Annotated in this window: 47 protein-coding genes and 1 pseudogene (1 of these 48 only partly in view); 27 read left to right on the plus strand and 21 right to left on the minus strand. The window is 46.8% G+C overall.

Features of this window, described 5'->3' with window-relative positions:
- The 7 genes from NHN17_RS00775 to NHN17_RS00805 all read right to left on the minus strand — a co-directional run.
- On the minus strand, positions 1-32 hold the 5' end (the start) of the coding sequence (locus NHN17_RS00775) for a hypothetical protein (protein ID WP_255040187.1). 127 nt of this gene lie to the left of the window's left edge; only the first 32 of its 159 coding nucleotides appear in the window; its start codon is at positions 30-32; its stop codon lies off the left edge, out of view.
- An 895-nt stretch (positions 33-927) separates the two neighbouring features.
- Positions 928-1,941 (minus strand): porin, encoded by a 1,014-nt coding sequence (locus NHN17_RS00780; RefSeq protein ID WP_255040188.1) that lies wholly within the window; start codon positions 1,939-1,941, stop codon positions 928-930.
- Between the two features lie 365 nt (positions 1,942-2,306).
- Complete coding sequence (gene recR / locus NHN17_RS00785) at positions 2,307-2,909, minus strand: recombination mediator RecR (protein ID WP_255040190.1); 603 nt, start codon at positions 2,907-2,909, stop codon at positions 2,307-2,309.
- 3 nt (positions 2,910-2,912) lie between these two features.
- Positions 2,913-3,242 carry a YbaB/EbfC family nucleoid-associated protein gene (locus tag NHN17_RS00790; protein ID WP_107350272.1) on the minus strand — a complete coding sequence of 110 codons (330 nt, stop codon included), beginning with the start codon at positions 3,240-3,242 and terminating at the stop codon, positions 2,913-2,915.
- Between the two features lie 27 nt (positions 3,243-3,269).
- A complete protein-coding gene (gene dnaX, locus NHN17_RS00795; RefSeq protein WP_255040191.1) occupies positions 3,270-5,501 on the minus strand; it encodes a DNA polymerase III subunit gamma/tau in 2,232 nt (743 codons plus the stop codon).
- A 152-nt stretch (positions 5,502-5,653) separates the two neighbouring features.
- Entirely contained in the window at positions 5,654-6,199 is a 546-nt protein-coding gene (gene apt / locus NHN17_RS00800) for an adenine phosphoribosyltransferase (protein WP_255040192.1), read from the minus strand.
- Between the two features lie 155 nt (positions 6,200-6,354).
- Entirely contained in the window at positions 6,355-6,735 is a 381-nt protein-coding gene (locus NHN17_RS00805) for a YbaN family protein (RefSeq protein WP_255040193.1), read from the minus strand.
- Positions 6,736-7,184: 449 nt separating this feature from the next.
- Between NHN17_RS00805 and NHN17_RS00810 the strand changes: the two genes are divergently transcribed.
- A complete protein-coding gene (locus NHN17_RS00810) occupies positions 7,185-7,550 on the plus strand; it encodes a conjugal transfer protein TraR (RefSeq protein ID WP_255040194.1) in 366 nt (121 codons plus the stop codon).
- Positions 7,551-7,631: 81 nt separating this feature from the next.
- On the opposite strand, the gene NHN17_RS00815 is transcribed toward NHN17_RS00810, so the two are convergent.
- Positions 7,632-8,273, minus strand: coding sequence for a YccT family protein (locus NHN17_RS00815; protein WP_255040195.1), 642 nt, complete (start codon positions 8,271-8,273; stop codon positions 7,632-7,634).
- Between the two features lie 111 nt (positions 8,274-8,384).
- Complete coding sequence (locus tag NHN17_RS00820) at positions 8,385-9,362, minus strand: porin (protein ID WP_255040196.1); 978 nt, start codon at positions 9,360-9,362, stop codon at positions 8,385-8,387.
- Between the two features lie 538 nt (positions 9,363-9,900).
- Here NHN17_RS00820 and dinG point away from each other — a divergent pair.
- From dinG to NHN17_RS00850, 6 genes are all read left to right on the plus strand, one after another.
- The gene (dinG, locus tag NHN17_RS00825; RefSeq protein ID WP_255040197.1) at positions 9,901-11,982 is read left to right on the plus strand and encodes an ATP-dependent DNA helicase DinG; all 2,082 of its coding nucleotides are present in this window, start codon (positions 9,901-9,903) and stop codon (positions 11,980-11,982) included.
- Between the two features lie 22 nt (positions 11,983-12,004).
- Positions 12,005-12,778: a sulfite exporter TauE/SafE family protein gene (locus tag NHN17_RS00830; RefSeq protein WP_255040198.1), complete on the plus strand. Its 774-nt coding sequence runs from the start codon at positions 12,005-12,007 to the stop codon at positions 12,776-12,778.
- 26 nt (positions 12,779-12,804) lie between these two features.
- Entirely contained in the window at positions 12,805-13,356 is a 552-nt protein-coding gene (locus tag NHN17_RS00835; protein ID WP_255040199.1) for a primosomal replication protein, read from the plus strand.
- Positions 13,356-14,288: a histone deacetylase family protein gene (locus NHN17_RS00840; protein ID WP_255040200.1), complete on the plus strand. Its 933-nt coding sequence runs from the start codon at positions 13,356-13,358 to the stop codon at positions 14,286-14,288. The genes NHN17_RS00835 and NHN17_RS00840 overlap by 1 nt, the downstream gene beginning before the upstream one ends.
- Positions 14,289-14,306: 18 nt before the next feature.
- Positions 14,307-14,489 carry a pleiotropic regulatory protein RsmS gene (gene rsmS, locus NHN17_RS00845; RefSeq protein ID WP_303629285.1) on the plus strand — a complete coding sequence of 61 codons (183 nt, stop codon included), beginning with the start codon at positions 14,307-14,309 and terminating at the stop codon, positions 14,487-14,489.
- A 523-nt stretch (positions 14,490-15,012) separates the two neighbouring features.
- Complete coding sequence (locus tag NHN17_RS00850) at positions 15,013-16,440, plus strand: coiled-coil domain-containing protein (protein ID WP_255040201.1); 1,428 nt, start codon at positions 15,013-15,015, stop codon at positions 16,438-16,440.
- Between the two features lie 236 nt (positions 16,441-16,676).
- Here the strand turns inward: NHN17_RS00850 and NHN17_RS00855 are convergent, their stop codons facing one another.
- Positions 16,677-16,850 carry a hypothetical protein gene (locus tag NHN17_RS00855; RefSeq protein ID WP_255040202.1) on the minus strand — a complete coding sequence of 58 codons (174 nt, stop codon included), beginning with the start codon at positions 16,848-16,850 and terminating at the stop codon, positions 16,677-16,679.
- A 203-nt stretch (positions 16,851-17,053) separates the two neighbouring features.
- Here NHN17_RS00855 and NHN17_RS00860 point away from each other — a divergent pair, with 203 nt between their 5' ends.
- From NHN17_RS00860 to NHN17_RS00890, 7 genes are all read left to right on the plus strand, one after another.
- Positions 17,054-18,352, plus strand: a complete 1,299-nt coding sequence (locus NHN17_RS00860; RefSeq protein WP_255040203.1) for a TolC family protein — start codon at positions 17,054-17,056, stop codon at positions 18,350-18,352.
- An 8-nt stretch (positions 18,353-18,360) separates the two neighbouring features.
- A complete protein-coding gene (locus NHN17_RS00865) occupies positions 18,361-19,944 on the plus strand; it encodes an efflux RND transporter periplasmic adaptor subunit (protein WP_255040204.1) in 1,584 nt (527 codons plus the stop codon).
- Positions 19,941-23,069: an efflux RND transporter permease subunit gene (locus NHN17_RS00870; RefSeq protein WP_255040205.1), complete on the plus strand. Its 3,129-nt coding sequence runs from the start codon at positions 19,941-19,943 to the stop codon at positions 23,067-23,069. Before NHN17_RS00865 ends, NHN17_RS00870 begins: the two co-directional genes overlap by 4 nt.
- 42 nt (positions 23,070-23,111) lie before the next feature.
- A complete protein-coding gene (locus NHN17_RS00875) occupies positions 23,112-23,612 on the plus strand; it encodes a cupredoxin domain-containing protein (RefSeq protein ID WP_309243474.1) in 501 nt (166 codons plus the stop codon).
- A 16-nt stretch (positions 23,613-23,628) separates the two neighbouring features.
- Entirely contained in the window at positions 23,629-24,147 is a 519-nt protein-coding gene (locus tag NHN17_RS00880) for a CueP family metal-binding protein (protein ID WP_255040206.1), read from the plus strand.
- Positions 24,148-24,333: 186 nt separating this feature from the next.
- Positions 24,334-25,275: a CDF family Co(II)/Ni(II) efflux transporter DmeF gene (gene dmeF / locus NHN17_RS00885; RefSeq protein ID WP_373689524.1), complete on the plus strand. Its 942-nt coding sequence runs from the start codon at positions 24,334-24,336 to the stop codon at positions 25,273-25,275.
- Between the two features lie 13 nt (positions 25,276-25,288).
- Entirely contained in the window at positions 25,289-25,705 is a 417-nt protein-coding gene (locus NHN17_RS00890; RefSeq protein ID WP_255040207.1) for a MarR family winged helix-turn-helix transcriptional regulator, read from the plus strand.
- Positions 25,706-25,966: 261 nt separating this feature from the next.
- Here the strand turns inward: NHN17_RS00890 and NHN17_RS00895 are convergent, their stop codons facing one another.
- The 3 genes from NHN17_RS00895 to NHN17_RS00905 all read right to left on the minus strand — a co-directional run bounded on the left by NHN17_RS00895 (position 25,967) and on the right by NHN17_RS00905 (position 28,872).
- Entirely contained in the window at positions 25,967-26,476 is a 510-nt protein-coding gene (locus tag NHN17_RS00895) for a glycine cleavage system transcriptional repressor (RefSeq protein WP_255040208.1), read from the minus strand.
- A gap of 209 nt (positions 26,477-26,685) precedes the next feature.
- Positions 26,686-28,131 carry a methyl-accepting chemotaxis protein gene (locus NHN17_RS00900; protein ID WP_255040209.1) on the minus strand — a complete coding sequence of 482 codons (1,446 nt, stop codon included), beginning with the start codon at positions 28,129-28,131 and terminating at the stop codon, positions 26,686-26,688.
- Positions 28,132-28,383: 252 nt separating this feature from the next.
- Positions 28,384-28,872 carry a hypothetical protein gene (locus NHN17_RS00905; protein WP_255040210.1) on the minus strand — a complete coding sequence of 163 codons (489 nt, stop codon included), beginning with the start codon at positions 28,870-28,872 and terminating at the stop codon, positions 28,384-28,386.
- Positions 28,873-29,278: 406 nt separating this feature from the next.
- Between NHN17_RS00905 and yhfZ the strand changes: the two genes are divergently transcribed.
- The 8 genes and pseudogenes from yhfZ to NHN17_RS00945 all read left to right on the plus strand — a co-directional run.
- Positions 29,279-30,175 (plus strand): GntR family transcriptional regulator YhfZ, encoded by an 897-nt coding sequence (gene yhfZ, locus NHN17_RS00910; protein WP_255040211.1) that lies wholly within the window; start codon positions 29,279-29,281, stop codon positions 30,173-30,175.
- Between the two features lie 20 nt (positions 30,176-30,195).
- Complete coding sequence (locus tag NHN17_RS00915; RefSeq protein ID WP_255040213.1) at positions 30,196-30,573, plus strand: hypothetical protein; 378 nt, start codon at positions 30,196-30,198, stop codon at positions 30,571-30,573.
- Positions 30,567-31,445, plus strand: coding sequence for a phosphotriesterase family protein (locus tag NHN17_RS00920; RefSeq protein WP_255040214.1), 879 nt, complete (start codon positions 30,567-30,569; stop codon positions 31,443-31,445). Before NHN17_RS00915 ends, NHN17_RS00920 begins: the two co-directional genes overlap by 7 nt.
- A gap of 26 nt (positions 31,446-31,471) precedes the next feature.
- Positions 31,472-31,831: a DUF2620 domain-containing protein gene (locus NHN17_RS00925; protein WP_255040216.1), complete on the plus strand. Its 360-nt coding sequence runs from the start codon at positions 31,472-31,474 to the stop codon at positions 31,829-31,831.
- A gap of 6 nt (positions 31,832-31,837) precedes the next feature.
- Positions 31,838-33,139: a YhfT family protein gene (locus tag NHN17_RS00930; RefSeq protein ID WP_255040217.1), complete on the plus strand. Its 1,302-nt coding sequence runs from the start codon at positions 31,838-31,840 to the stop codon at positions 33,137-33,139.
- A gap of 96 nt (positions 33,140-33,235) precedes the next feature.
- Entirely contained in the window at positions 33,236-34,414 is a 1,179-nt protein-coding gene (locus NHN17_RS00935; protein WP_255040218.1) for a YhfX family PLP-dependent enzyme, read from the plus strand.
- Complete coding sequence (locus NHN17_RS00940) at positions 34,407-35,684, plus strand: phosphopentomutase (RefSeq protein ID WP_255040219.1); 1,278 nt, start codon at positions 34,407-34,409, stop codon at positions 35,682-35,684. The genes NHN17_RS00935 and NHN17_RS00940 overlap by 8 nt, the downstream gene beginning before the upstream one ends.
- Positions 35,685-35,808: 124 nt before the next feature.
- Positions 35,809-35,916 (plus strand): annotated as a pseudogene (locus NHN17_RS00945) (carbohydrate-binding protein); the annotation flags it as partial.
- A 115-nt stretch (positions 35,917-36,031) separates the two neighbouring features.
- Here NHN17_RS00945 and NHN17_RS00950 read toward each other — a convergent pair.
- From NHN17_RS00950 to NHN17_RS00970, 5 genes are all read right to left on the minus strand, one after another.
- Positions 36,032-36,736, minus strand: coding sequence for an inositol monophosphatase family protein (locus NHN17_RS00950; protein ID WP_255040220.1), 705 nt, complete (start codon positions 36,734-36,736; stop codon positions 36,032-36,034).
- Positions 36,737-36,745: 9 nt separating this feature from the next.
- Positions 36,746-38,440, minus strand: coding sequence for an ABC transporter permease (locus tag NHN17_RS00955; protein WP_255040221.1), 1,695 nt, complete (start codon positions 38,438-38,440; stop codon positions 36,746-36,748).
- Entirely contained in the window at positions 38,437-39,450 is a 1,014-nt protein-coding gene (locus NHN17_RS00960) for an ABC transporter ATP-binding protein (RefSeq protein WP_255040222.1), read from the minus strand. The genes NHN17_RS00955 and NHN17_RS00960 overlap by 4 nt, the downstream gene beginning before the upstream one ends.
- 49 nt (positions 39,451-39,499) lie before the next feature.
- A complete protein-coding gene (locus NHN17_RS00965; protein ID WP_255040223.1) occupies positions 39,500-40,504 on the minus strand; it encodes an extracellular solute-binding protein in 1,005 nt (334 codons plus the stop codon).
- Positions 40,505-40,641: 137 nt separating this feature from the next.
- Positions 40,642-41,742, minus strand: coding sequence for an ROK family transcriptional regulator (locus NHN17_RS00970; protein WP_255040224.1), 1,101 nt, complete (start codon positions 41,740-41,742; stop codon positions 40,642-40,644).
- Between the two features lie 205 nt (positions 41,743-41,947).
- Here NHN17_RS00970 and NHN17_RS00975 point away from each other — a divergent pair, with 205 nt between their 5' ends.
- The 5 genes from NHN17_RS00975 (at position 41,948) to NHN17_RS00995 (ending at position 46,924) form a co-directional block, all read left to right on the plus strand.
- Entirely contained in the window at positions 41,948-42,910 is a 963-nt protein-coding gene (locus NHN17_RS00975) for a porin (RefSeq protein WP_255040225.1), read from the plus strand.
- Positions 42,911-42,924: 14 nt separating this feature from the next.
- Positions 42,925-43,707: an endonuclease/exonuclease/phosphatase family protein gene (locus NHN17_RS00980; RefSeq protein ID WP_255040226.1), complete on the plus strand. Its 783-nt coding sequence runs from the start codon at positions 42,925-42,927 to the stop codon at positions 43,705-43,707.
- A 108-nt stretch (positions 43,708-43,815) separates the two neighbouring features.
- The gene (locus NHN17_RS00985; RefSeq protein WP_255040227.1) at positions 43,816-44,607 is read left to right on the plus strand and encodes a LamG domain-containing protein; all 792 of its coding nucleotides are present in this window, start codon (positions 43,816-43,818) and stop codon (positions 44,605-44,607) included.
- Positions 44,608-45,771: 1,164 nt separating this feature from the next.
- Positions 45,772-46,170 (plus strand): hypothetical protein, encoded by a 399-nt coding sequence (locus NHN17_RS00990; protein WP_255040228.1) that lies wholly within the window; start codon positions 45,772-45,774, stop codon positions 46,168-46,170.
- 4 nt (positions 46,171-46,174) lie between these two features.
- The gene (locus tag NHN17_RS00995) at positions 46,175-46,924 is read left to right on the plus strand and encodes a hypothetical protein (protein ID WP_255040229.1); all 750 of its coding nucleotides are present in this window, start codon (positions 46,175-46,177) and stop codon (positions 46,922-46,924) included.
- A 186-nt stretch (positions 46,925-47,110) separates the two neighbouring features.
- On the opposite strand, the gene NHN17_RS01000 is transcribed toward NHN17_RS00995, so the two are convergent.
- From NHN17_RS01000 to NHN17_RS01010, 3 genes are all read right to left on the minus strand, one after another.
- A complete protein-coding gene (locus NHN17_RS01000) occupies positions 47,111-47,617 on the minus strand; it encodes a sigma-70 family RNA polymerase sigma factor (RefSeq protein WP_255040230.1) in 507 nt (168 codons plus the stop codon).
- Between the two features lie 83 nt (positions 47,618-47,700).
- Positions 47,701-47,934 (minus strand): thioredoxin family protein, encoded by a 234-nt coding sequence (locus NHN17_RS01005; RefSeq protein ID WP_255040231.1) that lies wholly within the window; start codon positions 47,932-47,934, stop codon positions 47,701-47,703.
- 20 nt (positions 47,935-47,954) lie between these two features.
- Positions 47,955-48,953 (minus strand): permease, encoded by a 999-nt coding sequence (locus NHN17_RS01010; protein ID WP_255040232.1) that lies wholly within the window; start codon positions 48,951-48,953, stop codon positions 47,955-47,957.
- Positions 48,954-49,135 lie beyond the last annotated feature (182 nt).

Raw genomic sequence — 49,135 nt, forward strand, 5'->3', positions numbered from 1 at the left:
CGATAGGCGATGCAGATTTTAGAAAAGCCCACTAGATTTCAAGCTCTTGCTCTTTGTTCTTATACCAACCTACATAAATATTTGATCAGTCTTGCTGGTTAAAACCGCTGTTCTCTGCGTTAGATATTTTGTAATTAGAGCCACTAGTTACTGCAATATCTGCCTTGATAACAACGATTTTTCCAGTGCAAATACTTGATCAACTACTTATCCAGATTGGTATTACTCGTGCCTAGGGCCAAGAGCCGTTTTTGCCGCTCTTAAACAAGAACGGGCGCAACTTTCGTTGCGCCCTTAGGTCTTACATGCAGCAGTCCCGCTACTATGGTGCTCCCTGCATCATTCCATTGAATTGCTGTAGTCCGTCAGCATATTCCTTTTATTCTTCATCCTGAAGTTGTCCTTTGGCCTTCCTGACCTGCCAGCATATCCTATACTGACTCTCAACATCCTTCCTGGAGGGGTCCCTAACTTCGTCCTGAAGTGGTCCTTTTGTCATCCTGACGGGTAAACATCCTGTTTACCTTTTGCCGTTCCCCGGCTATTCCTTCACAGTCCTTGTTCGATATACCATCCTAGTACACCGGTCTCATCCTGAGACTCCCCAATCCTTGGGTATTTCCTGTTCCGTTCCGTCAGCTCCTTCCGACACCTATAAATATACGCCAGTGGGCCGAATAAAATAGCAACCTCAGGTGAAGCTCTCTTTTGCAATAAAATTGACAAACAGAAAGAGGCAATAAAATCACAATAAATACAGAAGCTTAATTTAAAACTAGTCGATTTACCCCTATATATATCACCTTCATTTCTCACGAGCTTGTAAGAGATCTCTTACAAAGGGGACAGAGTATCACTGCTGAGAACAAAAAAGGGGGAAGCCAAGCCTCCCCCAAACACAATGAACAGTCTAGCAATTAAATAAAATTAGAAGTACAGACGCATACCGATAGTGAATGCGTTGTCGTCGAACATCTTTTGACCGTCAATAGCCGTTTTCTCAGTGTCAAAGCTCTGATCTGCATACTCCATGTAGGAAACGACTTGGCTGGTTAGCCAGTAGTCAGCACCAATGGTGTACTGGTTTAGCTTATTGTCTTTCGTGTCGTAATCTACATAGTCATATACGCCGTACAGACCGAACCCCATAGGGAAGTCGTAGCGCGCCATCGCACCAACACCGGTTTGCTCATCACCCGCGAAATCGTAATCAGAGTACATGGCCGCTAGAGACAACGCCTGCCATTCATAAGTGGCATTCAACGTCCAAGAGGTATCTTTATCATCACCGAAGTAGGTACTCCTCTCGGTACGCTCTGACTGAGTGTAGGTACCCGATAGACCTAGACCGAAGTTGGAGTTCCACGCCGCACCTAATGCAAATGCTTGATCAATGTCTATATCGTCACTTTCTGTACCCGTGTGGTACTGAGCCATAACCGTAAAGTCATTGATATCAATCTTATACTCGATACCGTTGGTCAAGCGATCGGTTGCAGCGGCATCGGACTTGATGTTTGCCGTACCACCGTATTCCCACGTGATATCGTACTGGCCAGCCAAGGTATCTTGTACTGCTGACATGCGACCCATGCGGAACTCACCGAACTCACCACCGATGGCAACCGAGCCGAATTTCAAGAAATCTCCATCATCAAAGCCATCACCATCTTCAGGGATGATGTTAAACTCTTTCAGTACATCACCATTGATGTACATACCGTTATCCATAAAGTAATTGATGCTTAGGCCTAGCTCAGTACCTTCACCGGTGAAAGTGCTGTCTGCGCCCATATGACCATTGTCTGTCGTCTCGTAACGGGCACGTAGGTTACCGTATACGTTGACAGATAGATCATCTGATTTATAAACCTCTGCCGCCATTGCTGATGCGCTAGCCACTACCGAGCCGATTACGGCTGCAACTACTGTCTTTTTCATGTTCACTCCTAATCGTTCCCTGACCTTAAATAGTCGAAAACTTAGTATTAATTTTTTATTTGATACGCCGGCAATGACGATTGTTTTACAACCCTCAATAATTATTTCCCGGCAAGTGACACTATTATTTAACACATGAAAACAACTAGTTAGGAACAAAAATCCTATTAAAGAATATTTTGATAGAAATTATTAGAAAACAACTTGAAATGAAAACTAAATTTTTCTTTAGCCTTCTAAAGCAGCTAAATTTGGCTTTATAAGTAACTGATATGACAAGTAAGTAATAAAAAGACAAAAAAATACCAACGATAAACGTTGGTATTTTTATTAAATAACTTTATATAAAACAAGTTTTATATGTATCAGTAAAGTTTTTGCCGTCCCGCTAGGGAGTGGGACAACGTCGTACCGTCGACAAGCTCTAGTTCACCACCGACAGGCACGCCATGGGCAATCCGTGAGGCTGGAATCGAATACTCACTGCATAGCTCAGCAATGTAATGAGCGGTCGCTTCACCTTCCACCGTTGGGTTCGTCGCCAAGATCAACTCGTTAATCGGCTCGTTTTGCAAACGAAACTCCAAAGTATCTAGGCCAATGTCCGAAGGGCCAATGCCATCAAGTGGTGACAGGTGTCCCATCAACACAAAATAACGGCCAGAGAACTGCCCAGTTGCTTCAACCGCCACGATATCTGCCGGTGATTCCACCACACAGATCTCACCGTTTTCCTGACGACGAGGGTTAACGCAAATAGCACAAACCTCTTCTTCAGTAAACGTGCGGCAGTCGCGGCAGTGGCCAATCTCGATCATTGCCTTACTCAGAGCATCAGCCAGTTGCAGGCCACCCTGTCGATTTCTCTGTAACAAACTGAAGGCCATACGTTGCGCTGACTTGGGACCGACCCCAGGCAGGCACCGTAAGGCCTCCATCAGTTGTTCCAGTAAGTGACTGGTACGCATTAATTAGAATGGCATCTTGAAGCCGGCTGGTAAGTTCATACCACCGGTTACGCCTGCCATTTTTTCTTTCTGCGCTTCTTCGATACGACGAGCGGCGTCGTTAAACGCTGCCGCAATCAGATCTTCTAGCATGTCTTTGTCGTCTTCCATCAAGCTTTCATCCAGCTCAACGCGACGTACACTGTGGCTACCAGTTAGAGTCACTTTTACCAGGCCAGCACCAGACTCGCCGGTCACTTCCATATTTGCGATCTCTTCCTGCATTTCCTGCATGCGCTCTTGCATCTGTTGCGCCTGCTTCATCATGTTAGCCATACCGCCTTTACCAAACATATCTTCTCTCTCTGTGGTCTGGTTAATCTATAAGGGTCTTACGCTATCTTCATCAAGTACAGCAGAAAACCGCTGACAAATGAAATTAACGTTCGGATCGGACATTAAGCTTTGCTTGGCCTGATCCAATTTCTGCTGATAAATCGCCTCACGCCATTCAAGGGGCGAGCGGCCATTATCATTTAATTCAACGTCTAGCGACACGGTCTCAGCAAAAAGTTCACTCATTGCCATCGCCAGTTGCTCCCGCGCCTTGGGGGTATTCAGGTGCTGCTGAGAAGGGCGGAGACATAATTTCACCTGATTACCTTCTCTTTCGAACGCTGAATTAAGTGCCAGCTGCTGAACCATACGGCCAACTTGCAGCTTGGTCACCCAATCCGACCAACTATCCTGAATTGCTGCTTCCTTGACAAGTAATTTCACCATTTCAGGTGTCTTTTCATGCTCTAAGGCTTGTTTCAAAAGCTTGGGAGCAATGACTTGCTGAGTCTCGGTCGATTCAGGAAGCATGGTCGGGCGCCATCGGTACTCGGAGGAATCATCACCTCGCGGCTCCATGGCGTCAACCTGCGCTGCCGCTGTTATCGGTGCACCCGGTACCGGCATCGCATTTCCAGCCGCCTTTACCTGACCATTTTGCTTACTGGCAATACGATCAAGTACGCTGCTGCTTGCAACCTTTGTAGCCCGTACCGGTTCACCCTTTTTTCCGTTGTCCGGCCCACGGCCGTCACGCTTGTTTTTACTGCGAAGCTGGTTTCTTGCCGCCAGTAGCCCAGACGCTGCCGATGAGGGTTGAGACTGGGATTGAGCCGGGGCTGTCGGCGCCATTTGCTGTTGAGGAGCAACCTGAGTTTGTGCTGGCTGATGGCTTGGTGATGACTGATAGCTTGGTGCTGGCGCAGTACCGACTGAATCATACCCCGCTGGCGGCTGGTGCTCTGGCATCGGCTGTTCATAACCGGTTTGTGGTTGGTTATTCTGCGGCTGACCCTGTGGTGGCTGCCTCTGGGGCGACATAGTCTGCTGCGGAGCCGCCGCCTGACTGCCATTCATCTGTGCTTTCAGTGCCTGCACCCGCTGAATACCCTGCTCTTGTACCTGCGACGGCTGTGCCGCTGCTGGTTGAGTTGTTGGTACAGCGATAGGCTGCGGTGTCACGGCATTAACCGATACCGGCCTAAAAGCCAGCATACGAAGTAACACCATTTCTAGGCCGGTCCGGCCGTCAGGGGCAAAAGCCAAATCCTGGCGTCCCTGAAGGGCAATCTGGTAACTAAGCTGGACTTCTTGTGGTGATACCGACTGGCTCAACGTGCTAATTCGCGATGCATCTGGAGCACTGTCATCCAGCGAAGCTGGCAACGCCTGATGCATCGCAACACGGTGAAGCTGGGTAGCCATTTCACGTAGCAAACTATCCCACTCGACACCGACCGAGGCAAGCTCTTCCAAACAAGCCATCGCAGGCTGTGCTTCGCCACCCGCAACGGTTTCAAGCAGATAAAGAGCCTGTTCGGTATTGAGAGTACCCAACATTTCCGACACGGCATCCGCCTCAACCTGGCCATTACCCAGCGCAATCGCCTGATCGGTTAAGCTCAGAGCATCTCGCATACTGCCTTCGGCGGCACGAGAGATCAGTCCCAGTGCCCTAGAATCAAATGCAACTTGCTCTTCGCCCAGAACCTTTTCCAACTGCGTCTGGATCTGGCTATTGTCCAGGTGCTTAAGATGGAACTGCAGGCAGCGGGACAGGATAGTAACCGGTAGTTTTTGCGGGTCGGTGGTCGCCAGAATAAATTTTACATACTCAGGCGGCTCTTCAAGCGTTTTCAGCAAAGCGTTAAAACTATGACGAGAGAGCATGTGCACTTCGTCAATCAGGTATACCTTGTAACGACCACGCGCCGGCTTATACTGGACGTTATCCAGTAGATCTCGGGTATCTTCGACCTTGGTACGTGATGCCGCATCAATTTCAAGCAAATCGACAAATCTACCTTCATCGATTTCTCGGCAGGTTTCGCACTGGCCACATGGCGAGGCTGTAACACCTTGCTCACAGTTCAGGCCCTTGGCAAAAATACGGGCAATCGTGGTTTTACCTACCCCTCTTGTTCCACTGAACAAGTAGGCATGGTGAAGACGGTTATGGGCAAGCGCATTGGCCAGTGCCGTCAAGACATGGGACTGACCGACCACATCATCAAACTGGTGCGGACGCCATTTACGTGCCAGAACCTGATAACTCATGTTAACTAACCTTACAGAATCAAGAACTCAATGCTAGCACAGGGAGGATTTTTGAGCGAGAGGACGCTCCAACGAGCGCCCAATGATTAGCCAGCTACCACAGAAAAATATAACTTAGAGGTAAGCTGAATGACCAAAACAGAAGAAGATGATTAGTGGCCGTCGAAATCACAGATACTGAACACGTTCAGGTCGATCCCTTTCAGTCGCTCTTCGCCACCAATGTCCGGTAGGTTGATGACGAAAGCAGCATCTTCAACGATGCCACCTAAGCGGCGTACCAGCTTGGTTGTCGCTTCAATGGTGCCACCGGTTGCCAGCAAATCATCGACCAGCAAAACCTTGTCGCCTTCTTTGATCGCATCGACGTGGATCTCAAGCGTATCCTGCCCATACTCTAGCTCGTAGCTCTCACCAATCACTTCACGTGGCAACTTGCCAGGCTTACGAACCGGCACAAAACCTACGCCCAATTCAAGAGCCAGAGGGGCACCGAACAAAAAGCCACGCGCCTCAGTACCAATTACCTTAGTGATCCCTTTACCTTTATATTTATCGATGAGGATCTCCATGGTCGCGCGGTAAGCGGCTGGATCTTCCATCAGGCTAGTCACATCGCGAAACAGGATCCCTGGCTTTGGATAATCAGGAATGGATTTGATGCTATTTTTGATCAACGCGAGCTTTTCTTGGGTCATAATAATTTTCCAATAAATAATACGGCAGCATGATGACACACTGCCGAAAAAACTGGTTCAAATAGTAGTTTTTTTCCCATGGCGGGGCAAGGATTGCTACATACTCAACGTTCAGAGGATGATCCAGATACCATCAAAGAGTGACGAGGGGCCTGCTAACCTTGCGCCGTGGAATGATCGCGCTCAGGTAAGCGGTTAAACCAAACCAGCAGAATAACCAACATACCCACCAGCATGACTTTGTGCCAAAGCAGCGGCACGAGGAAAATAGACAGGCTAAAACTGGCGACAATCATGATATTGGCTCGTCGCTTAACGTGTTTGGACACCGCTCGGTGATGGTGCCAATTCTGCAAAATAGGGCCAAATCTCGGATGGTTAAGCAGCCAATGGTTGAGCTTTGGCGATCCCCGCATGAAACAGGCACTGGCTAGCAGCAAAAATGGCGTCGTGGGTAGCAGTGGCAGAAAGGCCCCGACTAGCCCCAAGGCAACACAGACCCAGCCACATAACAACAGAAGTGTTTTCTTTACCATAGCGAAACGGCTCTTTACCCTTTACTACGAGTTTACCAGCTAAAATAAAAATACCAACAATCCAAATCTTGTCAGAGTGGATTGTTGGTATTTATTTCAAGCCTCATAAGCATCGTCAGTGCTTATGAGGTAAGCATACCGATCCAAGTTAAGATTGCGGGTAGTGTCGGCAGCGCCAACACAGCAACAAAACCGAAGAAATATTTAACGTTATACGGATCTTGAAATCCCTGCTCCATGGTAGACTTCCTTTATTGATTGATTAGGTATTAACAGCTCTTAGGCCGCCATTTATTTGTGCAATCAATATAGCGGAAAGGTACTACGACAAAAACCGAGAGAATTTATGGTTATTGCCATACAACCCCATAATTATTTGATTCAAATCACAATCATTCTCAAGGATCGTCTTAGACTGAAATAATCACTAATAAAATAATAAAAGGCTTATGACAACGTCAGATAAACTTTACGAGCAGCTGCAACAGCGCCTGGAACAAGAGCACGGTATGTTGTCACGCGAACTCAAGCACGAGATGCTACTCAATACCTTGGTGCCGTCGGCAACAGCGATTGAGGATGCCGAATTGAGCGAGTTAATCGTGATGGCCAAATCTGCATTCATTCCCAACCTATTTGATTTGGCCGTTCGAATGGAGCGCATTGACGCGGCAGTATGCTCGGTCAAGCTGGGGATGTATGGACTGTGTGTCGATTGCGAAGATGAAATTGCAATTGAAGATCTTGAAAAAGACCCAGCTCAACCGCGCTGCAGCAGTTGCCGCGAGCACAGCCGCTACCACCACGACAACTAATACACCAATAAGCGAGCTCTCCCGCCTCTTGGTATATCAGGGTTTCAGCTAATACAGTACCGCCCTGAATACGGCTTGTCATTAGGGCGCTGATTGCTGCTTAACCCATTGCTCAAAAGCAACTCTTTCTTCCGCATTGGCTTTGCTATACCAGAGCTTGAGCTGGATAAATGCATCGCCAGTGATGCTGACTTCCCCTTTATCACTCACTTCGACTGTTGCCTGTTCTAGATCGACCGCGTAACCTTCTTCAAAAGTGATCCCGTGTTCACGGTTGTAATCGGCAACCAAGCCTTCCATGTCGCTATAAGACGCGAAACCTTTGCCTTGCAACTCGACATGCTCAAGCGCCTTCGTGGTGCCATCCGCCAATTCAAGCTGCCATTCAGGGCCGCGCTGGAAATAGGCTTTAGCCTGACTCAGGCTCGATAATCGAGGCAAGACAATAGTGGCATCCTGTTTGGGCACATCCATCTCAAACAGGTATGGTCGCGTAGTGTACATCTTGCTCTTCGAGCCATCTTTAACTTCGCCGTCAAAACGAACCACTACCTGATGTTGACCTTCGGTCAGCTCAATACTGTCGGCTTCTGACCAAAACGTTGACTCGACTTGCTTACCATCCACTACCAGCAGCTTGATGTTTTGGCCGGTACTCAGTGTGGCTGCCTGCAGGCCCACCGGCAGCGCCATTAGCCCAATGGCCACTAACCATTTATTCATTGTTAATCCCTTACTTGCTGTCATAACACAATTTTGTCATCACTAAGATAACAAAAAGCCGCCTGAATGAGGCGGCTTTTTTTGGGAGCGTTTCTTAACCGAAAATGACGATTAGAAGATGACTTCCATACCAACTACATAACCGAACTCTGCGTCGTCAACGTCTGTGTAGCCGATTTCAGCGTAAGCTTTTACGTTGCTGTGAAGCTGCTCAGTCACGTTCGCATAGAAAGTGTTGGCATCTTCAGAGTCTTTGCCGCCAGCTGTAGACTTAAAGTCAGCATTTAAGTAAGTGTAACCAAGAGCAAAGGTGGTTTTGTCCATAGTGTATGAACCAGCAAGGGCTGCTGTGTCAGCTTCAACTTTACCGGTATTATCTTCATACTCAACTTGACCGAAAGAAGCAGATAGGGCGATAGCGCCCATGTAGTATTCTGCCTCTAGATTATAACCGTCAATGTCAAGAACGGAGCCATCACCAAAGAATGAAGTGAATGAACCTTTAACATCAGAACCTGAGTATAGGTATACACGGGCATCAAAGTCACCAAAGCGGGCACCTAGACGACCATCGATAATATCGGTATCTGTTGTATCACTATCATTATCTTCACCAACAATACCAGAAATACCGGCATAGAACTGGCCGTTATCGAAAACGTATTTGATAGCCCGATTACCTTCAGCCTGCACAAAATCCAGACCGTCACCACCTAGCTCGTAATCTTTACCGATACCTGAGTCATCGGCAATCAAGAGCTGGCGACCGAACGTTAGGGTACCAAAATCACCACCAAGACCGACGAACAACTTATCGTTTGATACCTTTGAGTCAGCATTATCATCAAACGAGAAACCGATACCGGCAACCGCATTTAGCTGGTTAGATAGTGCAATCGTAGTATTTAACTGTAGATCACCATCATCCAAACGTAATTCTGCGTTGCTATCTTGGGCATATCCTTGCATGAACTGAACTTCCGCAGCACCGGTAAGGTCAACGAGAACGCCGTTTGCGTCATATAGGTTGATGCCAGCTTGCGCTGAGCCTGCTGCTAGTACTGCTAGAGCTAGAAGAGTCTTTTTCATAATATCCACTGCCTTTTCTTATTTAGACTGGAATTCCTGTTTCCAGAATTCCTTTTCTTTTTTTATCCCCAGTTTTCCATGCCCTACAAACATATAACGCATTAAGAAAACTAAAGAGTCGAAATTTATGGAACTCATCCTGACAGAAGATTCCTCTTTGTGTCAAATCTTCTAAAGCTAAACTAAAAAAACATTAACAGGCATTAAATTCAACAGGTTACAAAATACACGCATGCTAATTGAGCATTGTTTTTATATAAAAAATACCTATTCATAAAAAAGTAATGCATGAATTATCAACACAAAAAACTACAAATTTAGCAAAATAAAGCAACTAGAAGCGCAAAACACCGCGACTAGCAGATATTTGTGGTGATTTAGCATTAAAAACCATCGGCACAGATCTGCTTCCCACTAGTTCAATCTTATTTCGTGAACTGGTTCTCATTTTTAAAAGGCAAAGCTCAAAAACCAGTGAGCGGTCACATTCAGATGTTCGTGCTATAATGCGCGCCCCTGTCCCGATGAAGTTTCAGTTATGCTACACAACCAGATAAAGAGTGATATCAAGCAGTGCTATGAGAACCTGGGCAATCAGCTCGATAACTTTATACCTAGAAGAGCTCAAAACTATCTGGTTGCAGAGATAGCCAAGACACTTGGCGGTGAATACCATGCCAAACACCGCATGCTGGTCGGTGAAGCCGGGACAGGAATTGGTAAATCACTCTCCTACCTACTAGGGGCGATCCCGTTTGCGGTGTTCAACAACAAGAAGGTGTTGATTTCCACCGCGACGGTTGCCCTGCAAGAGCAGCTGATCAATAAAGACTTGCCTTTGTTCAACCGTATTTACCCCAAAGAGTTCAGCTTTATCTTGGCCAAGGGCCGTCAACGCTATTGTTGCAATCATAAATTGGAATCCAGCTGTAATAGTGACGAAAGTCAGCAGGTTAGCCTTTGGGATGAAAAACCTAAAAAGTCGGATTTAGACCTTTTGAAGCGGATGTTGATAGCCAGCGAGGGCGGGAAATGGGATGGCGACCGGGACAGTTGGCCAACCACCATCCCGGACCGTGTCTGGCAGCAGATCGTTGCCGATAAGCACAGCTGTCATGCTGGCTTGCCTAAGCACCGGGATTGCCCATTCGCCAAGGCGCGAGAGCACCTCGAAAAAGCCGATGTCATTATTGCCAACCATGCCTTACTAATGGCAGACATAGAATTGGGCGGCGGAATTATCTTGCCGGAGCCGGAGAAAACCATCTATGTTATTGATGAAGCACATCATTTACCCCAAGTTGCGCGTGACTTTTCTTCGGCAGCAGCCAGCCTTAAAGGTGCAGCCAGCTGGTTGGAAAAGCTCAACCAATCTGTCGGTAAATTGGCAGAGTTGGCCGATTACAAAAAATCAGGCCGGTTCCAGACCGCATTGAGCGAGAACATTGCGACGCTGATTCCAACACTGCGCCAAATCGCCAGCAGCATCGATGACAGCCAATTCAATAAAGACGGCGTTTACCGCTTTGAACACGGCGAACTTCCAGCATGGCTGCAAGAAGAAGCCAAGGGGTGTAAAGATGCCAGCAAGAAAGCCTTACAAGCATTGGGGAAAATCCACGATTTGATCTCCGAGCGCACGAAAGACAATGAAATCTTACCAAGACTCGGTGAACAAGCACTTACCGAATCCGGCTTTTATTTACAGCGACTTGAAAACCTTGAGAAGGTCTGGAGCTTAATGGCCCAGCCCAACAAGGACAAAGGCGCCCCGCTCGCACGCTGGATAGAAAAAAGCCAAGACCGTGAGAATGACTACGTTATTGAAGTCTCCCCGCTTGAAGTCGGCTACCGCCTCGATCAATTACTATGGAGCCGCGCTGTGGGCTCAATTCTGGTATCGGCAACCCTACGGGCATTGAACCAGTTTGACTACTTTTGTCGCCAGGCCGGTATTTATGAAAAAGAAGCCACCCGCTTCTTAGCCCTGGCCTCACCGTTTGACTACCAAAATAACGCCCGACTGGTGATCCCGGCCCTACCTCTCGAGCCGCAAGCAGACAAATTTACCGATTTGCTTATCGACACCCTGCCAGAATACCTCGAAGGGGAAACATCTAGCCTTGTCTTATTTTCTTCCTATTGGCAGATGAACCAAGTCGCAGACAAGCTCCGACCTCTGGCGAAAAAGAACCGGTGGGAACTCCTTGTTCAAGGTGAAGAGTCACGTCAAACCACTCTAAAAAAACATAAAGAGAACTGTAAAAAAGGTAAAACCAGCATTTTGTTTGGTACTGGTAGCTTCTCCGAAGGTCTTGATTTGCCAGGTGATTTACTTAAAAATCTGATCATAACCAAGATCCCTTTCGCGGTGCCGACCTCGCCAGTAGAAGAAGCCCACGCAGAGTACATTGAAAGCCGCGGTGGTAACCCGTTTTTACAAATCTCGGTACCGGAAGCGAGCAAGAAGCTTATCCAGTCGGTGGGACGCCTGCTGCGTAAAGAAGATGATACAGGGAGAGTCGTGCTGCTCGACCGCCGGGTGATCACCAGACGCTACGGCAAAGCCTTGCTCGACTCATTACCACCTTTCGAACGTGTCATAGAACACGTCAAATAGTAGATATAGTTGATAACGACTCATGATTGAAATGATAGAGCCAGGAATGTGGCTCTTACTTGGATTAATTGCCCTTCTGGCCGGTTTTATCGATGCGGTCGCGGGTGGAGGGGGTATGCTAACCGTCCCCGCCCTGTTGTCTATTGGCCTGCCGCCTCACATTGCATTAGGCACCAATAAACTGGCAGCCACTTTTGCTTCTTCTACAGCGGCATGGGCCTATTACAAAAAACAGCTTTTTTCACCCTCTTTTTGGCGTCAGTCCTTCATCGCCACCCTTATCGGTGCGATTGGCGGCACCCTGGTGGTTGATATGATTTCTACCGAATGGTTAGAGAAAGCGCTACCGCTGATCATTCTAGCCACTGCGGTTTATACCCTTTGGCATCCACACCCCAAAGGGAATAGCCACCGCTTACCGGAAAAATCCGCTAACCTGACCAAAAAACAGTGGGCACAGGGAACAAGCTTAGGTTTCTATGATGGCGTTGCAGGCCCCGGAACCGGTGCCTTCTGGACCGTGTCGAATATGGCGCTGTACCGTCTCGATATCCTGATGGCATCAGGCCTTGCCAAAGCGATGAACTTTACCAGTAACCTAACCTCACTGGTGACCTTTGCCATCTTAGGGCATATTAATGTATTGCTAGGCCTAACAATGGGCGTCTGCCTGATGATCGGTGCCTATATCGGCGCTCATTCTGCCATTCGCTTTGGCGCACGCTTCATCCGGCCCGTTTTTGTCACCGTGGTTATTGTTCTAGCCATCAAACTGGCCCTGCAGGCCTGGTTTTAACCCGCCGCTGAATCTGGAGTCATACTATGCTCGACTTCCAACGACTGGAAGAAATCGCTACCCAATTGACCGACGAGGCTGCCAGAACCGATAGCAAGCGGGGAGAAGCCCAGCGTCCGCTATTTGATGAGCAGCTGTTTCATTGCCGCAGTAAACTGCTGGTCCCTTGTGTCGAGGAAATCCGTGAAGAAATTCTGGCACTCAGCCGTGAGCACACCCAAGGAAAGCTCGCCCCCAGCCGTACCCAGCATATTTGTGAACGCATCGTTTCACAAATCCAGGCGGTACAGCGGGAACTGGCCACGCAGCAAATTCGCAAAAATGAACCGCAACGAACAAGGAGCTGGCGCAAGCCGATATATGAACTCAAGCAAGATCTCGCCCAGCACCAAGAATGGGCCAAACGCTTAACGACGATGCAGCGCAACAAAGAGCGTGCAGTGAGCCGCTGCCGCTCAGTTGAAGAGCGACAAAGTTTGGAGAGCGAAGCCGCAACCTTGGCTGATCGCTTGTACCGCTGCCGCGCCGCACTAGCAAAACTCGAAAAGCAGATCAGTATGCGGGAGCGAAAAGGTTAATGGCACTTCATTTGGTTTATCACCCTATTTACTCAGAGCTTGATCTGCCACCGCAGCATCGCTACCCCATCCACAAATATCGGATGCTGTATCAGCACCTAAACCAAGAGTTGCGACTCGGCTTACACCCTCAGCTGCAGTTGCACCAGCCACACCCCATCAGCATTGATGAGGTCAAACAACTGCACCACCCCGATTACATTGATGCCCTGTTTAGCAACACCTTGCCTGCCGCAAAAATGCGTCGAATTGGTTTTCCATGGAGTACGCAGCTTATTGAGCGTACCCTGACCTCTTCGGGTGGCACCAAGCTAACCGTCGATTTAGCTTACCAGCACGGCATCGGGATCCACCTTAGCGGCGGCTATCATCACGCCCATCATGATTTTGGCAGTGGTTTTTGTCTCATTAACGATCTGGCACTTGCTGCCCGCCACGCCCTTACCCTAGACGGTATCGACAAGGTCATGATCATTGATTGTGATGTCCACCATGGTGATGGAACGGCAACCTTATTGGCTGATGATCCGGAGATCATTACTTTTTCCGTCCACTGCGACAAGAATTTCCCCGCCCGTAAGCCAGCCTCAGATATCGATCTCGCCCTGCCTAGGGAAACGACCACCGAAGAATACCTCGACGCTTTTGCCGGTATTCTGCACCTTGCGCTGGCACAGCACCAACCGGATATGGTGCTCTACGATGCCGGAGTTGATATCCACCAGCACGATGAATTGGGCTACTTCAACGTATGTACCGACGGTATTTACCGGCGCGATCATTTAGTATTGACCCTTTGCCATAATACCAGTATCCCCGTTGCAGCTGTCGTTGGCGGTGGTTACCGCAGTGAACATCAACATCTGGTCAACCTGCATGCCCAGCTTATATACTCAGCGCTGGATATATTGGCGCAGCGCCCTTGTAACTAACCAGACAACGTGAGCATTATGACTGAATCAACATCATCACCCCTAGACAACGCCCCGGACGATATCAAATTAGCGGTGGATCTTATCTACCTACTCGAAAGCAATGAGGTCGATCTTGAAACAGGATTGTCTGCGATCAATATCGTGAAAGGGGATCTAGAAGCCAAGTTAAAAGCACAAAAAGTGTCAAAAGCCCAATAGCCCGACCTCTTTGAGCAATTTCGCGTAAACCCTCGCCGATGAGGGCGGTGAGTAGTCACTGCCTATCATTACTGCATCTCAAACAAGCAGCTTATACCAATCTGGATAAGTCGTTGATCAAGTATTTTCACTGGAAAAAACGTTGTTATCAAGGCAGAGATTGCAGTAACTAGTGGCTCTAATTACAAAATATCTAACGCAGAGAACAGCGATTTTAACCTGCAAGACTGATCAAATATTTATGTAGGTTGGTATTAATACCCAGCGAAGCTCATCCTCAAGCTGCTTACCTATTTCCATTTTAAACATATACCCAATAGGTACAACGCCCGTCAAAATAATGACTAACTGACCATTACTCGCCATGAAAAAGTCACTTTATTCAATTGACATGTTTTTAAATAAATAATTAAATCATTGGTATTTAACTTATTTTTATATCGTTCTACAATCTTTACCGCAAAAAATATAATTATATTTTCAAAACATATTTTTACTCATATACATACCCGTTGGAGCTGTAATGAAAAAGGGACTAACACTGTCAGCCATTGCTGTTACTGTACTTTTATCAGGCTGTGCGTCTGATTCTGATGCAACAAAAACACTTCCTCTAGAAAGCAATCAGTCTGAAATCTCCACCCAGATAAATTCAATTGCTCAGAGCATTAATCAAGCTAAAGAAAAGCTTAGCAATGCAAAAGCGGATGACCTTCCTTGGTTTGCAACTAAGCACTACCAAGATGCAGATAAAGCACTCAGTGATGCCAAAGAGTACTACGCTTTGTTTGAAACGGACCCAAGCAAAGCCCGCAGTAGTACCGGCTTCTTTAGCTCAAGAACCAATATTCAAGCAACTGAAGACGCGCTAAACCAATTCAACTTAAATATTGCAAAAGCAGAAATGATCCGCGAGAAAGCATTATCTGTTCTCGATGAAGCATTTTCTTACCGTGCACAATTAGCGTCTTTAGACGTTAATGAATATTATCCGAAAACTAATGCTCGTTTAGACACTCAGCTGCAAACATTGGTCAACTTTATTGCAGAGGACAGAACAGAACGTGCTACATCTGGCCAACCGGATTTAGTAAGCCGCCAGCGTGCGCTAGAAGTCAAAACAGTTACTCGTATTTATCTATCCGATGCACAAAAAGAATTGGCACGATTGAAGACGAGTAACACGGCACTGCATGCGCCAGATACCCTAGCTGTAGCCGCAACTCGTGTGACTGCTGCTGAAGCCTTCATTGGTGCTGAGCCTCGTTCGATTAACGAGATTGAAGACAAGGCAGCTGAAGCCATGTTCTCGCTACAGCATGCCGAGCACATCGCTGACGTAGTACAGCAATTAAAAGCATTACCAGAAAAAGACTATGAGCGTCATGTACTGACGTTTGAAAAACTACTGGTCAACATTTCTAAAGCACTTGGTAGTGACGACCTGCGTGATAACTCGATTAATCAACAAGGCAAACTTCTTGTCTCTCTGATTGAAGAGCAGAAAACCCAATCAAGCGAAGGTGAGCAGAGCTTACAACAACTTTTGGCGCAGCTGACTGACGAGCAGAAAAAAGTCACTGAGCTTGAAGCATCACTGACAGCAGAGCAGCAAGCTAGCGTTCAAACCAGTGAGAAAATGAAGCAATTGGAAGCCAAGGTTGCTGAACTGAATACCTCCCTTGTTGCAGCTTACACCCAAGCGAGCGAGCAATCAGAAGATTTAGCACAAGAACAAGAGACAGCCTCAGAAGACGAGACAGCTCTAGAAGCTACAGAGAAAGCCGTTGCCGAAGAACCAGCACTTGTAGAAGCTGTGGCTAATGAAGAAGTGCCTGAAGAAGCAATAACAGAAAAAGTGGCGAATGAAACCATTGAGGTTGAGGCTGCCGACGTAGAGTCTGCACCACAAAAACTCACCGCTGAAATTGAGCCAGAAGCGGCGAGCTAACCCCTAAACCATCTCAATAGTAAGAAGTGGCTAATTGGCCACTTCTTTTTATTGACGTTTCCCCTAGGGGAAGGTTTACACTTATTGGCAATCTTATAATTTACAGTTAGATATTGATGATCTTGCGCCGACCGCACAATATGCTGGCATTACTTCTGGTATTGATAATCAGCCTGATTATCAACCCAGTTTTTGCTATGTCTGGTCATCAAACCATGCCAAGTCAACAAACAAGTTCAAGCCATCATACAGACTCTGCTGCATCGACGACCCAGAGCACTGCTCATCACAGTGTTCATAACCAAGGCATGCTTCACTGTGATAACTGCGCTGATGGTTCGACAATGGACGCCAACCACTGCGGCAATGATAGCAATAACAAGCATTGCAAAAGCTGCAACAGCAGCCATTGTCAATACTCCACCCTGCCCGAATTTTATCTCGCACAAGTAAACTTATCCGCTCAAGGTACTCCCCAGCGTTTATTGGTAAGTGCTCCAATTTCCCGCCCCGAAAATAGCCTCCGCCCCCCTATTCACTAATTCGCTTCCGTTTACATCACTGGGCCAGTTCGCTTGTCCAGTCGCTATTTACGTCGAAAAAGTGAAAAAATATGTATAACAACAAGATATTCCGTGCGATCCGCATGGTGTCTCTCATTGGTTTTGCCGCCAGTTCTTGGGCGAATTCTTATCCAGAACATGCCCATTCAGAGCCAGCAACACTAAAGAGACTTATTAACTGGGCGGTTGAACATGATGTTGCCCAACAGCAAATACAGTTTCAGGCTGATGCGATCAGCGAAATGGGGATTGCCAATAGCCAACTTATGGATCCCAAAGTGAAAGTGGGTATCGGCGGTTTACCGGTCGATAGCTTTGCTTTCGATGAAGACCCAATGACCAATATTTCGGTCGGCTTAATGCAACAATTTGGTCGTGGCGATAGCTTATCCCTGCTGCAAAAGCAGAGCCGGCAACAAGCCGGGAGTATTCGCAAACAAGCCGATATCCGCAAGCTGGATGTCACCAAAGCGATTACAACTAGCTGGATCGAACTGGCCTACCTTGAACAAAGCCAGCGATTGATTAAACAAAACCAAGATCTCTTCCGCGAACTCACCCGCTACCTCAGCACCAACTACGGTGTCGGGGCTAGCCAAGTGCAGGATTTGATCCAAGCCGAGTTACAAGTCAACAAAATTGATGACCAACTTCAGTCAAACCAACAGATGCAACAGCAGCTGCGTGCCCAGTTATCTGAATGGTTAGGAGAACAAGCTTGGCAGATCAAACCCAAAGCCTATCCACAATGGCAGGCTCTGCAAGCCTATCTAGCTGCGTCTACACAGGATCACTATCAACAACTCGCCAGCCATCCGAATATTCTCGTGACAGATGAGCTGATCAAAAGTAGTGAAACCGGTGTCGAGATTGCCAATGAATCCTACCAACCACAGTTCGGTGTTGAGGTGATGTATGCCCATCGTCAGGCGGATCGTATGGATGGCTCTGCCGCTCCAGACTTGGTCAGCGCCTATGTCACCGTGGATCTCCCGCTGTTCACCGAAAAACGCCAGGACAGAAAGCTATCAGCCGCCCAGCATCAGGTCGGGGCGGCCAAAACACAGCGTGATCTCATGCTGCGCCAGATGCATGCACAGATCAGTGCTGCCGTTATCAACAGGGATAACACCCTGCAGCGTCTGGATCGCTACCGCTCAGCCTTGCTAAAGCAAGCCAAGGAAAAAACCCAAGCGGTCGAGCGAGGCTATCAAAACAATACCAGCCAGTTGGATGAATATATCCGGGCAGCCAGTGAAGAACTGGCCATCGAGCTGGAACAGGCACGCCTTGCCGCCGACTTACAACAAACAAACAACACCTTGGCTTACCTGCTGAACAAATATTAAGGGATATCATGAAACAGTCATTTTCTGTTGCCTTCATCGCTCTCGCCATTGGTGCTGGCCTGGGCTATTTCACGAACGCCTATTTCGCTAATAAGCCATTAGGCACAAGCCATGACACAAACAGCCAAGCAGCTAGCAACGAGCCTCTTTACTGGGTCGCTCCCATGGATCCGAACTACCAGCGTGATAAGCCAGGTAAATCACCGATGGGCATGGATTTGATCCCAGTCTATGAAGAAGATCTTGCAGGCGGCAATGATGACCCGGCCGGTACCGTCACTATCAATTCAGCGGTTGAGAACAACCTCGGCGTCAAAACAACCCAGGTTGAACGCCAGCAGCTCGCCCCAAAAATTGATAGCGTGGGCTATGTTAGTTTTGATGAAAGCCAGCTATGGCAGATCAACAGCCGTGTCAGTGGCTGGATCCAAAACCTCAGTGTCAATGCCATTGGTGAGCGTGTGCTTGCTGGGCAGGTACTGTTTGAAATTTACTCGCCAGACTTAGTCCGAGCCCAGGAAGAGCTGCTCAATGCCAAGCGCATGGGTAAAGCGGTGCTGGTCAATGGCGCCAAAGATCGCTTGCGTTCATTAGGCGTGGATAACGGCCAGATCAGCGATATTATTCGCCGCGACAAACCGCGTCAGTACATTGCGATCAAAGCCCCTTCCGATGGGGTCATTGCGACCCTTAACATCCGTAATGGTGCTTACTTGTCACCACAGCAAACCGTTATTAGCGGTGGTTCTCTTTCTGATATCTGGGTTGATGCCGAGGTGTTTGAGCGCCAAGCCCATTGGATCAAACCCGGTACCAGTGCGGATATGTGGGTCGATGCCCTTCCGGGTAAACGTTGGCAGGGCCGGGTCGACTACATCTATCCGATTTTAGATCCTGCAACCCGTACATTACGGGTGCGCTTGAAGTTCAGTAACCGCGAAACCAACCTAAAACCTAACATGTTTGCCAACTTAACCTTGATCCCGCAAACCGAGGAATCGGTATTAGTGGTACCGGAGCAAGCCGTGATCCGCTCTGGCAATATGGCCCGTGTTGTCCTCGCCCTCGGTGAAGGCAAATACCGCTCAGTACGGATTAAAACGGGGCGTACCGCTGCTGGCATGATTGAGGTTATTGACGGGCTGACGACTGACGACACCGTCGTGACCTCGGCTCACTTTATGCTTGATTCTGAATCGAGCCAAAGCGCCGATCTCAGCCGCATCAACACCCAGACACTGAGTCAACCTTCCAGCCAAGTCCACACCACCGGGGTGATCCGAAATATCATGCTGGATCATAAGATGCTAACGATAGAGCACCCACCCATCCCTGAATGGGGCTGGCCTGCCATGACCATGGATTTTACGGTCAGCGATGACAGTGACCTAAACCAATTGGTCGGTGGCCAGTCGGTACGATTTCTAGTGACCAAGCAGGACAATGGCCAGTACACGCTTTCAGGTATAGAAGCAGATAGCGGAGAAAGTGGTGCAATGATCGAGCACAGCGGTATAGATCACAGCGCCCACGACCATCAAAACATGGAACATGATATCCAGACTCCAGCGACTAAGGAGACTGAACAATGATCGGTGCCGTGATCCGGTGGTCAATCCAAAACCGTTTTCTGGTTTTGGTTGCCACCGCTTTTTTAATTGCTTCCGGCCTATACAGCGTCAAGCAAACTCCGATTGATGCCATCCCAGATTTGTCTGATGTACAGGTCATAATCAAAACCAGCTATCCCGGCCAAGCACCGCAAGTGGTAGAAGATCAAGTCACCTACCCGCTGACCACTGCCATGCTGGCAGTACCGGGGGCAGAAACGGTTCGTGGTTATTCCTTCTTCGGCGATTCCTATGTCTATATCATCTTCAACGATGAGACCGATATGTACTGGGCACGCTCGCGGGTATTGGAATACTTAAGCCAAGTCGCCCCAAACCTACCCGACAGCGCCAAGCCAACATTAGGGCCTGATGCTACCGGTGTCGGCTGGATTTACAGCTATGTTCTGGTTGATAAAACCGGCCAATACGATTTGAGCGAGCTGCGAAGCTTGCAAGACTGGTTCCTAAAATACGAGCTGCAAACCGTTGAAGGCGTATCGGAAATCGCCACGGTTGGCGGTATGGTCAAACAGTACCAAGTCCAAATTGATCCCAACAAACTACGCGCCTATAATCTGACGCTACAACAGGTCAATATGGCGATTCAGGCCGGTAACCAAGAAGCGGGAGCCTCGGTGATTGAGTTGGCCGAAGCTGAGCACATGGTGCGGGCAACCGGCTATGTTACCAACATCGACGACCTCAAGAACATACCGCTCAAAGTCACCGACAAAGGCACACCACTGTTACTTGGTGATATTGCCGATATTAACCTCGGTCCACAAATGCGCCGCGGGATCTCGGAACTCAACGGTGAAGGCGAAGCGGTTGGCGGGGTTGTCGTCATGCGCTTTGGCGAAAATGCCCAAGAAGTCATCAACAACGTTAAAGACAAGCTAGCTGATCTAGAGCGCAGCTTGCCTGATGGCGTGGAGATCGTAACCACCTATGACCGCTCAGGCTTGATCGACAGCGCAGTAAAGAACCTCTACGAGAAATTACTCGAGGAATTTATTGTTGTCGCCATCGTCTGCGCCCTATTCCTATTCCACTTCCGTTCATCACTGGTAGTGATTATCAGCTTGCCTATCGGCATTCTGTCTGCATTTATCATCATGCACTGGCAGGGGATCAACGCTAACATCATGTCACTCGGGGGGATTGCGATTGCGATCGGCGCTATGGTCGATGGTGCCATCGTGATGATCGAGAATGTCCACAAACACATTGAACGGACCCCACTCACGGATAAAAACCGCTGGCAGGTGATCAGCCGAGCAGCAGAAGAAGTCGGCGCACCGCTTTTTTTCTCGCTGATTATCATCACCCTAAGCTTTGTACCTGTGTTTGCCTTGGAAGGCCAAGAAGGCAAAATGTTCTCGCCACTGGCCTTCACCAAAACCTTTGCCATGGCGTCGGCCGCTGGCTTGGCAATCACCTTGGTACCGGTACTGATGGGCTACCTGATCCGTGGCAACGTGATGCCCGAACATAAGAATCCCATCAACCGCTTGGTGATTGCACTCTACCGTCCATTGCTTAATTTCAGCTTGGCGTTCCCAAAAACAGTCATTGTGATTGCACTGGCGTTGATGGCATCGGCCTACTATCCAATGCAAAAGATGGGTAGCGAATTCATTCCACCGCTGGATGAAGGCGACTTAATGTACATGCCTACCACCTACCCTGGCATATCAATCGGTAAGGCGCGAGAACTGTTGCAACAAACCGACAAGCTGATCAAAACCATCCCTGAAGTAAAAACCGTCTGGGGCAAAATCGGCCGAGCAGAAACCGCGACTGATCCCGCACCGTTGACCATGATCGAAACCATTATCCAGCTCAAACCGAAAGAAGAGTGGCGCGACGGCGTCACCACAGAAAGCTTACGGCGTGAGCTGGATAGCTTGATTCAGTTCCCCGGTTTGACCAACGCCTGGGTAATGCCGATCAAAACCCGTATCGACATGCTGGCCACCGGTATTAAAACCCCAATAGGGATCAAAATTGCCGGCCCAGATCTCAAACACATTGAGCAAATCGGTGCCCAGCTGGAAACCGTACTGCAAGGCGTTGAAGGCACAGCATCAGTCTATGCCGAACGAGTCGCCGGAGGCCGCTACATCACCATGGATATCAAGCGCCGAGAAGCCGCCCGCTATGGCCTAAGCATCCGAGATATTCAGCAAGTGATCAGTACCGCTGTTGGTGGCATGAACGTTGGAGAATCTGTCGAGGGATTGGAGCGCTACCCTATCAATGTCCGCTACCCGCAGAGCTACCGAGATTCATTGGATAAATTGCGCAACCTGCCTCTTGTTACTCCTAGTGGTGCTCGGATCGCACTGGCTGATGTCGCCGATATCCGCTTTGAAGATGGCCCGCCGATGATCAAAACCGAAAATGCCCGCCCCAACGGCTGGGTCTTTATCGACATTGATGGTCGCGATCTCGGATCTTATGTGGAGGATGCCCAGCAAGTGGTTGCCGAGCAACTTGAACTGCCCGCAGGGTATTCGCTGGTGTGGTCAGGCCAATACGAGTACATGGAGCGGGCCAAGGCCCGACTGACTGTGGTGGTACCGGCGACTATCGCCATCATCATGCTGTTGTTGTACTTGAGCTTCCGCCGTGCTGGAGAAGTCATAATCATCATGGGTACCCTGCCTTTGGCGATGGTCGGTGGGGTATGGTTGATGGAATGGCTGGGCTACAACTTCTCGATTGCCGTCGGTGTCGGTTTCATTGCCCTTGCCGGAGTGGCGGTAGAAATCGGGGTCATCATGCTGGTTTATCTCAATCAGGCCTGGAAGTACCAGCTAGAAGAAGCCGAGCACACCAGCAAGCCATTGACGCTTTTTTCACTCAACAAGGCCATTCAGGAAGGGGCGGGACTGCGGGTGCGGCCAATCATGATGACCGTCTCCACCGTCATCATCGGCCTTATCCCTATTATGTACGGCTCAGGGACTGGCTCGGAAGTCATGCAACGTATTGCCGCACCCATGATTGGCGGTATGTCCTCGGCGCTGTTACTCACGCTTGTGGTATTACCTGCCTCCTTCCAGCTTTGGAAACGCTTTAGCTACAAACTCACGCAATAACGACAAACACAATTCCCGGTGCCCTGCACCGGGTAAGGAACTATGATGATAATAAAAACCACCTTATCACTGGCTCTAATATTGGCGACTCCCTTGAGTTTTGCCGCTGGGGACCACGCTCATCATCACGAAGGGCACGGTAATATGTCTGGCCACGGCGCAATGGCCTCAGCCGTTGGTATGCCTGCACCAGTCACTCAAGCGAGCCAAACCTATCAAGTGGTACTGACCGACGATATGAAAATGCAATTCGAGCCAAACTTATCCATCCAACAAGGTGATGTGGTGCGGTTTGTTATCACCAACCAAGGCCAGATCCCCCATGAGTTTTCCATCGGCAGTCTCGACGAACAAGCCAAGCATCGCGAAATGATGCGGGCAATGCCGGATATGGAGCACCATGACGGAACCACTCTCACCTTAGCACCAGGTGAAACCGCAGAAATGGGATGGCACTTCATGGGCCAGAACTTTGTTGAGTTTTCTTGCAACATAGCAGGCCACTCCGAGGCCGGCATGAAGCGTAATACAATTTTGAAATAACGAGATGGAACATACGATGAAATACCTACTACCTGCACTTCTACTCTCTTTAAGCAGCGCACAAGCGCTAGCAAATACAGATGCACAAGCTTTCAGTAAGCTGTCACCGCAAGCGGCACTGAAACAATCCCATCAGTGGCACCGGACTGGCGAGGCAACCGTGAGAATCATGCCTGACGCTATCTATGCAGAGTTTGCTGACGGCTCAAAAGCGACGGTCCCCATTGAAGAAGAGTTTCTACTCTCTATAGCCCCGTTCGAGAACGTGACCCATGGCTGTACCTTCCATGTTCCAACTGGCTGCCAAGGAGAAATGGTCAACAAAGCCATGACGGTGGAAATTACCGATACCCAAACCAATGAAGTGGTTCAATCTGGCATGGTAAAAACCCAGAAAGACGGTTTTATTGATTTCTGGATGCCGAAAAATGGTAACTACCAGTTCACCTTCACCTACCAAGGCAAAACAGCTACGGAAGTACTGAGCACCAAAGGTAACAGCCGCACCTGTATCACCACTATGCAGCTAATCTAAAAAGCGTCATCACGCTATAGCCTCTCCCCTGCAGACCATAACTCTGCAGGGTGTTTTTCTATGTGCCACGCATTCCCTCGTCTCTCAATATACTTTGACTTTCAAACTATATGATCACAGAATACCTTGACCATCAAAATATATAATTATCAAACAAAATAGCTTGTACCAATCAGGGGAACACTCATGCACCGTTCTAATTTGCAACAATGGCAGCATAGCCATGACTTTGTTTCAATCAACCATAAAGGGGAACAGCGGACGCGGTGGGTGCTAGGGTTGACAGTCGTGACTATGGTGGCGGAGATCACCGCAGGTACACTCTTTGGCTCGATGGCGTTATTGGCCGATGGTTGGCACATGGGGACCCACGCAGCCGCTTTCCTCATTACCCTGTTTGCCTACCGCTATGCCCGCAAACACACCAACAATCCAACGTTCTCGTTCGGAACAGGCAAAGTCAGTGTGCTCGGAGGGTTCACTAGTGCCATCGCACTTGGCCTTGTTGCCTTACTGATGTTGGTTGAATCTTTAGATCGCCTGCTTAATCCACAAACCATACAATTCAATGAAGCCATTCTTGTGGCTGTGATCGGTTTATTAGTCAATATCGTCAGCGTATTCTTGTTGCACGGTAGCCACCATGATGATCATGGTCACCATGAACATAGCCATAACCACGGGCATAGTCATGGTCACGATCATAACCTCCGCGCAGCCTATTTCCATGTATTGGCAGATGCCCTGACATCTCTATTGGCCATCGTTGCCCTGTTGTTTGGTAAATACCTTGGCTACGACTGGCTCGACGCCATCATGGGCATGGTCGGTGCGGTGATCATTACTCGCTGGGCATGGGGCTTGATGAAGCAAACCAGCCCAATCTTGCTTGATGGCAGTATTGACCATGAATACCAACAAAAAATTGTCGACACACTTGAAAGTAATGCCGATAACAAAGTCAGTGATATCCATATCTGGAAAATCAGCGCCGACCATTATGCTGCGATGATTTCGCTGGTGACCCACCAACCCAAAGCAGCCAACGAATACAAGCAATTACTGAAAGAGTTCGATAAACTTAGTCATCTCACGATAGAGGTCAACCCGTGCCAAACGGCACACTGACAACGAGACAGAAATGAAAGACATTGAACAGTTGAACCACACCATCATTGAATTCTACGAAAAGCTCTCTTCTTGGGAGCAATCCGTTGTCCGTGGCAAGGGCTTCTCCCTGCCACAGATTCATGTCGTTGAAATTCTAGGTGCACATGGTGCAATGAGGATGAAGGAGTTGGCGGATAAAATTGGCGTGACGACCGGTACCCTGACTGTTCAGGTCGATAAAATGGTCAAGCTGGGTCTTCTGGTGCGCCGCCCGCATGAATCAGATCGTCGATCGATTCTCGTTGAGCTAACTGGAGAAGGAGAGGAGCTGTATCACGAGCACGATCAGCTTCATCTCAGCCTGACGCAAGACATCACCGCAAAGCTCAGTACTGAAGAGCGGCAACAACTGCTTGCTAGCCTGGCCAAAATGAACCAAGAGTTCTAATACCAATCTGGATAAGTCGTTGATCAAGTATTTGCACTGGAAAAATCGTTGTTATCAAAGCAGATATTGCAGTAACTAGTGGCTCTAATTACAAAATATCTAACGCAGAGAACATCGATTTTAACCAGCAAGACTGAGCAAATATTTATGTAGGTTGGTATAAACGTTACGATCCTATCAACGCCAGCTATCCACCCGATACAGGTACGGACCCGTACCTGTTATTGTCTTCTTTAGCGTTGTGTTTAATACGCTATAGCGTTAAGCCGTTTCTAACACTTTCACAATCAGACCATCGTCGACTTGCTGCAACGCTTCAAGCAACTGTTCAGTATCCACTTCGGTAGGCACATCAACTTGCAACTCGGCAAAGAATAAAGCCTGGCCAAGATCAGGGACACCTATACGGTGGTTTTCAATCTTCACGATACCGATGCCTATATTATCCAAAATACGGGTAATATCATTGACGATACCCGGACGATCACTCGACTCGACCTTCAAAGTTAGATGGTCGGTTTTGATTTCACCAACCTCCGCCGCTTCTATGATCCGGATATCTAATTCTTGCTGGGCTTGGAAAAGCTCTCTTAGCTGACCCGCAGATTGTGCTGGAATATCAATCTTCAAAATCCCGACAACTTGGTTATCCAGCCTGTTAATCTTACTGATCAGCCACTTGCCACCAAGTTCGTGAGTCTTGGCTGCTAATTTATTGATAAGTTGAGGATGATCTGTTCCCGCCAATGTTACGGTTAATTGAGTATTCATACGCGCTTCCCCTCTACAATCCAGCCAGAAACACGCTGGCTATATAGTCAGATTAGCAAGCAACTGGGCAACGTGCCGTGACCAGGCTCCATTCTGGTTATGAAAACCATTGTTTCCCCCATACTGAATTCACAAATCCATGCAAAAGAGCCAGTTACTAAAGTAACTGGCTCATAAGGGCTGTGGATCTTTCAAGCTGATTTAAGGTTTCAGCTATTGGTACGATATTTATGCAAAATATCACCCAACTGACGCGAGGTATCCGCCAAGCTGGTGCTGTTATCAATCGACTGTTCACTCATAGTACGGATCACTTCCGACTGGGAACGGATATCATGCAACTCTGAGGCTATATCATTGGCAACCGTAGTCTGTTGATGTGCCGCCGTCGCAATTTGAGTGCTCATGTCCATCACCTGACGTGCCGATTCGGCAATGTTATCCACGTCGCGGCCGATTTCGGTGATCATCTCACGACTGTGGTGCGACTGCTCAAGCGTCACAGCGGTAATGTTGGAGATACTGTTCGTCTCAAGCTGAAGCTTGTCAATCATAGCCTGAATCTCAACCGTTGCCTGCTGCGTGCGCCCCGCCAGCGTTCTGACTTCATCGGCAACCACAGCAAAGCCACGCCCCTGCTCACCGGCACGGGCCGCTTCTATTGCCGCATTCAGCGCAAGCAAGTTAGTTTGTTCAGAAATAGCATTGATCGTGGTGATCACCGCATTGATTTCTTCGGCCTTCTCATTGAGGCTACCAACAGCACGCGAGGCTTCGTCGGTTTGCTCAGACAGCTGGGTCACTTTGACAATCGCCTGTTGAACATTGCGATTACCCTGCTCGATGCTTTGCATGTCAGCATCCGATTGATCAGAGGTTTGCTGTGCCAAACCAGCGATATCTTTAGCCGACGCTGTCATTTCTTCCATCGCCGTCGCTACTGAATCAAGCGAAGCGTATTGCTGGTTCACTTGTTGGCCTGCACCTTGTGCATCATTACCGAAATTACCTGCCGCAATCTGCAGGTTCTGAGCACTGTGCTTCACCGTATTGACCAGCTCGCTTAAGGTATCCATAGTGCGATCTAATTCAAAACCGATGATACCGAACTCGTCTCGGCCAACGTGGAAACCCAGTCGCGACGTCAAATCACCATCGGCAATACGCCTAGTGGCTTGGTGCATCACCCACAGCGCACCGCCAAGGAAAGTCGCTATCCAGTAACACAGCAAACCAATTGGTAAGAGTGCAGCCAGTGAATAGAAAAAGCGCTGCAAGGCCTGATCTTTTTCTGCCTGGAATGATGTGGACAACGCCTGTGGCAAGCTCGCCATGCCCATTGATGTCACCATCTGCGCCTGCTCTCGGGCTGTTCCGTAGGTATTGCCGGTAAAGTTCACACCTTGTTGTTGCAATAAGTTGCGCTGGGCATCATTGTCCAAACCGGAACCCTGTACTGTTTCGACCATTGCCGCAAGTCTTGCTTCGGTCACCATCAATTGCTGCCGCTCAAGTTGGCTAACGCTTTGGCGGTAATGCAACCCGGCAATCGCCGTGACGACCGTGGCAATCAGTGCAAAGAGCACCCAAAACTTATCGTTGACAGACATCTTGACAAACAGTCTGTCAACGGTACGAAATTCAACCTCTCTCATCCTCGTTCCCTGTAGTTATTATTGGGTTTGGCCATATGGTAACAGCTCAACGTTTGCTGTTGTGATGCAGGATTTATTTTTCAGATAACAGAAGTACACCATTTCACAAAAAGTTGATCTTTATCACAAAAAACCACCAATTTAATGCTTCTAACTAATACCGACATAAAAAAACCGGTCGTTATCACTCTGAATCCCAGAGCGATACCAACCGGTTTTGTATGTTACTTTTCGTCAATAAACGAAGGAAGCTTAGATACCTGCGCGCTTGAACAAACCAGCCATTAATGGTGAATTTGCTTTAACTTGCTTGGATTTAGTCTTGAACTCACGTGCCAGCGACGTATCTTTGATATCGTTGGCAATGTAAATCATTGACTGGTACATATCACCTGCTGTTTTGATACGAGCGCTATCGTTCATTGGGCTAATGATTTTCACCACATCGGTGCCTTTCATGCCGTTTTTAGTAGCGTAATTCTCAACAGAATCCAACAGCTTATCTAAATCATTCACGAAGTCAGAATTTTCAACACCTAACTTCTTAATCTCTTTCAGGTTACGCTTTCGCACCCGATTGATAATAAATGCTGGCTTATTGATCATCTTGTAACCGAAGAAACCGGCAAGAATCAGTAAGGCAACACCACCAGCTACATAACCCCAAATAGAACCCGAAGATTCAGCAACTGGCTGGATCACTTCGGCGGCGGTTGTAACAGATACTGGTACATCAGACATATTGGTAACCTTTCATTTCTCTGGAACAGAACAACAGTGACATTATGCACTCCAGCAACAAAGAACTATGCGTTTTATCAATATTTGTTGCAAATAGGGTGACCGACTTCAAGCTTTGGTAATTAAACTGGCGAGCATATCGTGCCACAAAGCATAATCTTTCACAAAAAATCAGTTCTGGCATTCAATAAAGATGCAGTAGGCTTCACCGTTAGCTGCTCAAAACGCTATAGATCAATGGTCAGCCATTTCAGAGGCAGGCCTGTCTTCTGAGAATACAACCACACTCATGCCCGGTGTAAATATTTATTGATATAGGTCTCAATTTCACTCCCCCCGACTATATGCAATGAGAAGTAGTTGTTATTTTAATAATTCAAAATATTGAAGATTAAATCAAAGTGATATGAAAACGCATTATATCAGTAAGGAAGGGGCTGCTATCATCAACATTGCCCGCTATCTAATGTCAACGGTAGTCTATGACCGACTGCGTACTATTGATGCCCTATCTGAAGATATTGGGGTTTCTGTTGGTTTCGTCCAAAAAGCACTAACCACGATTGAACAACAAGAAGCTGTAGAGCTATCAAGACAAGGGCGAAACGGTACATTTATTGCCAAACTCGACTACCGGGCCCTGGCAAAACTGGCTGGCTTCTCTCATGTTGTCTGTGCCATGCCACTGCCTTACACCAAGCACTATGAAGGGCTCGCCAGTGGACTAAAACAGCAAATCGGAGATCTCCCTCTGTATTTTGCCCACATGCGTGGTGCTGGCGTCAGAGCTGAATGCCTATTGGAAGGCTCCCATGATATTGCCATTATGTCCAAGTTAGCGGCACAAACCTATTCCGGAGGTTTTGTCACTGCCATCGACTTAGGACAGTATTCTTACTCCCATTCCCACAGGCTGATCTTTCGCCAAGGGGAATATAACAAAATAGAACATGTTGGTGTTGACCCGGACTCACCGGACCAGAAGTTGCTGACTCAATCAGCTTTTCAAGACAAGCCTGTTACGATTGTAGAAATCAACTATACAGACAGCATGAATCTGTTACTCAATGGTGACATTGATGCCGTAGTATGGCTGCCGGAAGCTATTGACATGGAAAAATACGGCTTGGCAGAGAGGCCACTGGATCATATAGAACAATGTAAATTGGCTTCTGAAGCCGTCATGCTGGTGAGTGGCGAGAACCCCCACATCACCACTCTGCTCAGAAAGCTGATTAATATTCCCGCTTTACTTGAACATCAGCAGCAAGTGGTGCGGGGCGACATCACCCCGAATTACTAATTACGGATCAGGAGAGAACAATGAAGGAACGTCTCACTCTGCTGCAACAAACTAAAGTGATCAGCGATGAAGCCTGCCAAGCAACGGAAATAGCTATCGGCCTTATCAGCCAGCATCTCGCCATTACACCGGATAATGCTCAGTTCCAAATGGCTATGACCCACTTTGCCAGAGCTTATGACCGAATTAAAAATGGAATCACGGTGGCTGAAGGGCTAGATCCGGACATCCTTGACGAGATCCTCACGGATGATACATACGAGCCGATTCAAGCCCTCAATGAGGCCATCATCCTCCAGACTGGCCTCATTGATGTTCCAGCCTCAGAAAATTCGTTTTTCATCAGTAATTTGTTCGCCATTTATCATGCTTGTCTGGCGAAGGAGGAGGCATGTTAATTGATGCGGATGGCTATACCTATTGCCATGAACATTTACACATTGATTTATCCACTCAAAAAGGTGATATCGACTGCCGACTGGATCAATACGCGCTGATTAAAGCGGAGATGGATGCACTTGTTGAACGAGGCGTTTATAACATCATTGAAGTAACAAATTCCTTTATGGGAAGAAATCCTCAATTTATTGAAAATTTAATATCCGACACAGGTATAAACATTCTCCTATCCACTGGATATTACATAGAGGGATTTTTTCCGCCCGAGCTGTATTCCAAATCAGCAAAAAGCATCAGCCAGGAAATGACCCGTGAAATCGTCGTGGGCATAGAAGGAAGCTCGCTCAAAGCCAGTGTCATTGGTGAAATAGGCAGCAGCCAAAGTACTTTTACGGACATTGAAAAAAAAGTATTTGAAGCCGCCGCAATGACACACTTTGAAACCGGCCGCCCTATTTCGACCCACCAATCAATGAGCACCATGGGTCGCCAGCAGATTGAGTTGCTAAATCGTTTTGGCGTCGACATGCAAAGCGTCACTATCGGCCACTGCGATCTGAAAGACAACCTTGACGATATTTTGTGGTTGCTGGATCAAGGCTGCTTTGTTCAATTCGACACTATTGGTAAGAACGCCTATTACCCGGATAGTCGCCGGATCGCCATGCTCAAAGCCCTATCAGAGCGCGGAAGGTTAAACCAAGTCATGCTGTCGATGGATATTACCCGTCGGTCACACTTACAACAAAACGGTGGGCTCGGTTTCTGTTATTTGGTTGATACGTTTATTCCTCTACTGCTTGAAAACGGCATCAGCCAAACCGAAATCGACACCATGATGAGACATAACCCTAACCAACTTTTCCAATAACAAACAGAACAATAAAAGGTCAAATTATGAAAAAAATCGGAATTGCCGGCTTACAACGAGAGCAAATAAAAGCGCAAATTGAACAAACCCTGCCGGGTCAGTTTGAATGCCACATCCTTAACGATATGGAAGCCGCCATGAAAGTAAAAAGTGGTGAGCTCGACTATTACATCGGTTGCTGCAATACCGGCGCGGGTGCTGCACTGTCACTCGCCATTGCTATCATTGGCTTTGCCCAAAGCTGCACGATTGCTAAACCCGCTATTCAAGCCAAGCAACATGAAATAGAGCAGTTTGTGAGTGAGGGAAGAGTCGCTTTCGGCCTCTCGGTTGAGCATGTCGAACACGCTGTCCCCATGTTAATCAATACACTCGCAAGCAGGTAAATAGTTATGGATATGATAAACATTGGGCTGGTTGCCCTACTCTGTGCCATGACGGCATTTATTGCCAATCTTAGTGCATCAGTATTTCATGATGGAATCCGCCCTATTCTGCCCCAGCTCGTAGAGGGCAATATGACCCGCCGAGACGCTGGCTCTGTCGCTTTCGGCCTGTCTATTGGCTTCGTCGCATCAGTGGGGATTTCATTTACATTATCAACCGGACTACTCAACCCTTGGCTGCTATTTCTACCAACCGATATCCTCGGCGTCATGATCGCCAGCCGGTGGCTCGCCGCCCTTGCTGGTGGGCTGTGGGGGATATTAGTCGTGACCTCACTCAGTGGCGTTAACGCAGTCCTTACCGGCTTACCCATAGACGCCCTCGGTGCGTTAGGCGAACTCGGTACCCCGGTCATGACCGCGTTTGCTTTGTTCCCGCTACTGGCGATTTTCTATCAATTCGGATGGAAAGCCGGGGCTGTTGCTGCAGCTGTTGTCCTTCTCTCTCGCCTACTCACCATCCAGTTTACGTCTATTTATCCAGAGTCCATCCAAATTTTTGTCGGTATGCTGATGTTAATTGGTACAGCGATTCAAAAAGACATGGCAGATAAACGGAACGGCATTACCCCTCCGGATATGTCTGGCATGCATAGTTTATTTGACGAACGTACCAAGCGGATAATGAAGCACTTACCGCTGCTGGCTGCAACAGGGGCACTTGTTTCCATTGTTGCTAACGCCGGTATATTCGCCGGCTCAGAGGTCTCTATCTATGCTCTGGCCGATGTCTATAAGATGACAGATCCCATTGAAAAGCAAGCAGCAATGCAGCAAGTTGCCCTCTCTGAATTTATGAGGGGTATCGGCTTTGTTCCGCTCATCGCAACCACTGCGCTCGCAACCGGCGTGTATGGCGTAGTCGGTATGACATTTGTATTTGTCGTGGGTTACCTATCACCGAATATCCCTGTCGCCGCAGTGCTGGGTGCTCTTACTATCTGCGTGGAAATTTTCGTGCTGCGTAAAATCGGCCACTTCCTCGAACGCTTCCCTTCCATCCGCAATGCCTCGGACAACATCCGAAACTCCATGAATACACTGATGGAATTCTCGTTGCTGATTGGCGGAGTACTTGCCGTCATGAAGATGGGCTCAACAACCGGGCTGACGATTTTCACCATGCTGTTCTTCCTGAATGAAGTCATGGGACGTCCGATACTGAAAATCGCCGCACCTGCCGTCGCCGCCATTCTAACGGGTGTCGTACTCAATGTGCTTTATGTCTTCGGCTTGTTTGCTGTCTAACTGACAGACTAAAGAGCCAGCTCCACATCAATACCTGTAATTGTCTACATACAAAACATGTGGACTGGCTCTGTTCATCTTTAGAAAGGGATTTATATGTTTCTAAAAGCATTACAAATACAAAACCCGGCACTGATTGATAGTGCTATTGCGCTATTGCAAAGCGGTGCCATCCTACCCGATACCTATGTCGTTGATGTTGACCAGTTCACTGAAAATGCCCAACTCATCAAAGCCAAGGCAGATCAATACGGGGTCAAACTGTATGGTATGACAAAGCAACTTGGCCGAAACCCCTTGCTCGCGAAAATTCTGGTCGATGAATTAGGTTACGACGGTATCGTTTGCGTTGACTATAAAGAAGCCCGCCAACTCCATCTAGCCGGTGTCAGAATCAGCCATATCGGCCATCTTGTACAGCCACCTAGCCATTACATTCCCTACATTGTCTCAACGATTCAGCCCGATGTGATCACTGTCTACTCACTGGATAAAGCCAGAGAGATCTCAGCTGCCGCAGTTAAGGCCAAGCGCCATCAAGGCATCCTTCTGAAATTCTTCCATGCCTCCGATTGTTTGTATACCAATCAGGAAGCTGGTTTTCCCATCGAGTCGCTCGAGACAGTCTGTCATGACATCGCAGCCATGCCGAACCTACAGATCTCCGGGCTGACCCATTTCCCTTGTTTTCTATATAACCCAGCCACTCAGAGCACAGATCCAACCCACAACCTCGACACGTTGCTAGATGCCAAGGCACACGCTGAACGACTTGGTTATCAAATATCTCAGCTCAATATGCCTTCTGCCACCAGCTGCCACACACTCGGCAAAATACAACAATTCGAAGGCACACATGGTGAGCCCGGCCATGCACTGACTGGCACCATCCCGGCCAATCAAGATGCTAGCCAGCCAGAAAAGGTAGCATTAGCTTATGCGACGGAAGTGTCCCACCAGTTCGGAGGCACCAGTTACTGCTATGGCGGCGGCTACTATCGCCGCGGCCAATTAGACCATGCGCTGGTCAGACATACCCATCAAGGCTCAGTGCAAGACACCTTGGTCGGTGTACATAATGACGATGAAGCCAGCATCGATTACCACCTACAGCTCGAGCACCTCTTCCCGGTCGGCACTCCCGTCATCATGGCGTTCCGAACCCAGATTTTTGTTACCCGCAGTGACGTCGCACTGGTCACGGGGATCTCAAACAACCAGCCGGCATTACTGGGCTTATACGACGCGCAGGGAAACGAGGTGAAGCATGGCTAAATTTGTTGTCGTCGTACTCGATGGCTTTGGAGTCGGTGAGATGCCTGATGTCACAGACACTCGGCCACAGGACTGCGGCGCCAATACCGCCGTTAAGCTTCTGGATCATTTTCCACTTAAAAGGCTACCCACTTTGGAACAGCTGGGGCTGATCAACATAACCGGTTTGACGCGATCTGTCATGCAGCCCTCCCCTTGCGCCAACTGGGGTACAGCCAAACTAGCCCATTACGGATGCGATACTTTCATGGGGCATCAAGAGATCATGGGCACGCTTCCCAAACCACCGATGATCAAGCCCTTCCAGGAATCAATCGATAGCATCGAGCACGCCTTGAAACAAGAAGGCTACCCGACAGAACGCATAACCCGGGGTCCACTGCAATTACTGATGGTAAAAGGATGTGTGGTTATTGGTGACAACCTAGAAGCGGATCTAGGCCAAGTGTATAACTTGACAGCAAATTTCAACCAGATCAGTTTTGACGAAGTCAAGCAGATCGCCATGGTGGTTCGCGGAGCGAATGCCGTCAGCCGCAATATCGCTTTTGGCGGTTTTATCCCATCAATGGATCGCGTCTTTAGTGCCATCGAAACGAAAACAGACCAACAAGGCAAGCTAGCCTATATCGGCGTGAATGCCCCCGATTCCGGCGCCTATGACGAAGGTTTTCAGGTTGTACACATGGGCTTTGGTGTCGACGCTCATACCCAAACGCCACATCAACTCGCCAAGGTCGGGGTACCGACCTACCTGTATGGCAAGGTCGCCGATATTGTCCTAAATGAATCCGGCACCTCATACACATCAGTGGTCGATACCGACCAAATTTTCTCCCTGCTACTGCACGATCTCGACCAGCGACAGGGATTCTTCTGCGCCAATATCCAAGAAACCGATTTATCCGGACATCTACAGGATCCCAAACGCTACTGGCAAGTGCTAGAAAAAGCCGATCGCGGACTGGCTGCGACCATCGATACCCTCAACCCCGGCGATGTTTTGATTGTCATGGCTGACCATGGCAACGACCCCTTTATTGGCCATACCAAGCATACCCGTGAGCAGGTTCCCTTAATGCTTTTTAGCCCCGGAGTCGCCGGGATCCCAATAGGGTACCGAGACACCCTTGCTGATATCGGTACCAGCGCAGCGGCATTTTTCGGCGCGAGTCCCCCCGAGTCGGGGCGTCCGTTGCAGGTACTACGCAAACTCGAACAGGAGCGGCACTCCTTCCAATTAAATGCCAAAAATAAATTAATCCAATAACTTACAGGAAAGACAACAATGTGCAAATGTCGTCATTACCTTGCTTGAACCTTATGCCAAAGGAGATAAGAAGAAAATTGTATTGCACAATACCGATGTAAACCTGCTGTCTGCGTCAAATTTCACCGGCGATCAAGTCACCTTCAATGGCAACGTGTATGAAGCCAAGTGGTGGACATCTGGTAACCAACCTGATCAAGGGGGTCCTTGGAAAATCGTGGGCAATTGCTAATGTCTACGGTTTTTCCGCTTATTTATCGGCGGTAATCCAGATCGTCCCCGTCGCCACTCAATGCTCTTTGTCGTGGTGGGATATAAAAATAGGGGCAACCGCCCCTATAAAAGGCCTATTTTATTGAGAATACCCGACAGTCCATTTTATGTCGCTTAACCATAGGAGTAAGGCCTGCGGCTTTGGCTATCGCAATACCTGCGGCACAGTCCCAAAAACTGATATGGTTTTGCACATAGCGGTCTAACCGACCTAAGGCGGTAAATGCACACTCGACTGCACAGCACCCCAGTGATACCAGGGTATATCCTTCATGCTCAAGCTGAGATTCCATTTCTTGTCTTTCAGTCTCAGGCCAAATAGCGTTGCGTCCTACTGCTGCTAACCGTGGGATCGTCTCACCCCGATTGACGATATCACCATTAAGTCTTACCTCTATGGACTCTCCACCAACAAGCGTCTCATTCAGACCCGGCATGGCAATCACACCAATAACTGGCTCACCATCCACTACCCAGGCAATGGATACCGCCCAGTACGGGTGTCCGCGAAGGTAATTTGTAGTGCCATCAATGGGATCGATGATCCAATAGGCACTGCACTCATCCCCGCCATTTTCTTCGCCAATAATGGCTTCTCCCGGAAAAGAATCAGCTATCAAACGCCTCGCCAGGACCTCAGTCTCCAGATCAACTTCCGACGCAAAATCCCGTAGACTTTTAGTCGTAATTTCAACACGTTGTTGGTTTTGTTTCTCGATTGCAAACTGGCCTAACGCCGCTGCTATTTTTTCAATTTTTACTATTCGTTGTTGATGCATGCTAATTAATCAATGTTTGTTTTTATCCATACCGTAATGGTTGGCTAAGAATGTAATAATCGACGCAATAATCATCATCAATACAATGTAAACGAGTGAAATTGCAGTTTGTTCATCCCCGACAGCCGTCGTGGCGTTCATCAACGCGATACCCAATGGCAGGTTATCAACGTTATACAGCATAACAGAGAGGTTATAGTCACTCAGCGATGACTTGAATGATAGCGCACCAACCAAAATGATAACTGGTGCCATCAGTGGTAGCGTGACCTTAAAGAAGCTATACAGTGGTGATGCCCCCAAAGACTTCGCCGCATCGTCTAGATTCGGATCCATTGAACGTAAACCCGCTCCCAGCATCCTTACCATGAACGGCAGGCCGCTGATGGTCATAGCAATAGGCAGTATCCAATATGAGCCAACTAAAACATTACCGAAAATCAGAGCCTTAGGTGCGTCATAGGCAACGATAAAACCGATGGCAATCATGGTTGATGGCATAAACCACGGTAAGTACAGAATGTACTCCAGCCCTTTTGCGAACACGTTTTTATATTTGTGAATAAGGTTCGTGCAGATAACAGCAAAAATAAGGCCAGCCAGCGTCGAAATACTGCTCAAGTTAACACTGTTCAAAAATGGCTTAAACGCATGTCCACCACTTAATACCGTTTTATAGTTTTCAAGGGTAAACCTCGTTGGGAACGTTTCTGTCAGAATACTTTCACTTGGTGCAAAGGAGAAAATAATCACCAGCGCCACCGGTGCGATATATACAATAAACAACGTGTAGGCGATGATGTGTACCGTGATATTGGCAATTTTGGAGGGTATTTCTACCTTCTGTAGCCGCTCTGTGGTTTTTGAAATTGAGTAATAAGTCCCTTTATCCTCAATACGTCGCATCAAAACCAGCAATACAAGTGAAACCAGACCAAGCAACAAAGCTAACAGTGCCGCCATATCAGCACGACCGATTTGCGACAGAAGCAAGATGATCGAGTTCACCATATGGAAATCCTTGCCCCCCAGGATCTCTGGTGCAGCAAAAGACGACAGCGAACTAAGTAATGTCAGCAATGTTACTGCAAATAAGGTCGGACTCAGTACTGGTAATACTATCTTAATAAAGGTAGGGATAACGCCCATCCCCAGACTACGCGCTGCCTGAACTACAGAGAAATCGATTTTCTTAATTGCAGCCCTCAAGAACAGAATATGCATCGTTGTCATTGAGAAGGTATGCACGAATAAAACGGCATACTCCCCACGGAACCAGTGACGATTCATATCAGGGAATACATCTACGAGCAATTTGGTGATAATACCTGTTGATGAATAGATGAAGTTATACCCGGTCACCAAGGCTACCGATGAATAAATCAAAGGGGTCATAAAGGCAAACTTGAGTATTGTTGCCCCCCGAACTTTGAAAAAGTCGATCACCGCCACCTGAAAAATGCCGACAATGTTGACCGTAATGATGGTGTAAAGAGAAATTCGCAGTGTGTTTATAACACTATCGTTTACCCGCTTAGAGTTCCAGAGACGCATTAACGCACTGGTGGAGAATTCACCATTTTTGTAAAAAGAGGTAGAAAAAATCTCATATACCGGATAGATCAACAATGCGGAAAGAACCCATACAATACAGGCAGATAAAAGCCACAACGACAGTTTCCTGGCTTGTTTGTCTGACATCATCTGGACTCACCTATTACGATAATGTCTTCAAGGTCAAACCCGGCATAAACCATATCGAATGGCTTGATCTTTACGGCCATATGGCTGGGGATAACACACGAAAGATTGCTGAAACCGACTTTTATCTCATAACCAGTTGTCATGCCTTTATAAACAATATCATTCACCTTCGCTAAAAATGAATATTGGTGACTATTACTCGCCTGAATGCTGTCGTGATACACAGAAATCCTTTCAGGCCGAATGAACATCTGCCGGTGCTCTTCTATATTAGCGAGTGTTTTTATTTCCTGGGTAACCTCATGAGACTCGCCGATAAAGTCACACACAAAAGCGGTTTGTGGTTGAGCGTACAGCTCTTCAGGTGCCCCCACTTGCTCAATGTTGCCAGCATTCAGAAGAGCAATACGGTCAGACATTGACATAGCTTCTTCCTGATCATGCGTAACAAAAATCGTTGTGAAACCGAGCTCCTTTTGTAACCGCTTGATCTCGTTGCGCATAACAATACGCAATTTAGCATCCAGATTAGACAGAGGTTCATCCATCAACAGAATACGCGGACTCATAATCAATGAACGGGCAACGGCTACGCGCTGCTGTTGTCCACCGGAAAGCTCGGTTGGTTTTTTGTTAGCTTGCTCGGCGATACCCACCAGTTTAAGCATATGGTTGACACGCTCAACCATATCGACCTTGTTTAGTTTTTTGACTTTCAGCCCAAATGCAACATTGTCAAAAACGGTTAGGTGCGGAAACAGGGCATAGTTCTGAAAAACAATGCCAATGCCTCGTTCCTCAACAGACAACTTAGTCACATCCTTGCCATCAACAAGGATCTTGCCCTTTGATGGATTAAGAAAGCCAGCAAGTAATTTCAGAATGGTTGATTTACCACAACCAGATGCGCCTAGCAGAGTAAAAAACTCATTCTCTTTTATGGTCAGGTTCAGGTTATCAATAACGGTTTTGTCGCCGTATTTGACGCCAATATTTTGTAGTTCAATCATAATTTTAATCAGAGCAGGGGCCCGTTCCGGGCTTCTAAAAAGAAAGGGGTTACAGTACGTCTAGCTGAATATTTTCCAGCCAGGTATTTTGGTGTTCAGTGACAAATTCCCAGTCTATATTCTGCACATCAAACATGTTTGCATACTTTTGGATGTTTCGGTTTGAACGCTTTATCGCCTCCGGATGAGCCGGGGTTTGGTTAAAGCGGTTTGCATATTTAGCCATAAATTCTGGCGAACCGAACCAGTCAATAAATCTCTGTGCAGTTTCGATATTATCCGTACCTTTTACAATACCGATACCTTCAGCAACGATAGGCGTACCTTCAATAGGGTTAACATAATTCATTTTAATGCGATTGCTGTTGGCATTGCTCATCACGCCACCAAGCCAGTTAAGAACAATCGGTGTTTCCCCTGTCGCCACATGTCTCCAATATTCAGTGCCCTCTGACATAGGATTAACGTTATCAAACAGGTCACGCATATAATCCCAGGCTTTGTCATCAATCTGGCCTTCTTCGGTCTTAAACTGATGGATCATGCCAGACAAATAAACCCGCGTTGTCTGAGCCGATAAATTACCAATAGAGAATTTATCTGCGTACTCAGGATTAACCAGATCAAGCCATGATTTAGGTGCTTGTTCTTCCGTCATATGCTCGCTGTTGTATGCCATAACAACAGGGGTTTGCCAGAACATATGGAAGTAACCATCCTTATCTTTATATGCCTCTGGTAGGCCTTCTTCCCATGAAGGAGTGTATTGATCTAAGAGGCCATGCTGTTTTAATGAGTACATTCCTGTCTGAGTTAACCCCATTACGACATCGGCTTGGCGGTTATTTCGCTCTGCAACCAGACGATCATGCAATTCACCACCACCTCCAGACAGATAGCGCAGATCGATACCTAGCGCCCGGTAAGCCTCTTTGGCAATAAAGTCACCACGAGCGCCGGCGGCTTGAGGAGAGTAGATGATTAGAGAGTCCGCCAGTACGTGAGTTGATGCAAAAGCCATTAATGCAGCAAATGTAAATTTTGTTCTTGCCATAATTTTTACCTACCCATAATTGGAAATTGCGGGGAGTATATTGAGTTTGTATTACAACTAAATTACACGGTGTAATTTAACTGAGACAGTAAAGCCCTGCATATCACCAGACACGCAAGGCTTTGTTATGAAGGAAGTTAAGCGAATATATTACGGTGAATAGGTAGCCACGCTGTCCCTATTTTTCCCATTTCCGAACCGACAACACAAATCGTAGGCAAAGGCCCCGGAAAGTAGTTTGCTTCTGTAGTTCTTAGCTTTTGAGCATGTTTTTCAGCTTTATGAGCCAGGATCGTGGTGATTTCAGCAGGAAGAAGTCCCCCGAGAATAATTCGCGTAGTATCAAATATCCTGGCAACATTTAAAATAGCTTCACCTAATTGCTTGGCTGCGCGTTCAATCCATACATGAATAGCAAGGTTATCCGCTCCAAACGACTCCAATTCAGAAAAGTCTTTTACATCTATCTCATTTTCTTGCAGGTGCCGGAACAAGTCTTGACCCGTCGGTCGGTCTTTGTCATAAGGAAATAACGCACCAAACTGGCCAGCGTTTCCGTGTTTACCAGTATAAAGATTGCCATCAATGAAAATTCCGCCACCCAGTCCATATCCAACATGCAAAAGACAAAAATCCTGCCAGCTAGGGTGAGCTTGCTTCACCCCTATAGCAGCACTGGTTGCGTCATTTTCTATCCAACACGGGTAATTTAGTCTCTCTGCAAATTCAGTATCGATATCGCAATTCACAAGCAGAGGAAATAATTCATGTTGAAGTAATCGTCGTGGTTTTGTTGAAAAATTACCCGGCACGGCAATCCCGTATCCTAGTATATCGTCACCGTCGCAGCCTGCGGCTTCAATGAGTTTATTCGTAAGCTCGTTAACCGTATCACAGATACTAGTGACCGATGCTTCGGGGATTGGAAGCGTCTCAAATCCAACCTCTTCACCAACCAAATTCGTCATCATTAACGTGACCTGATTTTGTGAAAATTGAACACCAAAAGAATAGGCGCCCATTGGATTTAAAGTTAACAAAATTGATGGCTGCCCTCTTGAGCCGTAAACTCTGCCGGTTTCTGAAATAAAGCCATCATTAATTAGCCCTTTGACAATTCTGGTGACTGACGCAGCGGTCAATCCTGAAGGTTTTGTTAGTTCAATACGTGAAACAGGCTGATGCAAAGCAATTAGCCTCAATAGCACTTTTTCATTATCACTAAGGTTTGATTTCAAGTTCTGTACCTTCCATGTTTTTCGCTAATTCTAATCAATTTATTGTTCCTGCAAACCATTTATCAGCAATAAAGCACAATTAACTTAATTTACGTAAAGTAATTATATTGTCACATACAGCTCCCATAATGCGTGTCCTGTCGAAAGAGAGTCACTTCTTCCAATACAAAACTTAATGAAATTAATGGATTAGGCAATTTACAAGATGATAAAAAAAATAGCGGTGTGCTCATTGTGTTTAGTATCAAGTGTTGCAAATGCAGCGTGGGTTCACAGTAACGATTCTTCTCGTTTATGGTTAGGTGGCCGTGCAGAAACCATCATGACATCCAGAGACAGTTCAAAATACGATAACTCTAAGCAAGAAGTTTACTCTTCCTGGAGAGACTCAACTCGCCTGAGACTAAGGGTGCTCGGTGAGCATTTCATCGATTATCAAACCCGGGCTTTTGGTAGCTATGAATTTGAAATGCATGCCAAAAATGACAGCTCACGGGTTCGTCAAACTTATGTTGGCATAAAACGGGATCAGCTTGGTTCGGTTTCCTTCGGCAAACAAGAAACGGCATTAAAAAAGCTGAGCAGATTCACTTATTATGGTTCATCTTTTGCCGGTAATGACGCTGTATACCTAGTACATGGAGCATCTGACCGTCTTGACAGAAACAGCTTTGTTCATGCTGAGTTAGGTCGTTTTGATATTTACGCCGATTACACTGTGAATGAACACGCGAACAGTAACACCTACAGTGCTACCACTATTTATACTCATCCGCTTGGTTTGAAATTCGGCGCGAATTTTCTCTCCGGTGAGTGGCAAGGCGACAGCATTTACCAGTATTCAGCTGGTGTAAATTATGATGTAGAGTCTTACGAAGTTGGTGCTCTTTATACGGGTGGTAAAGATCACAATGATACAGATAAGGGCGGATTAGAAGTTGCTGCCCGGTATCGGCTCAATTTAAGTGACAGCCGTGTTACTTTAGCGCTGATCTACAACAAATTAGATGAAGCAGAAAAATACGGTCCTGCTGAAAATCAACTCGAGTGGCTCGCCAGCGAAATAGAATACCGCATTGGAAAAGTTCGTGCGTACGGTGGCTATCAGTTTGACTTCAGTGATGCCAACGACGATGGAGTTCGTCTTGGCTTGCGCTATGACTTTTAATGGATAAACCTATAATGAAAACACTAATACCTTTAGGCCTGTTACTGGCTTTATTTTCATCGCTTGGATTCGCTAACACAATGAAAAAAGAAGAAATTAAAATCATATCTTACAACGTTGAATTTGGCGCAAAATCAACGCCTGAACAAATGGGTGAGTACTTAAAAGCGCATAATGCTGACATTATCACCTTTAGTGAAGTTCCCAACAGGGGTTGGACTGAACGTGTGGGTGACATTGTAGGAATGAAATATGCCTATGTGGGGGAGATCTCTTCTGCTCACCACCGAAATAAATACAAATCTATTTTAAGTCGTACTCCTCTTTCAAACTCAAGTGAAATTTTGTTAGATGCTCCTGGCAGATGGAATCCAGCCTCGGCAGTGCGTTCTGAGACAAAAATAAATGGAAACAGCGTTGCGATTTATTCTTTACATGTTGCGCAATCATCCGGTGAAGGTCACACGACTCAACTGATTAATGAGTCACTCAAAAACGACCCTGCCGATTTCGTCCTGGTTGCAGGAGACTTCAACAACAACCTTGGCTCACATGAATTAAATTATGTAGAAACCGCTGGATACAAAGCCACATGGCAAGATTTAGACATCGATTTTCGCACTGCTACATCTGTCGTTTCGAGAGAAATAGAAAATCGTCATGGCATCATTGACCACATTTTTTATCGTAATAATGGAAAAATGAAAGCTATCGACGGTGGCATTATGTATACAAGCATCCACACGGCACTATCAGACCACCATGCTATCTGGGCGACTCTTACTGTAACGGAGTAATTATTAAGACTTACTGAAATGATGGTATTTCAGTAAGTCCCTCAGATACATACGTATTAAAGTCATCATTTGATTACATTACGCAATTATATTTAATAGGATTTATTTATGCTTAAGCGTACCGTACCTTTGTGTATTCTTTCAACGTTGCTACTTGTGGGCTGTAATCTTGTATCTTCCAATGACCCATTAACTCCTGACACACCAGAGATACCAGATACTCCCGACTATGACCTAAACTATGGTCTGATTTTTCATCAAGATTTCGAAGGTGACATAACAAGCTATGACTGGTTAGTCGGTACACCTTCTGCCAGTGAGGGGATCGCTAACTCTCAGTCAGCTCTTCTTGATGGCAACAGTGTACTGAGAATGGTGAGTTGGGAAGATGAGGACACTAAAGACATTTACTCAACAGGCAATAAAACCATTTCTTTTTGGTACCGATTTGATGACATAAATTTCAATGGTGATGGAAAAGATGATAAAGAACAATACATTATTACGCTAGATAGAGAAGAGCAATTAAATAGCTATGGGTATATCCTGCGTTTAAAGGGGGGTAACCTCACAAGTTATCAAAAAGACGCGTACACCATTAATTTTAATGACTCTGGATCGTTACCAAATGACGGCGAATGGAATCATTTCGCTTTAGTTCAGTCCGATGAATATGTAACCGTATATCACAATGGCAACAGCGAACCATGGCTAGATGAAGAAGTCTCGGGCACGTCTCTTATACAATCAGCGGATCTATACATCGGAGCTTTCAACTATGATATGGATGAAGGTACAGCACGACTTGGTTTTAAAGGGGCAATAGATGAATTTCGCGTTTATGATCGAGCCCTCACTGCTCAAGAAATTAATTACATGATCGAACAAGCTAATCAATAAACTTATTAAAGACTAACTCGTCGTCTACCCTGCCCCATCATTTATGATCTTATTTTAATGAAAATAAGATCATTTTAACCATTCTGGTTGAGTATGGCTCGACTGCCATTACCCGATTCATTTTTGCACTGACGAGCTTAAAAAGATCCTTTCCTCAGGAATGTTTTAGCTGACAATGGCACATGATGTACCTCACCCGTTTTGTTGTTAAGCCACAACAAAATAGCTTATGCATGCTATCATGGCAATGATGCATGGCATTAAGAGAAATACGAAAAATACCAGCCTGATAAGTGTATAAAATCATTGAGTTAAAGGACTATTTGCAACATAATTTCACATAGCCTTGCAATAAATAACTTCATCGCTGGACGGTTTTCAATAGTTCGTGTTGTTAGTTAACAACATCTCTCGATTGTCTTTTATGTATGGCACTAGGTTAAGCGACCGAAAGTTGTAGTTCGGCTACTGTTACATAGTTTTGGACATAATGTGTTAGTTAGTTTGCTAACTCTAACGAAAGTTAAATTAAAACACATATTATACAATGACTTATACAGGTTGTGAGTTCAATATAAGTTTACTCCCTCATTTCATATTCTAGCAATACAGAAGGATTATCATGCGTAACACACCTCTTTCCATAATTAGATCTGCTGTAGGCGGTACCTTTTCCATAGTTAGGTTTGTTATCGGTGGTGCCATGCGCATTATGGGAGCCTATCTGCTCGCTATGTGTGTTCTTGAGGTATATAACAATTATCAGAACCTGGACATTAAGTTGCTTGCATCGTTTACCTTAACTGGAATTATCCTTGTGTGGCTTGCTCCAGATTAACGCCATGAATAAATCGAATTTCAGGCGTAACACCTCTTTAATTTTGGTCACCGGTATTCTCATTTTTCGCATTGTCACTTCCTTACAACCATCTGATGTATAGCAAGGATACTGAGCCATTGATTTAAAAGAGAAAAAGCAGGGATTCCGGCGATTACGATCATAGCTTCCCGAGTTAGGTAAAAATGGCCGGATAATCCCGGAATCAGTGGGACAATACTCAGGAACATGCAACTAAACATTGAAATACAAATTAACACTTTGATTTATTAGGTTGTTACTCAGTAAATGCTATGCTCCCTCCCCTTTAACAATCGAGAATAAAAATGAAAAACGTATTAGTTGCTTCGGTCATTGCGGCAACGATGTTCACCGGTCAAGTATTAGCAAATGGTTGTGTTGGCTCCTACGTTGGCCCACTAGTGATTGACGCAGAGCGTGGACATAATGGGATGGTCGAAACCACCGTTCAACAAAATGGGCAGGTAGCAATTGTATTGACTGGTAGTGACAGAGTTATCGACTACCACTTAGATTCAAGCAGCTCAAATATGAGAGCAGAGATTAGTCAAGATGGTAAATCTCTTATTATCTCTTTAGGAAGTTGGACAAACTCGCTTGTCGCGACCGTTCAGACTGAACGCGGAAGACTGCACATGGTCAATATCTTCACTGACAAAACCGATGGAATACCATTTGGTTCTAAAATCATTTTTGAAAACTAATCACATGAAAAAAGCATTACTCGCCTCCTGCTTGATACTGCTCACTGGGTGTTTCGATGACAAGGATGAAGATAAATCTTGGCGACTGAATACCAAGGAGATCACCGAAATCATTGAGTTTCGCAATGGTGTTTCCATTCATGGCTACCTGCAAAATAAAGCCACCGTACGCTGGAACACCGAACACCCCGTACCACTTTACTTTGTATCGCAAACAGAGGGCAAGGTACCTGCCAATGTAAGCGAAGCGATTGATTTAATTCATTCGGCTATTGGGTTTAAGGTGTTTAGCGTGCCGCAAGTCCTCTATCACCCATTGAGTGACTATCGTGACGACGTATTGAACATTTCCAACAACCAATTTGATGAGCATTTTTACGCCACGCATGAAATCGACTTTGGCGTGGTGATTGGTCATGATACTCAGTTCTCATTGCTCAGTGAGGGGCAAAATGATTATTGTGTCGGTACCTCGAACCAGCCTTTTTCAAGCCAGCTTCTGACCTATTTCGCGCCTGACACCCATTATTATCAAGAGGATCAGGTTATTTGGGTGCATGTGGGGCATCCAAGATGCAACCAAGCTAACCTCACACCGGAGGTGATCGCAAATGAGTTGCTACGTAGCCTAGGTTTACCAAGAGAGTTTCTCGTTGGAGATTGGTGGTTGACCGAGTTTTCTGGACCAGCACAACAGTTAATTCGCACTCTGTATAACAATCCAGCAGGAACACCGTTTAGTGAGCTCAAGTAATCATCTATCACAGGTCCACCATCTGTGTTGCCTGCTTATCACTACTGATAAGATTAACTAAAGTTTTTGGGACATAAACGTACTAGAGCTGTTCACGCTGGCACACCTCAGGACACTTTAAAGTTAGTGATTTTCTAATTGAGTAGATAGCGGATTAGGTGTCCTTGGTTCGCTAGCGGACGAGATTCATTGAACGCGTTTGAAACAACAAACACCAGATGTATCCTGCTTAACCTGACACTCTTTCACGAGCCTCAGTTTTAACTCTATACGAGCGCGGCGAAGTCGCGCTTTTGTTGCTGGCAACGTCAGGCCATGCGCATTGGCGTACTCAACTTGGGTGAGGCCATTCAGGTCGCACATTTCGATTATATGTCGATCGTTATCCGATAGTTTGGGCAAAATGCGCGGCAAACACGTTTGTAATTGAGTCATTACCGGTAATGACGTTTCGGCGGCCTGGTGCTCGCCTATATCTTCCAACGCTATCCTTTTACGCAACCGATCAATAAAGTGATTCTTAGTCATCTTAAACAGCCAAGCTTTGCCATCCGTTAATGAACAAAACCGCTTGCTGTTACTCATTGCTTTAAGAAACACCTCTTGAATAATATCTTCTGTTTCATGCTGGCTGTTTGTTTGCTTCAACAACCAGCTGTACAAGATCGCCTCTGTTTCATCCCATGCTTTCATTAAGCACTTCATCATCTTACCCTTCAAAAAAGACAAGAGTGCTGCCCACTATAGTGAACAACGCGGGCCGCACCTCAATAAAGCTATGCAAGCATAGCACGTACTTGTTCTTCCGTTGGTACAGACCCTGTATGTTGAATTATACCGTTCACTCCGACTCCCGGGGTACTCATTACCCCGGCTTTCATGATGTCTTCTAAACTCGAGATCTTCTCAACCACAACATCTTGGCCGAGATCTTTTGCCACCTTAGCAAAACGTTCCGCAGTGACCGCACAGTTATTACACCCTGGACCATATACTTGAATTGTTTTCATCTTCATCTCCACGAATAGAATCAGTGATAAGAATTAAACAGCCACCCCACAACAGAGATAGCAACAAATAAGTAACCGGCAATTAAGCCGAGTAAGCGATATTGCATCACCTGCTTGAGCATCATAAATTCAGGCAGACTCACTGCCACGGCTCCCATGCAGAACGCTAAGGTCGTCCCTAAAGGCATACCTTTTTGAATGAGAGAAGCCATAATTGGCACCACCCCAGAAGCATTGGTGTAGATTGGAATCGCACTTAAGGTGGCCATAGGTACGGTCCACCATTGACCATCCGACAAGTTCTGCTCAAACCATTGCGCCGGTACAAAACCATGAATAAACGCACCAATCCCAACGCCAATAATTACCCACTTCCAAATACGTTTAACAATGGTGCTCGTTTCATTCACTGAAAAGGCATGGCGCTGGTGATGTGTCAGTGCTGGAGCCGTGGGGCTAGCAACTTGATTACAATTAGATTGGATATCGCTCATCTCATCTTCGAGATAAGCTTTGGCAAGAAACGGCTGCAGCCAACGGTGAGCTTTGAATAAATCCACAATGACGCCAGCCAAAATGCCCAAAAGCATACCAATAATGATGTACATCACTGTGAATTTCAGCCCCAAAATGCTGCCAAGCATGATCACCACAACCTCATTAATTAATGGTGAAGTGATCAAGAAAGCAACGGTAATACCGATGGGAATACGGGCAGTGACAAAGCCCATGAATAAAGGAATAGAGCTACAAGAACAAAATGGTGTAATCGCTCCAAACATGGATCCTAAAACGTAACCAACACCACGATTCTTGACACTCAAGTAATCACGAACTTTCTCAACGTTCAAGCTCGCCCTTAGATACGAAATAACATAAATAAGAACAATCAATAACACGAGAATTTTACTGGTATCTTCAATAAAGAAATGAACCCCGATACCTACCGAAGTATCAGGTGCTAGCCCCATGATTGAGTAGCTCAACCAATCGGCAAAATGAGTAAATACATCCAACATTGATGTGCCCTTTAAATGTATATCTATTTACAACACGTATGGGCGTTCAAAAGGATGCATTTTATTTTAAAAGAGTTAAGCGCCAAAAGATTTCGCTGCACCACCGTATCCGCCCCATGATTCCACGGGGCGATTATTAATGAGAGAAGTTCCAAGGAAGTAGAGAGTCGATATCCGGCTCA

The organism is Photobacterium pectinilyticum (assembly GCF_024357955.1).
GTDB lineage: Bacteria > Pseudomonadota > Gammaproteobacteria > Enterobacterales > Vibrionaceae > Photobacterium > Photobacterium pectinilyticum.

What these genes read in the sequence shown, in the direction of transcription:
- NHN17_RS00780 (WP_255040188.1), bottom strand. Translation starts at nt 1,941, where the DNA reads ATGAAAAAGACAGTAGTTGCAGCCGTAATCGGCTCGGTAGTGGCTAGC.
- recR (WP_255040190.1), bottom strand. Translation starts at nt 2,909, where the DNA reads ATGCGTACCAGTCACTTACTGGAACAACTGATGGAGGCCTTACGGTGC.
- NHN17_RS00790 (WP_107350272.1), bottom strand. Translation starts at nt 3,242, where the DNA reads ATGTTTGGTAAAGGCGGTATGGCTAACATGATGAAGCAGGCGCAACAG.
- dnaX (WP_255040191.1), bottom strand. Translation starts at nt 5,501, where the DNA reads ATGAGTTATCAGGTTCTGGCACGTAAATGGCGTCCGCACCAGTTTGAT.
- apt (WP_255040192.1), bottom strand. Translation starts at nt 6,199, where the DNA reads ATGACCCAAGAAAAGCTCGCGTTGATCAAAAATAGCATCAAATCCATT.
- NHN17_RS00805 (WP_255040193.1), bottom strand. Translation starts at nt 6,735, where the DNA reads ATGGTAAAGAAAACACTTCTGTTGTTATGTGGCTGGGTCTGTGTTGCC.
- NHN17_RS00810 (WP_255040194.1), top strand. Translation starts at nt 7,185, where the DNA reads ATGACAACGTCAGATAAACTTTACGAGCAGCTGCAACAGCGCCTGGAA.
- NHN17_RS00815 (WP_255040195.1), bottom strand. Translation starts at nt 8,273, where the DNA reads ATGAATAAATGGTTAGTGGCCATTGGGCTAATGGCGCTGCCGGTGGGC.
- NHN17_RS00820 (WP_255040196.1), bottom strand. Translation starts at nt 9,362, where the DNA reads ATGAAAAAGACTCTTCTAGCTCTAGCAGTACTAGCAGCAGGCTCAGCG.
- dinG (WP_255040197.1), top strand. Translation starts at nt 9,901, where the DNA reads ATGCTACACAACCAGATAAAGAGTGATATCAAGCAGTGCTATGAGAAC.
- NHN17_RS00830 (WP_255040198.1), top strand. Translation starts at nt 12,005, where the DNA reads ATGATTGAAATGATAGAGCCAGGAATGTGGCTCTTACTTGGATTAATT.
- NHN17_RS00835 (WP_255040199.1), top strand. Translation starts at nt 12,805, where the DNA reads ATGCTCGACTTCCAACGACTGGAAGAAATCGCTACCCAATTGACCGAC.
- NHN17_RS00840 (WP_255040200.1), top strand. Translation starts at nt 13,356, where the DNA reads ATGGCACTTCATTTGGTTTATCACCCTATTTACTCAGAGCTTGATCTG.
- rsmS (WP_303629285.1), top strand. Translation starts at nt 14,307, where the DNA reads ATGACTGAATCAACATCATCACCCCTAGACAACGCCCCGGACGATATC.
- NHN17_RS00850 (WP_255040201.1), top strand. Translation starts at nt 15,013, where the DNA reads ATGAAAAAGGGACTAACACTGTCAGCCATTGCTGTTACTGTACTTTTA.
- NHN17_RS00855 (WP_255040202.1), bottom strand. Translation starts at nt 16,850, where the DNA reads ATGGCTGCTGTTGCAGCTTTTGCAATGCTTGTTATTGCTATCATTGCC.
- NHN17_RS00860 (WP_255040203.1), top strand. Translation starts at nt 17,054, where the DNA reads ATGTATAACAACAAGATATTCCGTGCGATCCGCATGGTGTCTCTCATT.
- NHN17_RS00865 (WP_255040204.1), top strand. Translation starts at nt 18,361, where the DNA reads ATGAAACAGTCATTTTCTGTTGCCTTCATCGCTCTCGCCATTGGTGCT.
- NHN17_RS00870 (WP_255040205.1), top strand. Translation starts at nt 19,941, where the DNA reads ATGATCGGTGCCGTGATCCGGTGGTCAATCCAAAACCGTTTTCTGGTT.
- NHN17_RS00875 (WP_309243474.1), top strand. Translation starts at nt 23,112, where the DNA reads ATGATGATAATAAAAACCACCTTATCACTGGCTCTAATATTGGCGACT.
- NHN17_RS00880 (WP_255040206.1), top strand. Translation starts at nt 23,629, where the DNA reads ATGAAATACCTACTACCTGCACTTCTACTCTCTTTAAGCAGCGCACAA.
- dmeF (WP_373689524.1), top strand. Translation starts at nt 24,334, where the DNA reads ATGCACCGTTCTAATTTGCAACAATGGCAGCATAGCCATGACTTTGTT.
- NHN17_RS00890 (WP_255040207.1), top strand. Translation starts at nt 25,289, where the DNA reads ATGAAAGACATTGAACAGTTGAACCACACCATCATTGAATTCTACGAA.
- NHN17_RS00895 (WP_255040208.1), bottom strand. Translation starts at nt 26,476, where the DNA reads ATGAATACTCAATTAACCGTAACATTGGCGGGAACAGATCATCCTCAA.
- NHN17_RS00900 (WP_255040209.1), bottom strand. Translation starts at nt 28,131, where the DNA reads ATGAGAGAGGTTGAATTTCGTACCGTTGACAGACTGTTTGTCAAGATG.
- NHN17_RS00905 (WP_255040210.1), bottom strand. Translation starts at nt 28,872, where the DNA reads ATGTCTGATGTACCAGTATCTGTTACAACCGCCGCCGAAGTGATCCAG.
- yhfZ (WP_255040211.1), top strand. Translation starts at nt 29,279, where the DNA reads ATGAAAACGCATTATATCAGTAAGGAAGGGGCTGCTATCATCAACATT.
- NHN17_RS00915 (WP_255040213.1), top strand. Translation starts at nt 30,196, where the DNA reads ATGAAGGAACGTCTCACTCTGCTGCAACAAACTAAAGTGATCAGCGAT.
- NHN17_RS00920 (WP_255040214.1), top strand. Translation starts at nt 30,567, where the DNA reads ATGTTAATTGATGCGGATGGCTATACCTATTGCCATGAACATTTACAC.
- NHN17_RS00925 (WP_255040216.1), top strand. Translation starts at nt 31,472, where the DNA reads ATGAAAAAAATCGGAATTGCCGGCTTACAACGAGAGCAAATAAAAGCG.
- NHN17_RS00930 (WP_255040217.1), top strand. Translation starts at nt 31,838, where the DNA reads ATGGATATGATAAACATTGGGCTGGTTGCCCTACTCTGTGCCATGACG.
- NHN17_RS00935 (WP_255040218.1), top strand. Translation starts at nt 33,236, where the DNA reads ATGTTTCTAAAAGCATTACAAATACAAAACCCGGCACTGATTGATAGT.
- NHN17_RS00940 (WP_255040219.1), top strand. Translation starts at nt 34,407, where the DNA reads ATGGCTAAATTTGTTGTCGTCGTACTCGATGGCTTTGGAGTCGGTGAG.
- NHN17_RS00950 (WP_255040220.1), bottom strand. Translation starts at nt 36,736, where the DNA reads ATGCATCAACAACGAATAGTAAAAATTGAAAAAATAGCAGCGGCGTTA.
- NHN17_RS00955 (WP_255040221.1), bottom strand. Translation starts at nt 38,440, where the DNA reads ATGATGTCAGACAAACAAGCCAGGAAACTGTCGTTGTGGCTTTTATCT.
- NHN17_RS00960 (WP_255040222.1), bottom strand. Translation starts at nt 39,450, where the DNA reads ATGATTGAACTACAAAATATTGGCGTCAAATACGGCGACAAAACCGTT.
- NHN17_RS00965 (WP_255040223.1), bottom strand. Translation starts at nt 40,504, where the DNA reads ATGGCAAGAACAAAATTTACATTTGCTGCATTAATGGCTTTTGCATCA.
- NHN17_RS00975 (WP_255040225.1), top strand. Translation starts at nt 41,948, where the DNA reads ATGATAAAAAAAATAGCGGTGTGCTCATTGTGTTTAGTATCAAGTGTT.
- NHN17_RS00980 (WP_255040226.1), top strand. Translation starts at nt 42,925, where the DNA reads ATGAAAACACTAATACCTTTAGGCCTGTTACTGGCTTTATTTTCATCG.
- NHN17_RS00985 (WP_255040227.1), top strand. Translation starts at nt 43,816, where the DNA reads ATGCTTAAGCGTACCGTACCTTTGTGTATTCTTTCAACGTTGCTACTT.
- NHN17_RS00990 (WP_255040228.1), top strand. Translation starts at nt 45,772, where the DNA reads ATGAAAAACGTATTAGTTGCTTCGGTCATTGCGGCAACGATGTTCACC.
- NHN17_RS00995 (WP_255040229.1), top strand. Translation starts at nt 46,175, where the DNA reads ATGAAAAAAGCATTACTCGCCTCCTGCTTGATACTGCTCACTGGGTGT.
- NHN17_RS01000 (WP_255040230.1), bottom strand. Translation starts at nt 47,617, where the DNA reads ATGAAAGCATGGGATGAAACAGAGGCGATCTTGTACAGCTGGTTGTTG.
- NHN17_RS01005 (WP_255040231.1), bottom strand. Translation starts at nt 47,934, where the DNA reads ATGAAAACAATTCAAGTATATGGTCCAGGGTGTAATAACTGTGCGGTC.
- NHN17_RS01010 (WP_255040232.1), bottom strand. Translation starts at nt 48,953, where the DNA reads ATGTTGGATGTATTTACTCATTTTGCCGATTGGTTGAGCTACTCAATC.